Here is a 44940-nt window from a genome sequence, read left to right as displayed (position 1 = left end):
AGTGAAACGATGCATCGCCGATGGTAGTGTGGGGTTTCCCCATGTGAGAGTAGGTCATCGTCAAGATTAAATTCCGAAACCCCAATTGCGAAAGCAGTTGGGGTTTTGTTTTGCCCGCAGGAAAGTTTTTGCTCACGTTTGAGCACGCGTTGTTGGTTACCATGTGCGTCCGTTCGGCAGGAGGCAGGCAATGCAACTCAAGTTCAGTCACGTCGATGTACTCGTCAATAACCTCGAAGAAGCCTGCGCGTACTACGCGCAAATATTAAAGGCGAGAACCTCCAGGACGCTGGTGTGGGAGCGGGGCGGCCTGCATGTGCGTTATGCGATTGCGTTGATCGGGCAGGAGCGTTTCATGCTGGTTCAGCCATTGGCCGGTAATCTGCGGGAGCTCCTGGATAGCGCAGGCGAGGGCATGATCTACCGTCACTGCTATTCGACTCCCGATATCGAAAAAGCCTACGACGAGCTTGTCGCTGAAGGCGTACAGCCCGAAGATGAAAACGGTAAACCGTTGGTCCGCGAACATCTCCAATCACCGGCAGGGGCACGCATCATCTGGTTGCCCAAGCGCTTCGGCCACTTCTCGATCGAAATCCTCGAGGAAGAGACGCTAGAGGCATTTATCGAAGACGCGTTTGCCTGATAGCTTCTCCTCTTGTGATACGCCATCACTACCCCGTATAAGAGCGACTTTCATTTCCGATATCAGAGTAGGGTGCACGCATGAGCAATGCCTGGAACGAGGGATATTTCACGGACGAAGGCTACACCTACGGGTATAGCCGGGAAATCAATCCGGTTTTCCAGCGTTATTGTCTGCTGCTGCGCGGTTTCGCCACGCTGGAGAGCACCGACGGTTATCACTGTGAGCTGGGCTTTGGTCAGGGCGTTTCGATCAACATCCATGCCGCGGGCAATCCAGGCTCCTATGTCGGTACCGACTTCCACCCGGGTCAGGCGTCCCATGCCATCGCTCTGGCCAGAGACTGGGGCAGCGATGCGCGACTGTATGACGACAGCTTCGAGCAGTTGCTGGCCCGCCATGACTTGCCCCAGTTCGACAGCATCAGCCTGCATGGCATCTGGACCTGGGTCAGCCGCGATAACCATAAGCTGATCGTGGAATTCGTCCGCCGTCATCTCAAGCCAGGTGGTCTGCTCTACGTCAGCTACAACTGCTTCCCGGGCTGGTCGCCTCAGGCACCGTTGCGCCAACTGTTCAGTCTGCACGACCGTTTCGCCAGCCAGCCGTCTGCGCGCCCTGATCAACGTATCGACGCTGCGCTGCAATTTTCCGAAGCGCTGCTGGCTGCAAATCCTAAATATGCCAACTCCGCACCGGGGCTGGACGCCAAGCTCCAGAGCATCAAGGGTCAGGATCGCCAGTACGTCGCCCATGAGTATTTCAACCGCGACTGGAACTGCATGTATTTCACCGACGTGGTGGATGCCCTGGCACCCGCCAAGCTCGATTACGCCACGACAGCCGTGCCGCTGGACTCCGTCGACCCGCTCAACCTGAGCGCCGAAGGCATGGACTTTCTGGAAGGTATCGAGCATCCCGTCATGCGTGAGCAGGCGCGTGACTACTTTGTGAACCAGAGTTTCCGCCGGGATCTTTATGTGCGTGGCGCCAACAAGCTGTCCGCCTCCGAGCACCGTGAGCGGATGCTCAGCACGCGCTTCGTCCTGTTGCAGGCAGCCGACAGCGTGCCGGCCAACGTCACCGGTCCGGCGGGCGCAGCGACGCTGCAGGCAGAGATCTATGGCCCGGTACTCGCAGCCCTGGCGGATGACGCCTATGTGCCGAAGACCTTGCGGCATTTGCTGGATCTCGTGCCCTCGTTGGCCTATGGCGACGTCGAGCAGGCCCTCAACGTGCTGATCGGCATGAGCGTTGTAGCGCCCTGTCAGAGCGAGGCGGCTGAAAAGCTGGTGCAGGCCCGTTGCAACACCCTCAACCTGCAGCTGTGCAAGCGTTCGTTGTACGGCAACAGGATTCAGACCCTGGCGAGTCCGGTGACCGGTGGTGGCGTGACGGTCAGCCGCTTCCAGCAGTTGTTCCTGATCTCGATCAAGCAAGGCAAAAAGCACCCGGCTGAATGGGCGCAACTGGCGTGGGGCATCATCGGCGGCCAGGGCGAAGGTCTTCTGAAGGACGGCAGGGCCCTGACCACCGCTGAAGAAAACCTTGCCGAACTGACCTGGCAGGCTCAAGCGTTTGCCGAGAATACGCTGGTGATTCTCAAGGCTTTGAAAATCGTCTAGTCGAGACGAGGGACGGCGCAGCGGTCGTGGCGCAAATAATCCTGAAACGCTTGGCGCAAGAGCCTATCGCTCACCGGACCAGTCCATTCGGCCGAGTGAGTGTGAGCATCGGCATTGCGGCCGCCACAGGGTCGCAACTGGACACGGTACAAGGCCTGATCGCTGCGGCAGATCAGGCGCTGTATCAAGCCAAAGGGGCGGGCCGCAATCAGCTCGCCAAAAGTGTCGCCAGCGAAAGCTACTCTCCGTACACCGGGTAATCCACATAGCCTTCGGCATGGCCGCCATACACCGTGGCCGGGTTCAGCGAATTCAGCGGCCAGCCATTGGCGATCCGCGCGGGCAGGTCCGGGTTAGCCATGAACGGGCGACCGAAAGCCACGAGGTCCGCCAATCCGGATTCAAGCAACCGCGCACCGCTTTCGGCGTTGTAGCGGCCCGCGTAGATGATCGCGCCGCTGAAGGTGTCGCGTACCGCTCGACGGAAGGTTTCCGGCATCACTGGCGCGTCGTCCCAGTCGGCTTCGGCGATGGACAGGTAGGCGATGCCGACGTCTTGCAGCACCTTGATCGCTTCGATATAGGTGGTGTGCGGGTCTTCCTCGACCATACCCAGATAAGTCCGCTCTTCATCGGTGGTGGTGAACAGCGGGGCAAAGCGCACGCCGACCTTTTCTTTGCCGATGCATTCGGCGACGCCGCCCACCACTTCACGCAGAAAGCGCAAACGGTTATGCAGCGAACCGCCGTATTGATCGGTGCGCAGATTGCTGTGGGCGGAGATGAACTGGTTCACCAGATAACCATTGGCACAATGCAGTTCGATACCGTCGAAACCGGCGTCCATGGCATTGCGCGCCGCCTGGATGTACAGCTGAACCAGTTCCTGGACTTCATCGGTGGTCAGCGCTCGAGGCGCGGACGGCGGAACCAGAGCGCCCACACCGGGCGCGGTTTCGATGAACACACTGACCCGGTCGGTGGCGATGGCGGAGGCCGACACCGGTGCGTCGCCATTGGGTTGCAGGGCAGTATGGGATACGCGACCGACATGCCATAGCTGCGCGAAAATCACGCCGTCACTGGCGTGGACAGCCTCGGTGACCTTGCGCCAACCGGCAATTTGCTCAGGTGTATGAATGCCCGGGGTCCAGGCGTAACCCTGGCCACGGGGTTCGATCTGAGTGCCTTCAGTCACCAGCAAGCCCGCACCGGCCCGCTGCTGGTAATACTCGGCCATCAATTCATTGGCGACATTGCCCGGTTGGGTGCTGCGCTGGCGGGTGAGGGGCGGCAGGACTATGCGGTTTTTCAGGATGTGGCGGCCCAGGGTGACGGGTGTAAAGAAGATGCTGTGGTTCATGGAAATACCTTTTCATGGCCTTATTAGACCAGTCGACTATTCAAGTGGCGAAAAAAGAACACCGTGCAACGCACACACGGTGTCCGGATCAGTTGTTCGAGGATGTAGCGGAAAGCTTCAGCCCAGCAGCTTCAGCAGTTTTTCGGCGACAGCTGCCGAGCTGGCAGGATTCTGGCCGGTGACCAGTTTTCCATCCGTCACGACATGAACTTGCCAATCCGCAACTTTGGAATAGCGACCGCCAAGACGCTGAAACTCGTCTTCGATCAGGAAAGGTACGACATCCGTCAAACCGACGGCCGCCTCTTCGGAATTGGTGAAACCGGTCACTTCGCGATGCTGGATCAGCGGTTTACCGTCTGCGTCGACGACATGACGCAGCACCCCCGGCGCATGGCAGACGAAGCCATGGGGCTTGTTGCTGCGCGCGAAGGCTTCGATCAGGGCAATCGAATGCTTGTCTTCGGCCAGGTCCCAGAGCGGGCCATGGCCACCTGGATAAAACACCGCATCGAAATCTTCGGCGCGTACGTCGGCCAGGCGGCCGGTGCTCGCGAGTGCCTGCTGGGCCGCAGGGTCCTGGCGGAAGCGATCGGTTTCAGCCGTCTGAGCGTCGGGCTCGTCGCTCTTCGGATCCAGCGGTGGCTGACCGCCAGCGGGCGAAACCAGGGTGACGTCGGCACCGGCGTCCTTGAAGGCGTAGTAGGGGGCGGCGAACTCTTCGAGCCAGAAGCCGGTTTTCTTGCCGGTGTTGCCGAGTTGATCGTGGGAAGTCAAAACCATCAAGATTTTCATAGAGCACCCTGGGTTGGTCTGGCGGCGGTCATGAGCAAGGGATTCGCACAGGATCGGCACCGGGAAAAGGTTTGTCGGGGCGCAGCATAGTTTCCAATTAGACCAGTCGTCTAGTAATTTTTTCTTCGAGGGTTTTTCATGGACAGGTGTGGCAAACTCGCGTTCCTTTGAGATAAACGACTGGTCTATTGCCTGGTAATTCGTGCCCCATGAAACCGACCTACGACGACACCCGCCAACATTTGCTCGACACCGGCCACCGGATGATGGCCGAGAAAGGCTTCACCAGTGTCGGCCTGAACGAGATCCTGCAGACCGCCGGCGTGCCCAAGGGCTCGTTCTATCACTACTTCAAATCCAAGGAACTGTACGGTCAGGCCTTGCTCGAGGATTACTTCGTCGACTATCTGGCGGACATGGAGCGACGCCTGACGCTGCCCGGCCTGAGCGCCTATGAACGGCTGATGGATTATTGGCAAGGCTGGCAGGATCGCTGCACCCTGGAAGGCCATGGCGACGAATGCCTGGTGGTGAAACTCAGCGCCGAGGTGGCTGACCTTTCCGAAACCATGCGCCTGACCTTGCGTGATGGTGCAGAGCGAGTGGTGGCGCGCATCAGCGAGTGCATCGAACAGGGCCAGGTCGAAAAAAGCTTGCCTGAGGGCGATGCTCGGCAACTGGCTGAAACCCTGTATCAACTGTGGCTGGGGGCCAGTTTGCTGAACAAACTGCAACGCACAGGACAGTCGTTGAGTACGTCAATGGCGACCACGAAACGCCTGTTGAGCGTGTGAGCAGGAAATAGACGCAAGAGGTGAGAGTCAGCTGCACAAACGAATGGGAATGCCTATCAATTGCGCGGCGAGTGGTATACCATCCGCCGCGTTTTTGCTGGCAGTTATCCCCTTCGTTCTGGCCTATCCGTAAGGTTTTCTCCTCATGCGTCGAACTCTGCTGTCCATCTGTGTGTTGCAAACGTTGTCTCCCTTTGCTTGGGCCGAGCCATCCGATTCAACGGTGTCAGCGCTGGAGCTGGAGGCAACCGATGTGGTCGGTACCGCGGATTACGAAAGAGCGGACGGCCCGGTACACGGATATCGCGCGACCCGTTCGGCCAGCGCCACCCGAACCGATACCTCGATCCATGAAACCCCGCAGTCGATCAGTGTCGTCACTAAAGACGCGGTCGAAGACATCGGTGCTACCCGGCTGCAGGACGCACTGGATTACGCGGGCGGCGTAGGGCGAGCCAACAATTTCGGCGGCCAGGGACTGACCACGTTCACCGTGCGCGGATTTACCACCGGCGAGTTCTACCGTAATGGTTTCCCGATCAACCGCGGTTATCCGAACATGCCGGATGCCAACACCATCGAGCGTCTGGAAGTCTTGCGCGGGCCGGCGACCATGCTCTACGGCCGTGGCGATCCGGGTGGCACCTTCAATGTCGTTTCCAAACAACCGTTGCCCGAGCGCACGGTCACACTCGGCAGCCAGTTGAATGACCAAGGCATGCGCCGCGGTACCCTGGATGCTTCCGGTCCGCTCGATGAAGAGGGGCGTCTGGCCTATCGCCTGAACGTGGTGGGCGAGGGCGGCGATACCTTCCGCGATCACGTCGAAACCGAACGCTACGGCGTGACCCCCGTGCTGACCTGGCAAGCCAGCGATGACACCCGAGTGATCTTCGAGGGTGACTTCATGCGCAACAATCATCCGCTGAACCGGGGCGCGACGCGTTATCCCCGGCAGATCGGCACTGCCTCCCGTGACACCTTCTTCGGTGAACCGGACGCTGGCAAATTGCACAACGACAACAACATGGCGCAATTGCGCTTCGAGCATGTGCTCAATGAGGACTGGACGCTCGGCGGTGGCTTCCAGTGGCTCGACGGTACCTTGCAGGGCAATGCCATTGAAGCCAACGGCATTGCCGCCGACGGCCGGACCCTGGGACGAAATTTCAACTACCGCAAGCTGGAGTGGACCGACAAGGACACTCAGCTCAACCTGACCGGTCACTTCTCCACGGGCGGCCTGCAGCACACATTGCTCACCGGTATCGAATACGAGGACTACGACTACCAGTCGATCATCCAGCGCTCCAGCGGCGCGGTAAGTGCCTATCCGATCGATATCTTCAATCCGGTGTATGGGCAGCCCCGTCCGGCACTGACGCGCACTCCGACCCACGACAAGGAAAATCTCAAGACCTACGCCGCGTTCGTACAGGACCAGGTAGCGCTTACCGATCGGTTGAAAGTGCTGGCCGGCGCACGTTTCGAACGCTTCGAACACGACTACGAAACCTACGTGCCCGGCGGCAAGAACTGGCAGGCCAGTGACAATGCCGTCACGCCCCGCGTCGGTGTGACCTACGACCTGACCGACACCCTCGCGGTCTACGCGGACACCGCGCGTTCTTTCAAGCCCAATACCGGCGCGAGCCGACAGGGCGGGGGCTTTGAACCGGAGAAAGGCAAGTCCTGGGAGATGGGCGTCAAATGGGAAGCGCTGGATCATCAGTTGAGCGTTGACGCGGCGATCTATCAGATTGAAAAGCGCAATGTCCTGACCACTGACCCGGTGGACTCGACTTTCAGCGTGGCTGCCGGGGAAGTGCGCAGCCGGGGATTTGACCTCAATGTCGCCGGCAACCTGACACCCGAGTGGCGTGTCATCGGGGGTTACGCCTACGTCGATGCCGAGGTGACCGAGGACAACGTGATCCGCTCCGGCACGCGACTGATGAACATCCCGAAAAACAGCTTCAGCCTGCTCAACGTCTATGAGTTCCAGGACGGTGCCCTCAGTGGTCTGGGTCTGGGAACAGGCCTCAAATATGTCGATGAGCGCGCGGGTCAGACGGCGAACACCGCTTTTTCGATGGGGAGCTACACCGTTGTCGACCTGCTCAGCTACTACAAGGTCAATGACAAGGTACGCCTCAACCTCGACCTGAAGAACCTGTTTGACCGGGACTACGACGAGGGTGCATTCGGTAACGTCTACGCCTATCCGGGGGCGCCGAGAACGGTGCAGGTCGGTATCTCGTACACGTTGTAGTCCGGGTCCGGAATCCATCATCGGGGGGCAGTGGCCCCCGATGACTTTGAGGCTCAGCCGGTTACACACCCTTGCGGAGTCTTTCCGGCAAAACTGTCCACCAGGCTCGCCACAACCATCTCGCCCATGCGGGTGCGGGTCTGCAGGGTCGCGCTGGCGCGGTGCGGTTGCAGCACCACCTGTTCCTGGGCAAACAAGGCTTCAGGAACGTTGGGCTCATCGACGAAAACATCCAGCGCCGCACCCGCGATCTCACCGGCCGTCAGGGCCGCCACCAGATCGGTTTCGTTGACCAGTTTTCCCCGGGCGACGTTGATCAGGTAGCCGCCCTTGCCCAGGGCCTGCAGCACGGAGGCATCGATGATGGCTTCGGCCTTGTCGGCGGCCGCCGCGAGAATCAGCGCATCACTGTCGCGGGCCAATTGCTTGAGGTCGGCGATGAAGGTGTGGCTGATATCGCTCATCGGTTGCAGGTCGGTGTAACTGATCGGACAGCCAAACGCGGCAGCGCGAGTGGCGACCGCTCGGCCGACCCGGCCCATGCCCACGATGCCGATCCGCATGCCGGACACCTGACGTGCCAGCGGCAGCGGTGCAAGCGGCGTCGGGCTCTGCGGCCAGTGGCCCGAGCGCACGTAACGGTCACTGGTACACAACCCACGGCACACGGCGATCAGCAAGCCGATGGCCAGGTCGGCCACGTCTTCGGTCAGAGCCCCGATGGTCGCCGTCACGCGGATCCCGCGATCCCGGGCGTAGGCCAGGTCGACCGCATCGGTGCCGACACCGTTGACCGCCACCACTTCCAGTTTGGGCAGTTGCGCCATCAACGCCTGACTGATGCCCGTGTGGCCACCGGTGATCACGCCGCGAATGTTGGCGCCGTGTTCCTGCAAATACGCCGCTTTGTCGGCCTGCTCGAAATAACGCCTGATCGTGAACAGTTCGCCGAGACGGGCATTGATTTGCGGAATCAGGATCGGGCTCAGCTGCAAGACTTCTGGCTTCATGTAAACCTCACTTACGCAATAAAAAAGCCGGCTCAACCGCGGCCGGCAAACGGCATGGCAGTGGCCATGACGGTCATGTTCAGGACGTTGGCCGACAGGGGCAGACCGGCGATGTAGCGCACGGCGTCGGCGACATACTTGACGTCGACCATCGGCTCAACGGCGATGCTGCCGTTGGCCTGACGCACGCCTTTGGTCATGCGCACCGACATTTCGGTCAAGGCATTGCCGATATCGATCTGGCTGCAGGCGATATTGAATTCCCGACCATCCAGCGCCAGTGATTTGGTCAGCCCCAGCACCGCGTGTTTGCTGGCGGTGTACGCGCTACTGAAAGGACGCGGGGTGTGAGCCGAAATCGAACCGTTGTTGATGATGCGTCCGCCCTGTGGCTGCTGCCGGCGCATGAGCCCGAACGCGCCACGGGCGCAGAGAAAAACCCCGTTGAGGTTGGTGTCGATCACGTTTCGCCACTGCTCGAACGTCAGCTCATCCAGCGGCACGGCGGGGGCATTGACCCCGGCGTTGTTGAAGACCACGTCCAGGCGTCCATAGACTTCGGCAATGGTTGCAAACAGCTGATCGACACTGGCCGGGTCGCGTACATCAGTGGGCACCGCCAGCGCTTCGTTTCCTTCGCTGGCCGCCAGATCGACCAACGCGTGCAAGGGTTCGGGCCGGCGCCCGGCCAGCACCAGGGTGTATCCGTCGGCCAGCAGGCCCAGTGCCACCGAACGGCCGATCCCGCTGCCGGCGCCGGTCACCAGGGCCACTTTCAAGGATTGAGTGTCAGACATCTTGTTGTTCTCCTTTTTTCCAATCACTTAAGGACAGACTCAAGGCCGTGGGCCGACGCGCATTTCGAGTTGGCCGATGCCGTCGATCCCGGCACTGATGACGTCGCCGGGTTGCAGGATATCGACGCCGGCGGGGCTGCCGGTCATGATCAGGTCACCGGCCTTGAGTGTTACGGATTGCGAGATGCGGCTGATGACTTCACTCACCGACCAGATCTGGCTGTCGAGACGATCGCGCTGGCGTTCTTCACCGTTCACGCTCAACCATAATTCCCCTTCGAGCCGACCGGTCCGAGTGACCGGCACAATGGCGGTCATCGGTGCGGCGCCGTCAAACACCTTGGCACCTTCCCATGGCAAGCCGTCGCGCTTGGCCAGTCGCTGTACGTCACGGCGGGTCAGGTCCAGTCCGGCGGCGTACCCCCAGACATAGGCCAGCGCCTGGCTTTCGGGGATCTGCGCGCCGCCTTCGCCGATGGCCACGACCAGCTCGATTTCATGGGCAAACTCTTCGGTCATTGACGGGAAGATCACTTCGCCGGCAGCGTCGACGACACTGCTGGCCGGTTTCATGAAGAACACCGGTGGCTGACGCGGTTGGCCCAGCGTGTCCGGCCACGGGTAGTTTCGGCCGACGCAAAAGACGCGTCCGACGGGAAAGCGTTGCTCGCTGTCGACAATCGGCAAGGTCACTGGCAGATCCGGGGTAAAGACGTATTCGGTCATGTTCATCCTGCTGGAAGTCCTGTGTGAGAGTGCAGCGTACGGCGGCAATCGCTGGCGAAGTTGGACGAAAGCCGCCTCCAATTGGAGAAACCGGTTGTTCTGGCTTCAGCGCGTTTTCAACTCGATGCGGTACAGGCGACCGAGCAGCAATGAGTAGGAGAGAGTGCCGATCAGCGCCACGGCGCCTATGAACCAGAACGCCCAGGCGAACGAGCCGGTGGCGTGGACGATGGCGCCGATCACGATCGGGGTCACAATGCCGCCGATGTTGGCGGCCAGGCTGGTGATCCCGCCGGTCAGCCCGATCAGTTCCTTGGGCGCCACCTCCGACACCGCCGCCCACGAGGACGACGCGATGCCCTGCGCGAAGAAGGCAATGGTCAGCACGGCGATGCAGATGACGTTTGAGTCGGTGAAGTTCACCAGCACGATCGACATGCCCAGCATCGACCCGACTACCAGCGGCAATTTCCGGGCGAAAGACATTGAATAACCGCGACGGATCAACAGGTCGGAGACGATGCCGGCGAGCAGGATGCCGACCGTTGCGCCCACGAAGGGCATCACGGCAAAGATCCCGGCCTTGATCGTGGTCAGATGGCGTTCTTCAATCAGATAGGTCGGGAACCAGGTGAGGAAGAAGTACAGCGCCGAGGTGCTGGCGAACTTGCCGATACAAATGGCCCAGACCTGGCGATAGCTGAACAGCTCGGCGATCTGCCGCCAGTTGAAACGGGTGCGTTCCTGGCTGCTCTTGACCAGTCCGCCACCGGCCTCGATGTATTTCAACTCTTCTTTGCTGACCTTCTTGCAGTTCAGCGGATCGCGATACAGATACAGCCACAGCACACCGAAGACGATGCCGAGCGCGCCGGTGCTGTAGAACACATGGCGCCAGTCAAAGGTTGTGGCCAGCCACAGCAGGGCACCGGTAAACAGTGCCGTGCCCAGGTACTGCCCGCAGACGTAAATGCTGCTGGCCAGTCCCCGTTCCCGCGCCGGAAACCATACGGTTACCGCACGGCTGTTGGCCGGAAACGCCGGCGCTTCCATCGCCCCGACGGCCAGACGCAAGCCGAACAGCGAAGCGAAACCCGTGGCGAAGCCTTGAAACACCGTGACGGTCGACCAACTGATCAGTGAAACCCCGTAGGTGAAGCGTGAGCCGAAGCGGTCGGCGATAAATCCGGCCGGCACGAGAGCGAGTGCGTAGGTCCAGGCAAAGGCAGAGAAAATCAGCCCCATTTCGATCTTGTCCAGACCCAGGTCCTTGGCCATGAACGGGGCGGCGATCGAGATGTTCACCCGGTCGATGTAATTGATGATCGTCGCAATCAGCAGCAGCGAGAGCATGAACCAGCGTCGCCGCGTCGGCAGTCGCCGGGAAGAGGCGGCGTCTCTGTCGCCGGCAATCAGCGGGGGGGCGGTGGTCGGGGAGGTGTGCGAATTCGACATGAGTGGACCTCGTTATTGTTAGAAGTGTCGAGTTGTTTGCGGACAGCCGACGTCGTTGCCCGCTGTTCGGGGGCAAGGCAATCGAAGTTGAAACCAATGGCAAAAACGGCCAGGGTCAGACGTTCAGGGACGTCTTCCGGCTGGCATCGTCGGTAAAGGGTGGGGAGGGGCGGCGGGGAGCAATAGCGGATTCATGACGTGCGCACCTTTTTTGTTTTTGAATGAGGTTGGGCTGCATGAGAAATACAGTGGTCGTACAACCTCTTGAAATCAATCAAGGTGTTAGATCATTTTTTCCGGAGAAGGGCGCGTCGGATAAACCTGTCCAAAAAAAGTCCACACAGTAAATTTTCCATATGCTCTCTGCTTTGTTTTCTATCCGACTGTTTTTAAAAGGAAAAAATACTGAATTTGCGGTCGCGTTTTTTGGACAGTGATCATTGGCAGTGGCGGTGTAGAAAAAACACTGAGTCTAGCGTCGTCGTATGACTGCTTGAAGGGTCGGCGACGAACCTTCAAGATGAGCCACGCCGATAACTCGGTAACGCCAGGAAAACCTGCCCAAGTAACCTGTCGAGGATTCTCAAGAAATGACGTCACAATGCCGTGTGCCCACCTACGTCATGCAGCAACGCAGCGAGATGATGGATTTCTACATTCGTGACAAGAAAGGTCGCCGCGCCGAGACTGGCCCGCACCGACACGAATACTTCCAGATCCAGATCAACCTCGGCGGCGACACGGTGCAGCACATTGGCAACGCGGTTCGTCCGTTTCCGCGTAACGCACTGGCGTTTATCCTGCCGCACCGTGTGCATGTCATCCCGCATCCGGCGGACAGCAATTTCATGGTGATCAACTTTTCCCAGACCTTTCTGTTGCCGCATTTGCAGTGCGACCCGATGGATCTGGAGGAGGTATCGATTCTCCTGGCGCCCGAACTGTCGCCGTTTCGCTTTCAGGAGCATTTGGATTTCATTCTGGGGAATGAGGATTTCAACGAGGTCTGTGGCCTGATCGAACAGATGCGCAGGCTGGACGAGAATCGTCAGTTCGGTACGCGCGAAGTGCTCAAGGGATTGCTGCTGCAACTGGTGGGCAAGGTGTGCGTCCTGTATGCCGAACCGCTCAAGCGCCTGGCGGAAGAAAACGCAGCACAGGCCAGTCGACGGGATGCACTGAGCCGGATGTTCGAGTACCTGCGCAAGAATATTGCCGACCCCGATCTCAATCTGATCAAGGTGGCGGCGGCGACCTACCTGTCACCGACTTACCTCACGCACTGGCTGCGCAAGGAAATCGGCAAGACCTTCACCGAGCTGGTGCTGGAACGCAGAATGCACGCGGCGCGCAATTACCTGCTCAATGGAGCCCGGCCAGTGGGCGATGTTGCGAGGCTGTGTGGGTTTGCGGATGAAGCTTATTTCTCCCGGCGCTTTCGCCAGATCCACGGCCAGCCACCTGGACAGTTCCGCCGTCGGCAACTGGACCCCGACACCCCGCAGTCACCTGTAGATGCCTGATCGGCTAATGCGACGAAACATAAACCGAGGCCGACGTCGGCGCAGGCAACGCATACGTTGCCTTCATCCACTCGATCTCCGCTTGCGGCGTTCGGCCGAAGAATCGTTTGAACTCGCGGCTGAATTGCGAAGCGCTTTCATAGCCGACACTGAACGCCGCCGCTGACGCGGTCATGGCATGGCGCAACATCAAAAGTCGCGCCTGATGCAGGCGTGTCGACTTCAGGTATTGCATGGGCGAGGCGTCCGTCACGCTGCGAAAGTGCAGGTGAAAACTGGGCACGCTCATGCTCGCTTCGCGGGCCAGTTGCTCGACGTCCAGGCGCTCCTGATAGCTGCTGTGGATTTTGCGGATCGCCCGCGTCACCTTGCCGAAGTGCCCCTGTCGATTGAGTGCGGCGCGCATCGAGCCGCCTTGTTCGCCGGTCAGGATGCGGTAATAGATTTCCCGCAACAGCGCTGGCCCCAATATCTGTGCCTCACCCTCAATACTCATGGCTTCGAGAAAGCGCAGCGTCGATGCGCGCAGGCGGTCGTCCATCGGCGAGGCAAACATGCCCTTGGGTGGCGCATCACTCGGGCCGTGAATCTCATCCACCTGCGGCATCAACTCGCTGGCCACCTGGAAATCGAGTTGCATATAGATCGCGAGCATTGGCTCGTCCTCAGAGGCGTCGGTCTCCATGGTGAAGGGGATCGGAACCGATACCACCAGGTAATGCTGGGCGTCATAGACGTAGACGTCATCGCCCAGATAACCGCGCTTTTGACCCTGACAGAGAATCACGATGCCGGGGTCGTACAGCACCGGCGTGCGGGTCAGTGGCCGGTTCGAGCGCAGGAAGCGCACGCCCTCCAGCGCGCTGAGGTTGTAGCCCTCGACCGGTGCCAGCGTCTCCATGAGCTGCACCATGCGCGAAGTGCTTGGGTCGGCCTGTTTCATTGCGTTCTCTCTGTGGGCCGTTCAATGGTCGGTGGAGCGGGTCAGCGCTTCCCATTGATCGATCTCGCTGGCGGCACGTTTCAGCTTGTCGCGCACCAGGTTCAATGCATCGCTGCCTAGCAACAGATGCGCTGGCGGAGCAGGGCAGGCGATGATCTGCAGCATCGCCTGCGCCGCTTTGCGCGGATCACCGAGTTGCTTGCCGCTTTTGTCTTCCCGCGCCTTGCGCACCGGATCGAAACTGGCGTCATAGTCGGCGATGCTGCGGGGCGTGCGCTGCATCGAACGGCCGGCCCAGTCGGTTCGAAATGAACCCGGTGCGACGGCGGTCACGAAGATATTGAACGGCGCCAGTTCCTGGCTCAGGGTATCGGAGATACCTTCGAGCGCAAACTTGCTGCCGCAGTAGTACGCGATACCCGGCATGGTGATCGTGCCGCCCATCGACGTGATATTGAGAATATGACCCGCCCGCCGCTGGCGAAAGAACGGCACAAACGCCTTGGTCACCGCGACCGCGCCGAACACATTCACGTCGAACTGGCGGCGCATGTCCTCCAGCGGCGACTCTTCGAAAATGCCTTCGTGGCCGTAGCCGGCGTTGTTGACCAGCACATCGACCGGACCGTGGGTCGCTTCGACGGTTGCCACGACGCTATCGATCCGGTCGAAGTCTGTGACGTCCAACAGTACGCCGTAGGCGTTATCGACGGACAGCGCCTGAAAGGCTTGCAGATCGGCTTCGTTGCGCACGGTGCCGATGACGCGGTGGCCGGCATCCAGCGCTTCCTTGGCCAGCGCGTGGCCGAAGCCGCTGCTGACGCCGGTGATGAAGAGGGTTTTGGTGGTGGTCATGACGGGCTCCAGTAAGTGCGGTTTCAGCTCATGGTATCCATCGAAGAAACACTCACCTATGTCGGTTTGTCTTTGATCATTGCCTATTCCTATCACCGGGGCGAGATGACGGCCGATGAACTTTTTGCGTTGCTCCAGGCATCCAGGCTGGAACAGACCGCAACCGCTGATATCCTGCGCAACAACCGCCGATGAGCCAGGACGAAATGAAGACATCAACCCGTTGGCCCGCAGACGATAACGAGTTGGCGCAATTGCGCGCGTTCAACCGCAAGCTTGCCCGGCTGCCGCGCTTTCGCATCCGCAATCGCATCACCCCACGGGCGATTCAGTTGCTGTTGCGGCTAAGCCAATTGGGCGGCGCAAGAAAGTTGCTCAAGCACGGGCTTAAGGCCGAACGAAAAGTGGTGGGTGTCGACGGCGCATCAGTGCCAGTGCGGATTATTCGGCCAAAGACAAAGGCCAAAGGCGTAGTGCTGGATTTCCATGGCGGCGGCTGGGTCATCGGCAACGCGCAGATGAACGATCCCCTCAACATCGCCATGGTGAAAGCCTGCGACGTGGCAGTGGTCTCGGTCGACTATCGACTTGTGGTCTCGACTCCGATCGAGGGCGTCATGCAGGACTGCCTCACGGCGGCCCGCTGGCTGCTGAGCGATGACTGCCGCGAGTTTGCGAACCTGCCCGTCATCGTCGTGGGCGAGTCGGCAGGCGGCCATCTCGCCGCCGCGACCCTGTTGCAACTCAAACAGTGGCCTGACCTGCTCGAACGGGTGAGCGGGGCGCTGCTGTATTACGGCGTCTACGACCTGACCGGAACCCCCAGCGTACGCAACGCCGGGCCCGATACCTTGCTGCTGGACGGGCCGGGGATGGTTGAAGCGCTGCAAATGCTCACTCCGGGATTGAACGATGAAGAACGCCGGCAGGCGCCGTTGTCTCCGCTGTACGGTGACTTCACCGGTTTTCCGCCAGCGTTGATGTTTGCTGCGCAACTGGATCCGCTCAGGGATGACACGCTTGAGTTGGCTGAGCGTTGGGGTAGAGCGGCGGAAGTGGAGGTGCATCTGTTGCCGGAAACCGCACATGGGGTGATTCATTTTCCGCTGGGGTTGGCGGGGAAAGTGCTTGGGTATAGTCGTGCGTGGGTTGCGGGGCGGCTTGTTGAGGGCTGAGCCATCGACCCTCACTCAGCCGCCACCTTGAATTGCTCGAGAATAAGTTCAGCCAATGTCCTGACAGGCTCGGTGAAACTTCGCCGAGGCCTGTGCACCAGTCCGATATCACGATGGAAGGTGTGTTGGCCGAGATCAAGCGCCCGCACACCTGACGGCCATTGCTGATGGGTGGCCGTCTGCGGCACGAGCGCGACCCCTACGCCATTTTCCACCAGCCTGATGATGGCCTCCAGCTCATCCAGCTCAGAGACTTCACGCAAAGTGAAATGCATCTGTCGCAGGAAACGATCGACCTGCCTGCCGCCGAAGGAGGAGCGGTCATAGCGAATGAACGGCAGGCTTGAGAGCAGTTCGATCCAGTCTTCTCCCGGTACGTCCTTGGGCACGATCAAACGGTAGGGTTCAAGCGCCAGCGTGGTCCAGCGCAGATCGCTTTGAAGCGAGAAGGGCGGCCGAATGATCGCTGCCATGTCGATTTCGCCGGTGTCCACCAGATTCACCAGCTCCATGGAAAGACCGGGCACGACACGCGTTCGGCATTCCGGGCACTGCTGGTGGAACCTGGCGAGTGCGTCCGGGAGAAACGATCGCTGGACTGAGGCGATAGCACCGACGTTGACCAGAATGCGGGTGGAAAGACCGACGGTGGTCGATCCCAGGTTGTCGTAAAGACGAAGCAGCTCCTGCGCCTGAAGCAGGACTTGCTGGCCCATCCTGTTGAGGTGGGCCGAGCGTCCTTTTCTGTCGAATATTTCAAAGCCGAGCTCGGCTTCCAGACGTTGAATCTGGGCGCTCACCGCCGCCTGGGTGAGGCCTATCCGGTTGCCGGCAGCCGCGAAAGTGCCCTCCCGGGCGACGGCAATGAGGGTCTTGAGTTCTTTGATCATTCACAAATATTAGTTGTGTTTCTGAGAAATATATATTGATTTTTTTGCTGTCAGTGTCGCCCTACGATGTGCTCACCAACCACAAAAACCGTATCGGAGTCCTGATGAGCCTTTCGCCATTCCACCTCGCCATCCCCGTTTACAACCTGGCTGCAGCCCGCACTTTTTACGGTGAGGTCTTCGGCCTGGAAGAGGGTCGTTCCAGCAACCAATGGGTCGACTTCAACTTTTACGGGCATCAACTGGTGATTCACGAACACCCGAAAACCGACTCTCAGCAAAGCGTTCACAGCAACCCGGTCGACGGGCACGACGTTCCTGTTCCTCACTTCGGCATCATCCTGGGATGGGAAGAGTGGGAAGCGCTGGCAGAGCGCCTCAAGTCTTTCGGTACCGAATTTGTGATCGAACCTTACATTCGATTCAAAGGACAGGTTGGCGAGCAAGCCACCATGTTTCTGTTCGACCCTTGCGGCAATGCCCTCGAATTCAAGGCCTTCAAGGATATGAGCCAGCTCTTCGCCAAGTAAGAAACGCAATGGCACAACGGCGTTGTGCCATTTGATCTCAAGTGAGCTGGAAGCTCATGACTCTAGCAACTGCCGATTGATGCAGTCCTTTCATTCCAACAAGAAGGCTAGACATGAAACGTATTCCCCTGGTGTGGCAAATCGTTGCCGGGCTGTTGCTTGGCGTGCTCGTTGGTTGGTACTTCAATACCCATCCGCAGTATCAGTCGTGGGTCAGTACGGAGATCCTGAAACCGCTTGGCGATATCTTCATCAAGATGATGAAGATGGTGGTCGTGCCTATCGTGTTCTGTTGCATGATCCTGGGTATCGCCGGAGGCGGGGATAACAAGTCGTTCGGCCGGATGGGCATCAAGTCGCTGGGCTATTTCTTTGCGATCACCGGCTTGGCCATCGTGATCGGCCTGTGTTTCGCGAACCTCTTCGAACCCGGTACGGGCACCGATATTTCGGGCATCGCACACGGTGCTGCCGCCATCACGATGGAGCCTTCGAAGGGCGCGCTCGTGATTGTGCAAAACATCGTTCCGGATAACGTTCTGGTGGCGATGTCCGAGGCGAAGTTGCTTTCTGTGCTGTTCTTCGCGGTGTTGTTCGGTGTCGCGCTCAACGCATTGCCCAGGGAGAAAAGTGCACCTGTGGTTGCGCTGGTCCAAGGCATTTCAGATGCGATGTTCAGGATCGTCTCGATCGTCATGGCCTATGCCCCGATAGGGGTGTTCGGCATGATCGGTGCGACCGTCGCGACCTTCGGTTTTGCCTCGTTGTTGCCCCTGCTCAAGTTGATTGGTGTGGTTTATCTGGCGCTGATCGTCTTCGCATTGGTAGTGCTCGGAGGAATCAGTTACCTGATCGGCGAGAACATCTTCAAGTTGATCAGGTATTTCCGCGACGAGTTGATTCTTGCGTTCTCCAGTGCTGCCTCCGCAGCGGTCATGCCGCAGTTGATGAGCAAGCTGGAGGCCTACGGAGTGCCGCGGCGCATTGTCAGTTTTGTGGTGCCAGTGGGGTACGCGTTCAACCTCGATGGCGCGTCGATCTTCCTCGGGGTGGCGACAATCTTTATCGCCCAGCTTTATGGAATCGATCTGTCGCTTTCTCAGGAAATCCTGCTGGTGGTGACCATGGTGCTGACCTCCAAAGGTGCTGCCGGGGTGCCTGGATTCGCCATCGTCATCCTGTCGGCCACGTTGGCGTCTGCCGGTCTCCCGCTGGAGGGCGTGGCACTGATCGCCGGTATCTTCAGGATTATCGACAGCGGCACCACCACCCTGAATGTGTTGGGCAATGCGATCGCGCCCCTGGTGATCGCCAAATGGGAGAGGGTGACTCTTGAGCCTTCGCGCACCCGCCCGGACGTACAAAAGGCCTGACGATCACAAGGAGCACTGACGGTGCTGCACGAGTAAACGCCTGCTGATGTACAGGCGATTTTTTTCATCAAGTTACTAGACGACCGGTCTGATATTGAAGGTATGCAACATGATTGATAACAGTCGCAACACGGATCTTTTTTCTCCCATGCAAATGGGCGCCCTGCAATTGGCCAACCGGATTGTCATGGCGCCCGTGACTCGCAGCCGGATGGCTGAAGACGGCGTTCCGAACGAACTGCACGCGACTTACTACGCACAGCGCGCGAGTGCCGGCTTGATCATTGCCGAAGCGACAAACATTTCGGCGCAGGGGCGTGGCTATGCCATGACGCCGGGGATCTGGTCGGACGCGCAGGTGGCGGGCTGGAGAAAAGTCACGGACGCCGTCCATGCCGCAGGTGGCAGGATTGTCAGCCAGTTGTGGCACGTGGGGCGTTTTTCCAGCGTCGAGTTACAGCCCGACGGTGCCGCTCCCGTTGCGCCCTCGGCGATCAAGGCAGAAGGCAGCACCTACACCGAGAACGGCTTTGTCGAAGTGTCGATGCCCCGAGCGCTGGAGACGTCGGAGATTCCCGGCATCATCGAGCAATACAAGCGCGCCGCTGAAAATGCCAGGCGTGCCGGTTTCGATGGGGTGGAGGTTCATTCGGCGAACAGCTATCTGCTCGACCAGTTTCTGCGTGACTCGACCAATCAGCGCACTGACCGGTACGGCGGCACCATTGAGAACCGCGCCCGACTGACGCTTGAAGTCACTGAAGCGGTGATTTCGATCTGGGGCAGTGACCGCGTCGGCATCCGTCTTTCGCCGGTCACGCCCGATGCCGGAAACACGCCTCCCGACAGCAATGTCATGGCGACTTACGGATATCTGATTCAGCAGCTCAACCGGCTCAATCTGGCCTATCTGCACTTCGTCGAAGGCGCCACCGCGACTTCGCGAACGGTTCCTGATGGCGTTGATATGGATGCATTGAGCGCGCAGTTCGAAGGCCCCTTCATCGGCAATAACAACTACGACCTCGAGATGGCACTGAAGCGCCGGGCACAGGGCCGGATTGACGCGGTGGCGTTCGGGCGCCTGTTCATTTCCAACCCCGACCTCGTGGAGCGCCTGCGTCGGGGCACCGAACTGACCATCGCGCCACGCGAGAGCTACTACGGCGGCGGCGCCAAGGGCTACACCGACTGGCCAACGGCTGACCATTGATGTGTGCGCCCTGAACCGGATCGGCGCAGGGCGGCTTGATTGAAAAAACATTCACAGCAAACAGGAGTTCATCATGAGCCATCCAACTTACGTGCAGGAATACAACGCAATCGTCGAAGTCCTCAGCCAGTACAACGAAGGGGGAGCAAAGGCTGACAGCGCCTTGATGAAGCCCGCGTTCAATGCGCAGGCGACCATGTTCGGGGTTGACGACGGCAAGCTCGTCGGCGGCGTGATCCAGAATCTGTATGACGTCATCGACAGCGCGTTTCGTCCATCTCCTGAAGCCGAAGCCGCGATCGTCCGCATCGACATCGTCGGCACGGCCGCGAGTGCCCGGGTCGATACCGACAACGTGTCGGGGTTCCGTTTCACCGACTTCTTCAACCTGCTGAAGGTAGACGGCAAGTGGACGATCGTCAGCAAGATCTACCACACCCACCCGAGCGCCTGAGCCCTCGTCTTCTGCCCCGGCAGTACCGGGGCAGCACCGTTTACGCCTGATCCATCGCCTCGGCCACGCCCTGATCCTCACCCAGAAACCCGCCACTCTGATGCTGCCACAACCGCGCATAGGTGCCGTTTTTCGCCAGCAGTTCGGTGTGGGTGCCTTGCTCGATGATCCGTCCCTCATCCATGACAATCAGTCGGTCCATCGCCGCAATCGTCGACAGTCGATGCGCAATCGCGATCACGGTCTTGCCCTGCATCATTTCATCGAGGCTTTCCTGAATGGCGACTTCGACTTCTGAATCCAGGGCGCTGGTAGCTTCGTCCAGTAGAAGAATCGGCGCGTTCTTGAGCATTACCCGGGCGATGGCGATCCGTTGGCGCTGGCCACCGGAAAGCTTGATGCCGCGTTCGCCCACCAGCGTGTCATAGCCGGTGTGGCCCTGGCGGTCGCTGAGCTGGTTGATGAAGCCGGCGGCCTGAGCATTGGCCGCCGCGCGCTGGATCTGTTCGTCGGTCGCGTCCGGTCGGCCGTAGGCGATGTTGTCGCGAATCGAGCGGTGCAGCAGGGACGTGTCCTGAGTGACCATGCCGATCGCGCTGCGCAGGCTGTCCTGTGTCACCTGCGCGATGTTTTGCCCGTCGATGCGGATCTCGCCGCGATCCACGTCATAGAAGCGCAGCAGCAGGTTGATCAGCGTGGATTTGCCGGCGCCGGAGCGGCCCACCAGACCGATTTTCTCGCCCGGCTGGATGCTCAGGCTCAAGCCGTCGAGCACCTGGCGTTCGCCGTTGTAGTTGAAGCTGACGTTGTCGAATTCCACGGCGCCGCCGGAAGGTACCAGCACGCCGGCGTCCGGCGCGTCCTGCACCTTGGGGCCACGGGTCAGGGTGTCCATGCCGTCCTGCACGGTGCCGATGTTTTCGAACAGCGACGTCATCTGCCACATGATCCAGTGCGACATGCCGTTGATGCGCAACGCCATGGCCGTGATCGCCGCCACCGCCCCGGTGCCGACTTCGCCCTGATGCCAAAGCCACAAGGCATAGCCGCCGGCGCCCATGATCAGCCCGACTACCAGCGCCTGATTGACGATCTCGAACTGGCTGACCAGACGCATCTGGCGGAAACCGGTCTGCTTGAAATCCTCCATTGCCGCCCGCGCAAAATGCGCTTCACGTTTGGAGTGGGAGAACAGTTTCACCGTGGTGATGTTGGTGTAGGCGTCCGAAACCCGGCCCGTCATCGATGACCGCGCATGGGCCTGTTCCTGCCCGACCTGGCCCAGGCGTGGCACGAAGTACAGCATCGCCAGCCCGAACAGTGCGACCCAGGCAATGAACGGCAGCATGAGTTTCAGGGCGAAACCGCCGGCCAGGGCGATGATCGCTATGAAGTAAACGCCGATGCCCGGTGCGATTTCGATAACGGTGAACAGCACCTCGCGCACGGCCAGTGCCGTCTGCATCACCTTGGTCGTGACCCGGCCGGAAAACTCATCGGAAAAGAATGAAAGGCTCTGCCGCAGCATCAGCCGGTGGAAATCCCAGCGCAGCCGCAGCGGCAGATTGATCGCCAACACCTGGTGCTGAACCATGGTGCGCAGCGCCACCAGCCCGACGCTGGTCAGCAGCACGAGGCCGATGCCCCACAGCACACGGCTCTCCTGGCCGTTCACATCGCCGCCGGCCTGCCAGGCCGAAAGCAGGTCAACGACCTGACCCAGAAAGGAAAACAACCAGGCTTCGTAGATCGACACACCGGCACTGAGCAGCGCCAGCGCGAGGATATAACCGCGAGCGCCACGGGTGCAGGCCCACAGGAATCGCGCCAGACCGACCGGCGGTGGCGGCGCTTCGTCGGGCGGGAAGGGGTCGAGCCGTTGTTCAAACAGGCGAAGCATTGTGGGTCTCCGAATTCATCAGTTGCGGGGATTCTGCCACTTATCGATCACATTGAGGGGCTGCAGGTTCAGCGCATGATTTTTTGAGGGAAAACCCTCATTGTTGTAACGCTGACGCCTTACTAGCATGAACTCCGACATTGACCCACTCGATGGAGAGCACCATGGCTACCACGCAGACTGACGACAAGCGCCCAACCCCCGATCCGGCCGAGGACAACGCGTTTTTCCCCTCGCCGTACTCCCTCAGCCAGTTCACTTCGCCCAAATCCGATCTCAGTGATGCCGAGTACCCGAACCGTTACAAGGGCGGACGCTGGAAGGTTCTGATGATCGGTGCGGACGAGCGCTATCTGTTGACCGACAACGGCACCATGTTCTCCACGGGCAATCACCCGGTTGAAACGCTGCTGCCGATGTATCACCTCGACAAGGCCGGTTTCGGCTTCGATGTCGCGACGCTGTCGGGCAATCCGGTCAAGTTCGAATTCTGGGCCATGCCCTCCGAAGACGCCGAAGTGAAGGGCTTCTACGAGCAATACCGCGATCAGTTCAAGCGTCCGCTCAAGCTGTCCCAGGTGATCGAAGAAGCGCTGGGCGAAGACTCGGACTACATCGGCGTGTTCATTCCCGGCGGGCACGGCGCGCTGATCGGCCTGCCGGAAAGCGAGGACGTGAAGAAAGTCCTGCAATGGGCCGTCGCCAAGGACAAATTCGTCATCACCCTGTGCCACGGCCCGGCGGCGCTGCTGGCGGCCGGCCTCGGCGAAACAAAAGATTCATGCATCTTCAACGGTTACCGGATCTGCGCGTTTCCCGATGCGCTGGACGCTACAACCCCTGACATCGGTTACATGCCCGGCCACCTGACCTGGAAGTTCGGCGAGCAGTTGCAGGCGCTCGGTGTGGAAATCACTAACCAGGACATTTCCGGGGCCACGCTTCAGGATCGCAAACTGCTGACCGGTGACAGTCCGCTGGCGGGCAATGCGCTGGGCAAACTGGCGGCGGCCGCGCTCCTCAAAGAGGTCACGTCGGGGTGAGCTCCGGACCTGCCGAGGCACTCTTGCGCGCCGCCCCCGACATCGAGGCGGCGCCCACGCTAGTGGCGATCCAGAAGGCCGTTCGCGGTTTCGCCGGGGCCTATGGTTACGATCGGTTCGTCCTGTTCTCCGCCACCTCGGCGTCGGAGGACGTGGTCGAGCGCATTTACTGGGTGGAAGGCGACTGGTTTGGTGATGGCACTGGCGTCGACGCCGAGACCTACGTTCAGCGCTGCCCAGTGACTCGCCACCTGTTGGACGCCCCCGAATCGTTCTTCTGGAGCAAGGTGCAGGAGGAGAGCGGCGAACTCTATCGGGTGGTTCGCTTGCCAAGCGGGCCGGGCGTGCATGGATTACAGATTCCGGTCTTCGGCCCGCAGGGGCTTGAAGGCGCCATGAGCCTGGGTGGCGAACAGATCGATGCGTCTGCGCGGACTCGACTGGCGCTGGGGATGCTCGCCTCGGTGGCGTTTTACGCTGCACGACGCTTGCTCGAAGCGCCGCTGGACGAGACGGCCGGAAAACTCTCGACCCGTGAGCGCGAAGTGCTGGCGTGGGTCGCTGCCGGTCGGCGGCAGGCCGACATCGCTGCCACCCTCGGTCTGTCCGGGCGCACGGTGGAAAATCATCTGCGTTCGGCTCGTCGGCATCTGGGCGTGGCCACCACTGCTCAGGCCATCAAAATTGCCATTCGCAAGGGTGAAATAAAGGGGTGAGGTTCTCACTCTGCCGGTGCCGTGCTTGAACGGCGGTGCAAAACTCCTATGATGCAAAGGGCCTGCGCCGGCTGTCTGTAACTGGCGCCGCCCCCTACGTTTTTTAGAGAGATCGATCCTCGTGGAGTCTTTTCCGGGCGCATTGCACGAATCCCTCACGACCCAATTCATTTTCGGTCCGTTCTGTGTCGTTCCAGGTAAACGGCTGCTGACCCGCAACGGGGTGGCGGTCGAGATCGGCGGGCGGGCGCTGGATCTGCTGATCGCCCTGCTCGAGCAACCGGGACGCGTGCTGTCCAAGTACGACCTGATCGACAAGGTATGGCCCGACAGCGTGGTGGCCGAAGGCAGCCTGCGCTTTCATATGACCGGTTTGCGGCGGATTCTCGGCGATGGCGAGGAACAGGCGCGGTATATCGCGACCCAGGTGGGCGTGGGCTATGCCTTCGTCGCGCCGCTGGAAAGAAAACAGACCGCTGTTCAACCGGCGCCCATCGCGCCCCGAGCCACTGATGGCGTTTGCAGTCTGCCGCCCCGGGCAAAACTGATCGGCCGCGAGACCGATCTGCAACTGGTCATCGACCACATGCAGCAACCGAGGCTGTTCACCATCGTCGGCTCCGGCGGCGTCGGCAAGACCAGCCTGGCCATCGAAGTGGCGCACCGCATCGCCGCCCAGGGCTACGAGCGCGTCAGCTTCGTCGATCTGGCGCAAGTGGAAGACTGCGCGCTGGTGCCGTCGGCGCTGGCCCGATCGCTGGACATCCCGGTGCAGGCGGAAGACCCGCTGTTCGTCCTGCTCGCGCATTTGCGCGAGCAGCGGCTGATGCTGGTGATCGACAACTGCGAACATCTGATCGACGCGGTGTCGACCCTCCTGGAACAGATCAGCGACACCGCGCCGGATGTTGGTGTTCTGGCGACCAGTCGCGAACCGCTGCGGGTGCGTGGCGAATACGTGCACTGGCTCAATCCGCTGGAATTTCCCCGTGAGCCGCAACACCTTTGCGTTAAAGAATTGCTGGCATTCCCGGCCATCAAGCTGTTTGTCGAACGCGCATCGTCGAGCAATGCGGCGCTGTTGCTGGAAGCGGACGGAGGGCAAATGATTGCGGACATTTGCCAGCGGCTGGAGGGCATGGCGCTGCCGATCGAACTGGCGGCGATGCGAGTCGCCAGTCATGGATTGAAGGCCACCCACGCGCTGCTCGGCGAGCGTTTTTCGCTGGGCTGGTCGGGGCGCAGGACGGCGGTGCCGCGCCATCAGACCCTGCGCGCCATGCTCGACTGGAGTTATGACCTGCTGGCGCCGCAAGAGCGCCTGGCGCTGGAGCGGTTTTCGGTCTTCGTCGGGCCGTTCTCCCAGGAAGCTGCCGCTCAGGTGGTTGCCGAATCGCAACACGAAAGCGCCACGGTGGCCGCGATCCTCGATGATCTGGTGTGCAAGGGGCTGGTCACGGTCGATCACAGCGACTCGACGGATTCGTATCGCTTGCTGGAGATGACGCGCGCCTATGCCCGGGAGAAATTGACGGCGCGGGGAGAGGCCGAGGTCAATGCGCTGGCGTTCCGGCACGCGGCGTTTTACATGGATCTGCTCGGCCATTTGGGGACTTCCCCCGATGAGATTTTCCGTCACTCGGCGCGTCTCGCCAGTCAGTTGGGCAATGTGCGTGGTGCGCTGGAATGGAGCTTCGGCCCCCACGGCGATCCGGGGCTGGCGTTGCCGCTGGCGGCCGCGAGCGCGCCGTTGTTCCTGCATTTTTCCTTGCTGGTCGAGTGCCGCACCTGGTGCTCCCGGGCAGTGGAACTGCTGGAGCTGGGGTACTACGGCACGCCCACCGAAATGGAATTGCAAGCCGCACTCGGTCTGGTGCTGATGTTCACCCGGGGCAACAGTGAGGCCGCCGAAAAAGCCTTGCTCCGGGCGCAGGACATTGCAGTCGCGTTGAACGACTACGGCTCACAGCTGAGGTTGCTGGGCCGCTTGCAGATTTTCTACGAGCGCATCGGTGATTTCCCTTCGTCGCTGGCCTGGGCCGAGCAGGCAGCGGTGGTCGGCAACATCCTCAACGAGCCCGCCGCCATCGCGATTGCCTCATCGCTGACCGGCATCTCCCATCATCTGCTCGGCAACCAGCGTCTGGCCCGTCAGGAACTGGAAAGCTCGCTGCGCAACAGCTTGCCGTCCCATCCCAGCAACACGATTTACTATGGCTTCGATCACCGCAATCGCACGGGCCTGGCGCTGGCGCGTTCACTCTGGCTGCAGGGCTATCCCGATCAGGCGCGGCGCTGGGCCGAGCAGATAGAGGCTGAAGCGTCGGCGCTGCAGCATCCGGTCACCTACTGCATCGCCATGGTCTGGATCTTGTGCCTCTATATCTGGACCGGTGATCTGGCGAAGGCAACTGCGAGCCTCGAGCGGTTCAGCGCCATCGCCGAAACCAACGCACTCGGCCCCTACATTGCCGCCTGCCACGGGTTGCGCGCGGCGATCGCCATCCGCGCCGAGGAGCCGGGGGATGCAGTTGCCATGCTGGAGGAAAGTCTGGCGCGGTTGCGTGGCATGCGTTACGAACTGCTCACGACCTCATTCGAAATCGCACTGGCCGAAGGCCTGATGCTGGTGGGCCAACACCCAAAGGCACTGACCCTGGTTGACGGCACCATCGATCACTGCCGGCGAAGCGGTGATGCCTTTGCACTGCCAGAGTTGCTGCGAATCAAGGCCGGTATTCTCAAGGTCATCCACACCGACGATGTTCAGGCCATGCTGGCCGTTCTTGAGGGTTCCATTGCGCTGAGCCGCGAGCAGGGCGCCTGGGCGTGGGAGTTGCGGTCTTCGATGGATCTGGCCAGGTTCTGGCTTGAACAGGGGCAACCGGATCAGGCCCGGACGTTGCTCGGTGCCTGCCGCGAGCGGGCTTCGGAAGGCTTCGACAGCCTTGATCTGCGCCGGCTGGAAAGCTTCTGGCAGAGCCTGCCGGTCACGCCGGCGTAATCAGGGCGGCCATTTTCACCAGGTCCGCCAGCGAACGGGCCTTCATCTTGCGCATCACCTTGCCGCGATGGGCCTTGACGGTGATTTCGCTGATGTTGAGGTCGGCGGCAATCAGTTTGTTGAGCCGCCCGCTGACCACTGAAGCCATGATCTCTTGCTCGCGCGGCGTCAGGGTCTTGTAGGCCTCGAGCAGTGAGCGCAGGTTCTTTTCTCCTTCCAACGCCACACGACTGCTTTGCAGCGCATCGGCCATGGCGGCGAGGATCACCTCGTCATTGAACGGTTTGGTCAGAAACTCCACCGCGCCGGCCTTCAAGGCCCGCACCGTGCGCGGAATATCGCCGTAGCCGGTGATGAAGATGATCGGCATGTTGTGGCGTTCGTCGGCAAGGGCGGTCTGCAGATCCAGGCCGCTCAGGTCGGGCAAGTTGATGTCCAGCACCAGACAACTGGGCACCAGCGTTCGGGGCGCGTCGAGAAAATCCTGGGCGGACTCGAACAGCCGTGGCTGCCATCCGGCGAAGCGGATCATCAGCTCCAGCGACTCGCGCACGGAAATGTCGTCATCGACAACGAATACGACGGGCGTGACATCACTCATCGGTAATGCTCCACGGGAAGGGGCGATTGCGTTGTTCGCGTTCAACATGTCGATTCCTTGTTCTGTTCGGCTTCACGCTCAGTCGAGGGGCAAGGCGGCGCTCAGGGCCTTGAGCAATTGGGCTTCGCTGAAGGGTTTGAACAGGCACTCCACGGCGCCACTGTTCAGCAGCTTCGCCTGTTCGCTGGCGTCGCCGTGGGCGGTGATGAAAATCACCGGAATGCGATAGTCACGGCGCAGCAGCTCCCGTTGCAGATCCGGACCCGACATCCCCGGCATGGCCACGTCGAGAATCAGGCAATGGGTCAAGTCCAGATAGGGCGATGCCAGAAACGCCTGCGCCGAGGCGAATGCCTGGACGGCGAAGCCGAACTCCTTGATCAGGTCCGGCAGTGATTCACGAACCGATTCGTCGTCATCGACCACCGATACGAGCAAATGCGTACCCATCAATCATTCTCCACGGTGCGATCGGCGAGGTCGCGGTTATCGGTTTGCGGCAAGTCCGTCGAATTCGGGATGGCAAAGGTAAACGTCGCACCCGGGCCGTCGTTGGCGCTGGCCCACAGCTTCCCGTCGTGGCGCTCGATGATCGAGCGACTGATGGACAGACCGACGCCCATGCCCGAACTTTTGGTGGTGTAAAAGGCATTGAAAATGCGCTCGATGTCCTGCGGATCGACGCCGGTGCCGCTGTCTTTCACCGCCAGGCAAACGCTCTCGTCCGCCCCAAGGCCGGTGCTGATGATCAATTCTCGGGGCCGGCCGTGGATCGCACTCATGGCCTCGGCGGCATTCATGATCAGGTTGAGGATCACCTGCTGAAGCTGGACCCGGTCGCCCCTGACCAGCGGCAGCGCCTCGGCAAATTGCGGGTGCAGCACCACGCCGTTGCGTTGCAGCTCGCCCAATAGCATGGCGATGACTTCCCGTGCCGCGTCATTCAGATTGACATCTTCAATCGTGATGCTTTTCTTCGAGAACAGCGCCCGCAGTCGATTGATTACATCGGCGGCGCGATTGCCGTCGCGAATGGTGCGGCGCGCGGTTTCCCGGGCGCCATCGACATTCGGCGGGTCGGCGCCCAGCATCCGCAGGCAGGTGCTGGCGTTGGTGATGATGCCGGCCAGCGGTTGATTGACCTCGTGGGCAATCGACGCCGTGACCGCGCCGAGGCTGGCGACTCTGGCCAGATGCGTCAGTTCCGAGCGCGCCTTGCTCAAGACCTCTTCGGCGAGCCGGCGCTGGGTAATGTCCTGCAGGGCGGCGATGTATTCGAAACCGTCCGGCGCATGGGCGATCGAGTGCGCCACCAGCCGCACGTATTTCACCGTGCCGTCGGGCATCAGCAGCCGGTGTTCGTGTTCGAAGTCACGCCCCTTGCGGCGCTGGCGCTTGATCATCTCCCGATGGCTGGAGATGTCGTCCGGATGCACGCGGCGATAGATCGCCTCGAAGCCGGGCGGGGTGTCCGGGTCCAGTTCAAGGATGCGGTAGACCTCGTCCGACCAAGTGATCTCGTCGGTACTCACCCGCCAGGAAAACGTACCGGTGGCGCTCAGGCGTTGGGCCTTGGCCAGAAAGACTTCCGCCCGTTTGCGGTCTTCGATGTCAGTGTTTTCGCCGTACCAGCGCATGAGCCGCCCGGAGTCATCGCGCTGGGGCACGGCGCGGATCAGAAACCAGCGGTAAATACCGTCGAAGCGTTTCAGCCGGGCCTCGTACTCACCGGCGCTGCCCGATTGCAGAATCCCTTGCCAATATTCCGCGAGGCCCGGCGCATCGTCCGGGTGGATGGACGCCGTCCAGCCATGCCCGCAGGCCTGTTCGAGGGACATGCCCGTGTAGTCGCACCAGCGTCGATTGACGAAGCCGACGCTGCCTTCGGGCGAGGCACTCCAGACAAAACCGGGCACGGCATCGATGATCCCGCGCAGACGTTCTTCCGATGCGCTGACTTCGGCGAGGGCACTGGCGATCAAGGCCTTGTCCCGCCGGCGCTCATCGATATCGACCTGCAAAACGCACCAGCGTGTGATGGTGCCTTCGCTGTCTCTGATCGGCAGGCCGCGCACATGGAACCAACGATAGACACCGTCGGCGCGACGGATGCGATGTTCGACTTCATAGGGCGTGCCGGTGTCGACTGAATGCATCCAGGCGGCGATGACCGAGGGCAGGTCGTCCGGGTGCACGGTCTCGCCGGCTTGCCATTTTTTCAGTTCATGAAGCGGGGCGCCGATGTAGTCCGTGATTTGCCGGTTGACCTGTTCCAGCTCACCGGAAGGCGTCATGAAGGCGACCATGGCCGGGATGCTGTCGATGATGGCTTCGACCCCCGGCATGGGCATGATTGCGTCACTGGCGCAGTCTGGATCGTCCTCGATGACGCGCTCCTGCTCGTTCGTCATACCGATTCTCATTGTGTGCAGTCACCGTTGAACAAAGATGCGCCTTCTGCTGGCACTCGCCCATCATACTTTGGTGTCGCCTGTAGCGAATATCGGCTGCCGTCGCACACTGCGACGGGCATCACAGTGGCGCTTTTGTAAGCCACTGTATCTACGGCCCTTCGAGCCATACAAGCATGCAAATGAGCCTGTTCGCGAAACTGCGCGGATACACCACCCGCTCACTCTTGGCCCTGGTTTCAACGTCCTTCGACGTTGAGTGAAAGCAACGTGACGTCCGCGCTCCTGCCACCCGAAAGGCAGCAGTACCGGTCGTCCCGATGACAGGGCAGAAGATTATGAAAGCAGTGGTTATCCAGGCCTTTGGCGGGCCCGAAGTGTTGACGGTGCAGGACATTCAACTGGCAGAACCGGGGCCCGGACAGGTCCTGGTCAAGGTCATGGCAGCGGGCATCAATTTCATGGACACCGGTGTCCGGCGCGGGCTCGGCGGCGCCTGGGCGTTGCCGCTGACGCCGGGTGCAGAAGGCGCCGGCATCGTTCTGGCCGCCGGCCCGCAGGTGACGGAGTTCGGAGTCGGTGACCGCGTGGCCTGGCATTACGTGCCGGGCAGCTACGCCGAACAGGTGATCGCCCCGGTCAGCCAGTTGGTGCCGTTGCCCGATGAGATCGACTTCGCCACCGCCGCCAGCCTGATGATGCAAGGCCTGACTGCCAGCAATCTGGTGGACAAGGTGCATGCGATCCAGCCGGGTGACGTGGCATTTGTGCACGCGGCGGCAGGGGGCGTGGGGCTGATGCTGACTCAGATGATCAAGCTACTGGGCGGTAAGGTCATTGGCCGGGTGTCTCACGCCGACAAGGTGGAGGCAGTACTCGCGGCCGGGGCTGACTATGTGGTGATCGGGCGGGCGCACAACATTGCCGGACAGGTCATGCGCCTGACCGAGGGGCTGCGGGTGAATGCGGTGTACGACGGCACCGGCGCGGAAGGCTTTGCTGACTCGCTGGAGATGCTGGATTACTTCGGCACCCTGGCCTTGTACGGGCCATTCATGAACCCGATCCCGCCGATCGATATCTTCAGCATGCCGCGCAGCATCAAGCTGACGTATCCCTCGGTCATGCACTACGTGCGCGATCGCGAGGTGCTGCTGGAAAAATCCCGGCAACTGTTCGCGTGGGTCAGCACCGGCAAACTGAAAACCTTCATCGGCAAACGTTATTCACTGGACGAGGTGCAACAGGCCCATCGCGATATCGAGTCGCGCAACACGACGGGCAAGCTGATCATCGTCCCTTAGTGCCACGCCAGATCAGCAGGGCCGCCAACACCTGGCTACCGGCGAAAAACGTGAACAGGTGTTGTGCGGTCCATCCGGCATCCAGCAGAAAACCGGCGACCAGCGGCGAAATGATCGCCCCCAGACGCCCCATCCCCAGCACCACGCCGACACCGGTCGTACGAACCGAGGTGCAGAACGCTTGAGGAGCCAGGACATACAGAGCCGCGACCGCACCATTGAGCATCAGCCCCAGCGTGACTGCCACGAGTGTCGCCAGACCGGGGACGCGAGTGGCCGGCAGCATCAATGGCAGCAGGGCGGCGTTGAGCAGCAGAAACCCCGACAACAATCGCCGGCAGCCGAAACGATTGGCCGCCAGTCCCAGCAGCAGGGCACCGAGCATCCCCCCCAACGCCAATAACACTCCGATCCGGGCGCCTTGTTGGTCGGTAAAACCATTGTGGACCAGCAGGCTCGGGGTCCAGCTCATGACGAAGTAAAAGCAGAACATCAACAGAAAGAGTGCCAGTGCCAGCGATGTGGTCTGTTGCCACTGACCGGGCGAAAGCGGTCGGCTGGGGTTGTCAGGCGACGCTGTAGCGATTGGCGTGCGGCGTTCGAGTGCCAGAAATGACGGCGACTCTCGCAGCCAAAAGACGCCGGCAAGCGCGGCTGCCAGCGTGATGCAACCTCCGGCAAGAAAGACATACCGCCAGCCCATCAAATCATTCAGTACATGCGCCAGCACTCCGCCCAGACTCGCGCCCATGGCGAAGGCGAGGGATTGCAACGCGATGGCCAGATTGCGCCGCTGCGGGCTGGCGTGTTCGAACGTCAGCACGTTCGCCCCCACCAGCACCGCCCCCGTGCCGATGCCGGTCAGCAAACGCAGGAACATCAACACGTGATGATCCGGGCTCCAGAACGACAGCAACATGCTCAGGCCGCTGAGCAGCAGACCGGCGAGCAGTAACGGTCTGCGCCCGAAGCGGTCGGCCCTGGGCGCGGCCAGCAGCGAGCCGAGCGCCATTCCGACCAGACTTGCGCTCAACAACAGGCCCAGTTGCGCGCCGCTCAACGTCCACTGCGCCGAAACCCGACTGCCGGTGAAGGCCATGGCCATGACGTCGAGTCCGTCGATCACGTTGAACAGCATGCACAACCCGATCACCCACCACTGCGAGGTGGGCGATGGCGTGCCGCTCAGGCGTTCGAGCGCTGTTTCCCCACGCATCCGCAATCCTTGTTCCGCTCTGTGATTCAAATTGGTCTTTTCCCCGCCGCATTCTGCCCGTTAAGCGCTGCTGAGTTCGAGCGCGATTTTGCGCGCCGGGCCAGCGCGTCATACCAAGGTATCGACCGACACCATCGTGTAATCGCCCCGGTGCCAGCGCAGTGGTCTGATCCGATTGGCGATGCCTTTCGAATAATGACTACAAGGAGATCCATCATGGTTGCGCTTTCGTCCGGTCTTACCTGGCGCCATTGCCTGGCGTCATCCATCAGGGGCGGCGCGCTCGGCCTTGCCGTACTCGCTGGCAGCAGCGGCGTCTGGGCCGCGGATCCGTCGCAAGCCATTCGCCCGTACACCATCCATGTGGACGAAGCGAAGTTGAGCGACCTGCGCAAACGCATCGCCGACACTCGCTGGCCGGACAAGGAAACGGTCGGCGACGTGTCCCAGGGCGTGCAACTGGCGCAGGTCCAGGCGTTGGTGAAGTATTGGGGCGACGGCTATGACTGGCGCAAGGCCGAAGCGAAGCTCAATGCCTTGCCGGAGTTCGTGACCACCATCGACGGCGTCGACATCCAGTTCATCCATGTGCGCTCGCGCAATCCCAATGCGATGCCGCTGATCCTCACCCACGGCTGGCCGGGTTCGCAGTTCGAATTCCTCAAGACCATCGGCCCGCTGACCGATCCCGTGGCCTATGGCGGCAAGGTCGAGGACTCGTTCGACGTGGTGATCCCGTCGATTCCCGGCCATGGTTTTTCCGGCAAACCGACCGAGCTCGGCTGGGGCCCTGACCGGGTGGCGAAGGCCTGGGATGTGCTGATGAAACGTCTGGGTTACAGCCATTACGTGTCCCAGGGTGGCGATCATGGTTCGGTGATTTCCGATGCACTGGGTCGCCTGGCGCCGCCCGGTTTGCTGGGTATCCACCTGAACATGCCGGCCACCGTGCCGCCGGAACTGGTCAAACCGATCAACAGCGGCGACCCGGCCCCGGCAGGACTGACTGCGCCGGAGGTGACGGCCTTCAATTCGCTCAGTCAGTTCTTCGGTCGTAACGCCGCTTACGGCGCAATGATGGTGACCCGGCCGCAAACCATCGGTTATCTGCTGGCCGACTCGCCCGCCGGCACGGCCGCGTGGATGTATGAAAAATTCGCCGCGTGGACCGACAGCGACGGTCAGCCCGAGAAAGTCCTGAGCCGCGATGAAATGCTCGATGACATCAGCCTGTACTGGCTGACCGACAGCGGGGCGTCGTCCTCCCGTTTCTACTGGGAGAACAACAACAATAACTTCAGCGCCGCCGCGCAGAAGACTGCCGACATCAAGGTGCCGGTGGCGATCACCGTGTTCCCGCACGAAATCTACCGCGCGCCGAAAGTCTGGTCGCAGCGCGCCTATCCGTCGCTGGCCTACTTCAGCGAAGTCAGCAAGGGCGGTCACTTCGCGGCATGGGAGCAACCGCAACTGTTCAGCGAAGAACTGCGCGAAGCCTTCCGGCCACTGCGCGCGGCTGCGCAGAAAACCGCTGCTCAGGCAGCCCGCTAACCCTGCAATTCGCAAGCCCTTCAACACCAAGTCCGGAACCGCCGCCCGGCGGTTCACGAGGGAGACTCGGCATGACTGACTCTAACGCTGTAACCCCATCCCGGCGCGTGCTCGCCGTTTCGATCCTGGCGCTTGCGCTGGGCATCGCTTCGGCATACGCCAGCGCCGCTGAAGTGCCCGCCGGCAAGATCGACGCCATTACCGCCGGCACCAACGTTTCCTTCGGCGCGCTGAAACACGTCAAGGCTGGATTGCTGGACGTGTCCTACGCCGAAGTCGGTCCCGCCGACGGTCCGGTGGTCATCCTGCTGCACGGCTGGCCCTACGACATTCACAGCTACACCGACGTGGCGCCGGCACTGGCGCAGAAGGGCTATCGGGTGCTGATTCCTTACGCGCGCGGCTATGGCGACACACGTTTCCTGTCTGCCAAAACCGTGCGCAACGGCCAGCCGGCGGCGCTGGCCAAAGACCTGATCGACTTCATGGACGCCCTGAAAATCAAGCAGGCCGTACTTGGCGGCTATGACTGGGGCGCGCGTACCGCCGACATCGTTGCAGCGCTCTGGCCCGAGCGGGTGAAAGCGCTGGTGGCGGTGAGCGGTTACCTGATCGGCAGCCAGGACGCCGGCAGGACGCCGCTGCCGCCGGCGGCGGAGTTGCAGTGGTGGTATCAGTTCTACTTTGCGACCGAGCGTGGCCGTCTGGGCTACGAAAAGAACACCCATGACTTCGCCAAACTGATCTGGCAGCTGGCCTCGCCGAAGTGGACCTTCGACGACGCGACCTACGACCGCAGCGCCGCCGCGTTGCAGAACCCGGATCACGTCGCCGTGTCGATCTTCAACTACCGCTGGCGCCTGGGGCTGATCAAAGGGGAAGCGCAATACGATCCGCTGGAGAAAAAACTGGCGACATTCCCCTCGATCGGCGTGCCGACCATCACTCTTGAAGGCGACGCCAATGGCGCGCCGCACCCACCGGCCGAGGCCTACGCCAAACGCTTCACCGGCAAGTACGAATACCGGCTGATCAGCGGCGGCATCGGCCACAACCTGCCGCAGGAAGCGCCGCAGGCGTTCGCTCAGGCGGTGATCGATGCCGATCATCTCTGACTGCTGGCCTGAGGGGATCCGACGATGAAACTCAACCATTGGGCCGTGTTGCCGGCGGCCATTGCGCTCGCGGCACTGGCGGCCACCGGTGTCGCGTTGGGCGAGGCCGATGAGGGCGATGCCTCGCCGATCTACGGCGTGAAGCTGCCGAAAAACTATCGCCAGTGGGCGCTGATTGCCCCGGCCCAGGAAGCCGCGCCGCTGGATGAACTGCGTGCGGTGCTGGGCAATGACCGGGCGATCAAGGCTTACCAGAGCAAGACGCTGCCGTTTCCCGACGGCACGGTGCTGGTGAAGCTGGCGTGGAAACACGTGCAGTCGCCGGAGTTCGAGCCGGCCTCGATTCCGGGGGCGGCCACCACCGTTCAGGTGATGGTCAAGGACTCGCGCAAATACGCCTCGACCGGTGGCTGGGGATTCGGCCGGTTCATCGATGGCAAACCCGCCGATGAAGCCCAGCACCAGACCTGCTTTGCCTGCCATCAGGCGCGGGTGCAGAACCACGATTTTGTCTTCACTCGATACGCTCCCTGAATCCGTCATACGAGGAACATCCAGATGAAAAAAACACTGATTGCACTGAGCATCGCTGCGGGCCTGTGCCTGGGCGCCAATGCCTTCGCCCAAACCGCCAAACCCACGGTGGTGCTGGTGCACGGCGCATTTGCCGACGCGTCGAGCTGGAACGGCGTGGCGAAGATTCTCGAGAAGGATGGCTACACGGTGATCGCCGCCGCCAATCCGCTGCGCGGCGTCAAGAGCGATGGCGCAGCGGTATCGGCATTGCTGAGCAGCATCCAGTCGCCGGTGGTGCTGGTCGGTCACTCCTATGGCGGCAACGTCATCAGTGATGCGGCCAACGATCATGCCAATGTCAAAGCGCTGGTCTACGTCAGCGCGTTTGCCCCCGAGGCCGGTGAAACCGTCGCCGGTCTGGCCGGCAAGTTTCCCGGCAGCACCCTCGGGCCAACGCTGGCGCCACCCGTTGCGCTGGCCGATGGCGGCAAGGACCTGTACATCCAGCAGAGCAAGTTCCACGATCAATTCGCCGCCGACGTCCCCGCTGCACAAGCGGCCCTGATGGCCGCGACTCAACGTCCGGTCACCGAAGCCGCGCTGAACGAGCAGGCCGGCACGCCGGCCTGGAAACACATTCCGTCGTGGTACATCTACGGCGACAAGGACAAGAACATCCCGCCCCAGGCGATGGCGTTCATGGCCAAGCGTGCGGATGCCAAGGCCGTTGAGGTGGTGAAGGGCGCCTCGCACGTGGTGATGGTGTCGAACCCGGCGCCGGTGGCGCGGCTGATTGAAAAAGCCGCTGCAGCCAACTGAAAACCTGCGACGTGCCGACGCGCGTCGCAGGTCTGTCACCCCCGGCTCAGGCAACGGACACCTGCGGCGATCCAGCCGGTGCCAGTCTGAGCAGGGGTGTGATGCCGAGCATCAACAGCAGTACCGCGAACAGCAAGGTGTACGCCGGGCCATAGTGTCCGGCGTATTCGCGCAGGGCACCGAACAACAGCGGCCCGAGCGCGGCGATCAGGTAACCGATGAACAACATGAACACCGTCCACAATCCGGCCTGTTCACTGGTGCTGGCGTGATCCAGCGGCAAGGTCATGGCCACGGTAAAACCCATGCCCAGGCCGATGGCCGCGAGCACCACGTACAGCATCGGCCAGTACGCCGGCAGGAATGCCATGCCGCCCACCCCGAGCAGGGCCAGCAACGCCGACAGCCCAAGCAAACCGCGCCGGTCGTGGGCCTTGCCCGGAATCAGCCCCGCACCCACGCTGGCCACGGCGAACACCGCGGTAAAAATGCCCAGCAGAACGCCCGGGGAAACACTCGATGTGGCCGCTTCCACCGACGCTGGCGCCATCCAGGCGAAGAGGGCGTAAACCACGAATTGACCGGCACCGAAGTTCAACGCGATCAGCCACGCCTGCAGATTGCTCCATGGCAGACGTTTGCTCGGATTTGACGGCGATTTCACCGCTGGCGCCGGGCTCGCAAAACGCCGTGCCATCCACACCCAACTGGCGATGGCGGTGAGGCACAGCACGCTCCAGAACCCGGCGCTGACCCGCCAGTCCTGCGCCAGCTCGGCAATCGGGGCGCTGAGCACCGCCGCGAGGGTCGCGCCCAGGCTCAGGCCGCCGGCATAGATGCCCATGAACAGCGCCGGCCGTTGCGCAAAGTGGGTCTTGATCCACGCGCCGGTCATCGCGCCGGCGACGGCAATGCCGATGCTGGCAAAGAACGTACTGCCGAGCAGGAAGAATGCATTCGGCGAGATCGCCCGCAACAAGGTCGAGGCCCCCAGCAACGTTAGGGCGACCACCACACTGCGATCGATCCCGAAGCGTCTGGCCAGGCTCGGAACCACCAGCGCGAACACGCCCATGCACACATCGGGAATCGAGGTCAGCAGCGCAGCCTGGGTGTAGCTCAACTGGAAGTGCTGCTGGATCAACAGCAGAATCGGCCCCACCGAAATGATCGGCGGCCGCAGGGCGATGGACAGGATCAGCAGGCCGATCACCGCCGTGACGCTCTGTTGGTGGCCGGAGAGATTGCGGGTGATTGCCATGGGAAAAGCCTCATTGATGAACAATGAGCGCAAGGCTAACAATGGGCCGGTCATGGCAAATGCCAGGATTTGTCGCCAAAGTGACAATCGCCGCTTTAACACGATCAAGGTCTGTTTTCAGGAGACGCCAGCCGATGAAACGAGAGGTGCGCAAGGTCATCGCCCAGCGTGAGTCCGCGCCGCGCAGCGAACGTTATCCCGACTATCAGGACGTGCCGCGCGTAATGACCGTGCTGGTGCGTGATCAGGCCACCGGCGAATACAACGAGCCGCACGTGCATCGGCACGGGCAGTTGCTGTATGCCTCGAACGGCGTGATGCGGGTGGCTACCGAGCGCGGCTTGTGGATCCTGCCGCCGAAGCGGGCGCTATGGATTCCGCCCGGAATGATCCACGACCAGTTGATGCTCAGCGCGGTCAAGATGCGCTCGATCTACATCGAGCCGCAGGTTTGCGCAGGGCTGGGCCATCACTGCAAAGTGCTGGAGATCCCCGGACTGCTGCGCGAGTTGATTCTGGCCCTGGCCGAGCAGCCGATCGAATACCCGCAGGAAGGCCGCAACGCGCACATCGTGGCGTTGATACTCAGTGAATTGCAGGGAGCCCGGACGTTGCCGATCGAAGTGCCGTGGCCGGCCGACCGGCGACTGGTCACGGTGTGCGAGGCGATTCTGCAGGATCCCGGACAAGACCATTCGATCGGCTATTGGGCAGACCGGGTCGGTGCCAGTTCGCGCACGCTGATACGCCTGTTCGTCAATGAAACCGGCCTGAATTTCCGCCACTGGCTGCAACAGGTGCGGCTGGCGACCGCCATCGATCGGCTCGACAAGGGGCAATCCGTCGGGGTGATTGCCCGGGATCTGGGCTACGCCAACCAGAGTGCCTTCAGTGCCATGTTCAGGCGAGTGATGGGTGAATCGCCCCGTGAATTTCTCGTCCGCGATTAGGGCATTCAGGTCATTCCGATACCTTCGTATTCTGTCGTCGAAGGGAGGCGGGTGGTATCAATGACACTGCTGTTGCAGGTGCACTGAACACCCACCCGCGTTCCGCTAGGAACCTTCGAAGAGTGAGAATCCTGATGCTTTTATACCTATCGACCTGGTCCGAAATCGCCCAATTCCTCCAACGCAGCCGCACCATCGTCATCCCGATCGGTTCCAACGAACAGCACGGGCCGACCGGCCTGCTGGGCACCGACTGGATGTGCCCGGAAATCATTGCCCATGAGGCGCAGAAAAGCGCCGATATCCTGATTGCCCCGACCTTCAACATCGGCATGGCGCAACATCACCTCGGCTTCCCCGGCACCATCTCGCTCCGGCCTTCGACCTTCATCGCCGCCATCGCCGACTGGACCCGTTCGCTGGCCGCACACGGCTTTGAAAAGATCTTTTTCCTCAATGGCCACGGCGGCAACATCGCGTCAATCGAAGCGGCGTTTTCGGAGCTGTACGCCGAAGCGAGTTTCGCCCGACGCAAGGCCGGGTTCGCCCTGAAGCTGTGCAACTGGTGGGATCTGGAAGGGGTGAACGAGCTGGCGCGTGACCAGTTCCCGACCGGCCACGGCATTCACGCGACACCTTCGGAAATCGCCGTGACCCAGTGGGCGTACCCCGACTCCATCAAGTCGGCCGATTATTCGCCGCAGATCGCCAACTGGGGCCCGATCCGTGAAGCGGCGGATTTCCGCGCCCGTCACCCGGACGGCCGCATGGGCTCGGACCCGGCCCAGGCTTCGCCGGAAAAGGGTCGGCAACTGGTGGAAATGGCCGCTCGCGGTCTGGTGCAGGAGGTGCAGGCCTTCAGCCGCGAATCACTGCCTGACTGATTCGTACAAACAACAACGCCCGGATAATCCGGGCATTGTTGTTTCGGCTCCCTGCCAGCGTCATTGCAGATCAGCCCAGTGCCTCAATGGCGTGCGCAACTCCTGCGCCATACGCCGGATCTGCCCGGGTGCAGTGGTCGATGTGTCGTTGTTTCGACTCTGCGCTGGCGCCATGGATCGAGCGCGCGGTGTTCTCGAACAAGACCTGTTGCTGGGCGGGGGACATGGCTCGGAACAGTGCGCCCGGTTGCGAGAAGTAGTCGTCGTCCTCTCGGTGATTCCAGTGCCCAGCGCTGCCTTTCAGGGCCAGCGGTGGTTCGCTGAAATCCGGTTGCTCGGCCCACTGCCCGTAGCTGTTGGGTTCATAGCCGATTGTGCTGCCCGCGTTCGCATCGGTGCGCATCTGGCCGTCCCGGTGATAGCTGTTGACCGGGCAGCGCGGCGCGTTCACCGGGATTTGATGATGGTTGACGCCGACGCGATAGCGCTGCGCATCGCCATAGGAGAACAGACGTGCCTGGAGCATTTTGTCCGGTGAGAAGCTGATGCCGGGCACCACGTTGGCCGGGTTGAAGGCCGCCTGTTCGACGTCGGCGAAGTAGTTGTCAGGGTTGCGGTTGAGTTCGAGCACGCCGACTTCGATCAGCGGGTAATCCGCGTGAGGCCAGACCTTGGTCAGGTCGAACGGGTTGATCGGGTAGGTCTCGGCGTCCAGTTCCGGCATCACTTGCACGTAGAGCTTCCATTGCGGGAAGTGGCCCTCCTCGATGGCGTTGTACAGGTCGCGCTGGGCGCTTTCGCGGTCATCGCCGATCAGCGTCGCGGCCTGTTGATCGGTCAGGTTCTCGATGCCTTGTTGAGTCTTCCAGGTGAACTTCACCCAGAAACGTTCGTTCGCCGGGCTGATGAAACTGAAGGTGTGGCTGCCGAAACCGTGCATGTGGCGGTAGGTGCGCGGCAGGCCACGATCGCTCATGACGATCGTGACCTGATGCAGCGCTTCCGGCAGTAACGTCCAGAAATCCCAGTTGTTGCGGGCGCTGCGCATGTTGGTGCGCGGGTCGCGTTTGACCGCATGGTTGAGGTCGGGGAATTTCAACGGATCGCGCAGAAAGAACACCGGCGTGTTGTTACCCACCAGATCCCAGTTGCCTTGCTCGGTGTAGAACTTGATGGCGAATCCACGGATGTCACGCTCGGCATCCGCCGCGCCACGTTCACCGGCCACGGTCGAAAAGCGGACGAACACATCGGTGGTCTTGCCCACGCTGGAAAACAGTCTGGCCTTGGTGAATCGGGTGATGTCGTGGGTGACGGTGAAGGTGCCGAACGCGCCCGAACCCTTAGCGTGCATGCGTCGCTCGGGGATGACTTCCCGATCGAAGTGCGCCAGTTTTTCCAGCAGCCAGACGTCCTGCAACAGCATCGGGCCTCTCGGGCCGGCCGTCTGTACGTTGTTGTTATCAACCACGGGCGCGCCCGCAGCAGTCGTCAGCTTGTTCATGCGCAACTCCTGGCTTTTGTCGGTTTCCCGCCATCACATCAAAAGCCTTGGGCGCGATCTATTGCACCTTGGTGTCGCCGGATAGTACGAAGGTGTGGTTGGAAGATTGGGCGTTTTGCTGTCGGCAAAAGACGCGTCAGGTGAGGGTGATGCTGACCTTGATGTTGTTGCGCGTGGCCTTGGAGTAGGGGCAGTTCTGGTGTGCCGCGTCGATCAGTTGTTGCGCCACTTGCGGTTCGATCTCCGGCAGTGACACCGCCAGTTTCGCTTGCAGGAAGAACCCGTGCTCGCCGTGGATCAGGTCGATTTGAGCATCCACCCCGGCCATGGCCGGAAAAACGATCTTGCGCGCGTTGCAGGCATGGCGCAGCGAGCCGAGGAAGCAGGCCGACCAGCACACGGCGAACAATTGCTCGGGGTTGGTTCCGGAGCCGGGCGCACCCGGTGGCGACAGCTTGAGATCCAGTCGGCCATCGTCACTGCGTCCTGTGCCCTCCCGGCCGCCTGTGGTGCAGGTATGCGCGGAGTAGAGGGTTTTTTCGATATCGATCATGGGCATTCCCTGAAGAGCATTTCACAGCTTGGGGGCGGTTTATGTTGCCCGTGTGGGTTCATGACATTCACGCGCAGACGCACCCGCCAGCGCGTCGGCCGTGGCCACGGCGTCAGTGCCGCGATGGCCCAGGTTGTCGAGCAGGATCGTGCGGGCGATCTCGATCAGCCAGGCGCGAAACGGAAAGCTCGGGTCATGGGCGGCCTGTTCCTGATAGAGCGCCCTGAAGGCTTGCTGAACGAGGCCGCCGGTGTCTTCGCGACGGATCCGCCCGGCCTGCACCTGGCCTTCGTAAAAGGCGATGAGCAACGGCGTCACCGTCGCGAACAGCTGTTGCGCCTCACCCCGGCCATGCCGGACGGCGCCCGCGACCAAGGCATACAGTTCGTCGTTGCCGAGCCGGTCTGACTCGCACAGGCAAGTGTCGCGATAACCTTCAGCCATGGTCGAATCCCTCGCAAAACCATCGTTCGACTGAGCGCGGCTGCGGAAAAGATTTGCAGGTGGCCCGGCGTTCAGCGGTGAGATTCAAGCCTGCCTTCACAGCCGAATGACTGCCAGTTATGCGTTGTTAGCGCTTGTTAGCGCCCGGCTATCGAGGTATGTCGCGTGGTGACTTTTTCGCTGGCCACTCAAGACTCTGCAGCGGTTTTCGATGCCCGTGGCCTGCACGAAACGGCGGAACGGTGTACGAGCATTTTTGACATCCCTGTCCCTTTGCCATCGTCACAACCATGTAGGAAACGTCCGATATTTATTTAGCAAATTTCCTACATTTTGTTTGCCTCCCCGGCAAAAAACGTGGTTATTATCCGCCGGCGCTTCGGGTCACAAACCCGGCGCCAGAAGATTGCCGTGTGTCCACAGACCCGGCAGTCGCAGCCGATCGGGACCACCCTGGCGCTGTCATCCCCGCGCAGGTTGTTCCTCGTCGTTGACCCTCAAATGGAAGTCGAGGTTTCAATTGGTCACGCGGTTTGCAATCGTCGATGCAATGAACGGGGCGACGTCTGTCGCCAATGATCCGGCCCACTTTCCAGTTGCCTGCGCCGACCGCGCGGCGGCGTTTTTCTCCAGCCTGTCTCCCCCCGAATTTCTGCGTGTGCCCGCGTTCAACGCGAGTCTGCACGCGCGCGCCGCGCCATCCTCCTGAATTCGAATGACCGTGCCGGCATCTGATGCCGGGGCCTGACTGGCGGGGCATTTCTGTCCCGGCCTGATCACAAAAATAAAGTAGTCATGGACGGTAGCCTCCGATGCTCGATAACACTTCCTTGCGTGGGACGAATCCCGCGCAGCCCGACGTTTGCTCCTTGAAACCGTTCGATGCGGACCTGTGCGTGCACGGTCTGTTTGAAGCGCAGGTGCTGCGCAACCCCGAGGCCATCGCCGCACGCTGGCAGCAGGAGGCGCTCAGTTACCGTGAACTGAACACCCGCGCCAACCGGCTGGCCCATCACCTGCGCAGCCTCGGGGTCGGGCCGGACGTGCGGGTCGGGCTGTGTCTGGAGCGTTCGCTGGAGATGTTGGTCGGCGTACTTGCGGTACTCAAGGCCGGCGGCGCCTATGTGCCGCTGGACCCGGCCTATCCGCAGGCGCGGCTGGCGCACATGCTGGCCGACAGCGCACCGCCGGTGGTGCTGACCCACGGCGAGGCGCGCGGTGTTTTGCGGGCGGTGCTCGAACAGTCGGCGACCACCCCGACGCTGCTGGATCTGGCCGACGCCAGTGATTGGGCTTCGCTCCCGGCAGACAACCTCGATCCTCACTCAATCGGCCTGACACCCCGACATCTGGCTTACGTGATCTACACCTCCGGCTCCACCGGCACCCCGAAAGGCGTGATGGTCGAGCACTGCGGACTGGTCGCCGTGAGCGCCGACTGGGCGCAGCTCTATGCTTTGGGCGAGCCGATCAACCACCTGCAAATGGCCGGTTTTTCCTTCGACGTGTTCAGTGCCGACCTGATCCGTTCGCTGGGTTTTGGCGGCACGCTGGTGCTCTGCCCACGGGACACCCTGATGGACCCGCCGGCCCTGTATCGCCTGATGCGCGAGGCGCAGATTGGCTTTGCCGACTTCGTGCCGGCGCTGCTCAATCCGCTGTTGGCATGGGTCGAAGAGACCGGCCACGACCTGTCGTTCCTGCGCACCGTGGTCTGCGGCTCCGACATCTGGACCGCCCACAGCGCGCGGCAATTGCGCAGGCTGTGCGGTGATCGCGTGCAGATCGTCCAGGCCTACGGCGTGACCGAAGCGAGCATCGACAGCACCTGTTTCGAGTTCACCGAAAACAGCCAGATCGACGCGGTGCTGCCCATCGGCCGGGCACTGCCTAATACCCGGATTTACCTGCTCGACGTTGACGGCGCACCGGTTGCCGAGGGTGTTGCGGGCGAGTTGTACATCGGCGGCGTCGGCGTGGCGCGCGGTTATCTGAACCTTCCGCAACTGACCGCCGAACGTTTCCTCGACAGCCCGTTCGTGGCGGGCGAACGCATTTACCGCACCGGTGACCTGGCGCGTTACCGGGCCGACGGCCAACTGGAATTTCTCGGCCGCAACGATTCCCAGGCCAAGTTGCGCGGCCTGCGTCTGGAACTGGGGGAAATCGAAACCCGGCTGGCGGACATCCCGGGTATTCGGGAAAGCGTGGTGCTGCTGCGCCAGGACAGTCCCGGTGAACCACGCCTGGTGGCCTACTACTGCGAAAAGCCAGACTCAACGCTGAGCCCGCGAACGCTGCGCGAACAGCTGCAAACCAGTCTGCCGGACTACATGGTGCCAACCGCCTTCGTGCGGCTCGAAGCGTTGCCGCTGACCGCCAACGGCAAGGTTGACCGGCCAAATCTGCCGGCGCCGGACGCCGAGGCGTTCGATCAGCAGGAATACCAGGCACCCGAAGGCTCGCTGGAAACCGCGCTCGCCGCGATCTGGGCCGACGTGCTCGGCGTCGAGCGGGTCGGGCGTCAGGATCAGTTCTTCGCCCTCGGCGGTCACTCGCTGCTGGTGATGCGCGTGCTGGCGCAGGTTCGTCATGCGCTGGAGCTGGAAGTCGCGCCTTCGACCCTGTTTGCCGCGCCGGTTCTGGCGGAGTTCGCCGAACGGCTGCAAGCCAGTCAGGCTGCGGCTCGCCCGGCCATCACGGCCCTTG

At 61.4% G+C, this 44940-nt stretch carries 41 protein-coding genes (1 of these 41 cut by a window edge); 23 read left to right on the top strand and 18 right to left on the bottom strand.

What is annotated here, in order from left to right:
- Positions 1–190: 190 nt before the first annotated feature.
- The 3 genes from L6D82_RS20420 (at position 191) to L6D82_RS20410 (ending at position 2531) form a co-directional block, all read left to right on the top strand.
- Positions 191–646 (top strand): VOC family protein, encoded by a 456-nt coding sequence (locus L6D82_RS20420; RefSeq protein WP_085747571.1) that lies wholly within the window; start codon positions 191–193, stop codon positions 644–646.
- An 80-nt stretch (positions 647–726) separates the two neighbouring features.
- Complete coding sequence (locus L6D82_RS20415) at positions 727–2271, top strand: methyltransferase regulatory domain-containing protein (protein WP_102686635.1); 1545 nt, start codon at positions 727–729, stop codon at positions 2269–2271.
- The gene (locus tag L6D82_RS20410) at positions 2208–2531 is read left to right on the top strand and encodes a GGDEF domain-containing protein (protein ID WP_102686636.1); all 324 of its coding nucleotides are present in this window, start codon (positions 2208–2210) and stop codon (positions 2529–2531) included. Before L6D82_RS20415 ends, L6D82_RS20410 begins: the two co-directional genes overlap by 64 nt.
- On the opposite strand, the gene L6D82_RS20405 is transcribed toward L6D82_RS20410, so the two are convergent.
- Together L6D82_RS20405 and L6D82_RS20400 are read right to left on the bottom strand one after the other, a co-directional pair.
- The gene (locus L6D82_RS20405; RefSeq protein ID WP_236191331.1) at positions 2510–3634 is read right to left on the bottom strand and encodes an alkene reductase; all 1125 of its coding nucleotides are present in this window, start codon (positions 3632–3634) and stop codon (positions 2510–2512) included. The genes L6D82_RS20410 and L6D82_RS20405 overlap by 22 nt on opposite strands.
- A gap of 117 nt (positions 3635–3751) precedes the next feature.
- Complete coding sequence (locus L6D82_RS20400) at positions 3752–4429, bottom strand: type 1 glutamine amidotransferase domain-containing protein (protein WP_221533526.1); 678 nt, start codon at positions 4427–4429, stop codon at positions 3752–3754.
- Between the two features lie 209 nt (positions 4430–4638).
- On the opposite strand from L6D82_RS20400, the gene L6D82_RS20395 reads away from it, so the two are divergent.
- Positions 4639–5223, top strand: a complete 585-nt coding sequence (locus tag L6D82_RS20395) for a TetR/AcrR family transcriptional regulator (protein ID WP_134023107.1) — start codon at positions 4639–4641, stop codon at positions 5221–5223.
- Between the two features lie 145 nt (positions 5224–5368).
- Entirely contained in the window at positions 5369–7495 is a 2127-nt protein-coding gene (locus L6D82_RS20390) for a TonB-dependent siderophore receptor (RefSeq protein WP_236191330.1), read from the top strand.
- A gap of 53 nt (positions 7496–7548) precedes the next feature.
- Here L6D82_RS20390 and L6D82_RS20385 read toward each other — a convergent pair whose 3' ends face one another.
- From L6D82_RS20385 to L6D82_RS20370, 4 genes are all read right to left on the bottom strand, one after another.
- Positions 7549–8505, bottom strand: a complete 957-nt coding sequence (locus tag L6D82_RS20385) for a 2-hydroxyacid dehydrogenase (protein ID WP_236191327.1) — start codon at positions 8503–8505, stop codon at positions 7549–7551.
- A gap of 32 nt (positions 8506–8537) precedes the next feature.
- Complete coding sequence (locus tag L6D82_RS20380) at positions 8538–9302, bottom strand: SDR family oxidoreductase (RefSeq protein WP_236191324.1); 765 nt, start codon at positions 9300–9302, stop codon at positions 8538–8540.
- A 39-nt stretch (positions 9303–9341) separates the two neighbouring features.
- Complete coding sequence (locus L6D82_RS20375; RefSeq protein ID WP_236191322.1) at positions 9342–10034, bottom strand: fumarylacetoacetate hydrolase family protein; 693 nt, start codon at positions 10032–10034, stop codon at positions 9342–9344.
- Between the two features lie 99 nt (positions 10035–10133).
- Positions 10134–11483 carry an MFS transporter gene (locus L6D82_RS20370; protein ID WP_102717362.1) on the bottom strand — a complete coding sequence of 450 codons (1350 nt, stop codon included), beginning with the start codon at positions 11481–11483 and terminating at the stop codon, positions 10134–10136.
- 590 nt (positions 11484–12073) lie between these two features.
- On the opposite strand from L6D82_RS20370, the gene L6D82_RS20365 reads away from it, so the two are divergent.
- Positions 12074–13006, top strand: coding sequence for a helix-turn-helix transcriptional regulator (locus L6D82_RS20365; protein WP_236191314.1), 933 nt, complete (start codon positions 12074–12076; stop codon positions 13004–13006).
- Between the two features lie 4 nt (positions 13007–13010).
- Here the strand turns inward: L6D82_RS20365 and L6D82_RS20360 are convergent, their stop codons facing one another.
- On the bottom strand, positions 13011–13949 hold the full coding sequence (locus L6D82_RS20360; RefSeq protein ID WP_134023119.1) for an AraC family transcriptional regulator: 939 nt from the start codon (positions 13947–13949) through the stop codon (positions 13011–13013).
- Positions 13950–13970: 21 nt separating this feature from the next.
- Complete coding sequence (locus L6D82_RS20355) at positions 13971–14804, bottom strand: oxidoreductase (protein WP_236191312.1); 834 nt, start codon at positions 14802–14804, stop codon at positions 13971–13973.
- A 30-nt stretch (positions 14805–14834) separates the two neighbouring features.
- On the opposite strand from L6D82_RS20355, the gene L6D82_RS20350 reads away from it, so the two are divergent.
- Positions 14835–14999 carry a hypothetical protein gene (locus L6D82_RS20350; protein ID WP_158247724.1) on the top strand — a complete coding sequence of 55 codons (165 nt, stop codon included), beginning with the start codon at positions 14835–14837 and terminating at the stop codon, positions 14997–14999.
- Positions 14996–15979, top strand: a complete 984-nt coding sequence (locus L6D82_RS20345) for an alpha/beta hydrolase (protein WP_236191311.1) — start codon at positions 14996–14998, stop codon at positions 15977–15979. Before L6D82_RS20350 ends, L6D82_RS20345 begins: the two co-directional genes overlap by 4 nt.
- An 11-nt stretch (positions 15980–15990) precedes the next feature.
- Here L6D82_RS20345 and L6D82_RS20340 read toward each other — a convergent pair whose 3' ends face one another.
- Positions 15991–16869: a LysR family transcriptional regulator gene (locus L6D82_RS20340; protein WP_039771013.1), complete on the bottom strand. Its 879-nt coding sequence runs from the start codon at positions 16867–16869 to the stop codon at positions 15991–15993.
- Positions 16870–16973: 104 nt separating this feature from the next.
- Between L6D82_RS20340 and L6D82_RS20335 the strand changes: the two genes are divergently transcribed.
- The 4 genes from L6D82_RS20335 to L6D82_RS20320 all read left to right on the top strand — a co-directional run bounded on the left by L6D82_RS20335 (position 16974) and on the right by L6D82_RS20320 (position 20439).
- Positions 16974–17399 (top strand): VOC family protein, encoded by a 426-nt coding sequence (locus tag L6D82_RS20335; protein ID WP_085747586.1) that lies wholly within the window; start codon positions 16974–16976, stop codon positions 17397–17399.
- Between the two features lie 113 nt (positions 17400–17512).
- On the top strand, positions 17513–18772 hold the full coding sequence (locus L6D82_RS20330) for a cation:dicarboxylate symporter family transporter (RefSeq protein WP_102686647.1): 1260 nt from the start codon (positions 17513–17515) through the stop codon (positions 18770–18772).
- Positions 18773–18881: 109 nt separating this feature from the next.
- Positions 18882–19985: an alkene reductase gene (locus L6D82_RS20325; RefSeq protein WP_085747555.1), complete on the top strand. Its 1104-nt coding sequence runs from the start codon at positions 18882–18884 to the stop codon at positions 19983–19985.
- 73 nt (positions 19986–20058) lie between these two features.
- Positions 20059–20439, top strand: a complete 381-nt coding sequence (locus tag L6D82_RS20320; protein ID WP_102686649.1) for a nuclear transport factor 2 family protein — start codon at positions 20059–20061, stop codon at positions 20437–20439.
- A 40-nt stretch (positions 20440–20479) separates the two neighbouring features.
- On the opposite strand, the gene L6D82_RS20315 is transcribed toward L6D82_RS20320, so the two are convergent.
- Positions 20480–22339 carry an ABC transporter ATP-binding protein gene (locus L6D82_RS20315; RefSeq protein WP_102686650.1) on the bottom strand — a complete coding sequence of 620 codons (1860 nt, stop codon included), beginning with the start codon at positions 22337–22339 and terminating at the stop codon, positions 20480–20482.
- A gap of 164 nt (positions 22340–22503) precedes the next feature.
- Here L6D82_RS20315 and hchA point away from each other — a divergent pair, with 164 nt between their 5' ends.
- From hchA to L6D82_RS20300, 3 genes are all read left to right on the top strand, one after another.
- The gene (gene hchA, locus L6D82_RS20310) at positions 22504–23382 is read left to right on the top strand and encodes a glyoxalase III HchA (RefSeq protein WP_210709451.1); all 879 of its coding nucleotides are present in this window, start codon (positions 22504–22506) and stop codon (positions 23380–23382) included.
- Positions 23379–24098 (top strand): PA1136 family autoinducer-binding transcriptional regulator, encoded by a 720-nt coding sequence (locus L6D82_RS20305; protein WP_236191309.1) that lies wholly within the window; start codon positions 23379–23381, stop codon positions 24096–24098. The genes hchA and L6D82_RS20305 overlap by 4 nt, the downstream gene beginning before the upstream one ends.
- Positions 24099–24219: 121 nt before the next feature.
- Positions 24220–27102 (top strand): ATP-binding protein, encoded by a 2883-nt coding sequence (locus L6D82_RS20300; protein ID WP_236191307.1) that lies wholly within the window; start codon positions 24220–24222, stop codon positions 27100–27102.
- On the opposite strand, the gene L6D82_RS20295 is transcribed toward L6D82_RS20300, so the two are convergent.
- From L6D82_RS20295 to L6D82_RS20285, 3 genes are all read right to left on the bottom strand, one after another.
- Positions 27089–27703 carry a response regulator transcription factor gene (locus L6D82_RS20295; RefSeq protein WP_129973851.1) on the bottom strand — a complete coding sequence of 205 codons (615 nt, stop codon included), beginning with the start codon at positions 27701–27703 and terminating at the stop codon, positions 27089–27091. The genes L6D82_RS20300 and L6D82_RS20295 overlap by 14 nt on opposite strands.
- 78 nt (positions 27704–27781) lie before the next feature.
- Positions 27782–28153 (bottom strand): response regulator, encoded by a 372-nt coding sequence (locus L6D82_RS20290; RefSeq protein ID WP_039771030.1) that lies wholly within the window; start codon positions 28151–28153, stop codon positions 27782–27784.
- Positions 28153–30114, bottom strand: coding sequence for a PAS domain-containing sensor histidine kinase (locus L6D82_RS20285; RefSeq protein WP_236191304.1), 1962 nt, complete (start codon positions 30112–30114; stop codon positions 28153–28155). The genes L6D82_RS20290 and L6D82_RS20285 overlap by 1 nt, the downstream gene beginning before the upstream one ends.
- A 338-nt stretch (positions 30115–30452) precedes the next feature.
- Between L6D82_RS20285 and L6D82_RS20280 the strand changes: the two genes are divergently transcribed.
- Positions 30453–31418, top strand: a complete 966-nt coding sequence (locus L6D82_RS20280) for a quinone oxidoreductase family protein (RefSeq protein ID WP_236191303.1) — start codon at positions 30453–30455, stop codon at positions 31416–31418.
- On the opposite strand, the gene L6D82_RS20275 is transcribed toward L6D82_RS20280, so the two are convergent.
- Entirely contained in the window at positions 31405–32634 is a 1230-nt protein-coding gene (locus L6D82_RS20275) for an MFS transporter (protein ID WP_236191302.1), read from the bottom strand. The two genes, L6D82_RS20280 and L6D82_RS20275, sit on opposite strands and share 14 nt — an antisense overlap.
- 216 nt (positions 32635–32850) lie before the next feature.
- On the opposite strand from L6D82_RS20275, the gene L6D82_RS20270 reads away from it, so the two are divergent.
- From L6D82_RS20270 to L6D82_RS20255, 4 genes are all read left to right on the top strand, one after another.
- Positions 32851–34185, top strand: a complete 1335-nt coding sequence (locus L6D82_RS20270) for an epoxide hydrolase family protein (protein ID WP_236191301.1) — start codon at positions 32851–32853, stop codon at positions 34183–34185.
- Between the two features lie 71 nt (positions 34186–34256).
- The gene (locus tag L6D82_RS20265; protein ID WP_236191300.1) at positions 34257–35300 is read left to right on the top strand and encodes an alpha/beta fold hydrolase; all 1044 of its coding nucleotides are present in this window, start codon (positions 34257–34259) and stop codon (positions 35298–35300) included.
- A 24-nt stretch (positions 35301–35324) separates the two neighbouring features.
- A complete protein-coding gene (locus L6D82_RS20260) occupies positions 35325–35834 on the top strand; it encodes a cytochrome P460 family protein (protein ID WP_134023142.1) in 510 nt (169 codons plus the stop codon).
- A 24-nt stretch (positions 35835–35858) separates the two neighbouring features.
- A complete protein-coding gene (locus L6D82_RS20255) occupies positions 35859–36635 on the top strand; it encodes an alpha/beta fold hydrolase (protein ID WP_064382021.1) in 777 nt (258 codons plus the stop codon).
- A gap of 46 nt (positions 36636–36681) precedes the next feature.
- Here L6D82_RS20255 and L6D82_RS20250 read toward each other — a convergent pair whose 3' ends face one another.
- A complete protein-coding gene (locus L6D82_RS20250; protein WP_236191299.1) occupies positions 36682–37896 on the bottom strand; it encodes an MFS transporter in 1215 nt (404 codons plus the stop codon).
- Positions 37897–38030: 134 nt separating this feature from the next.
- Here L6D82_RS20250 and L6D82_RS20245 point away from each other — a divergent pair, with 134 nt between their 5' ends.
- A complete protein-coding gene (locus tag L6D82_RS20245) occupies positions 38031–38846 on the top strand; it encodes an AraC family transcriptional regulator (RefSeq protein ID WP_236191298.1) in 816 nt (271 codons plus the stop codon).
- Positions 38847–38980: 134 nt separating this feature from the next.
- Positions 38981–39730, top strand: a complete 750-nt coding sequence (locus L6D82_RS20240) for a creatininase family protein (RefSeq protein ID WP_236191296.1) — start codon at positions 38981–38983, stop codon at positions 39728–39730.
- Between the two features lie 70 nt (positions 39731–39800).
- Here L6D82_RS20240 and L6D82_RS20235 read toward each other — a convergent pair whose 3' ends face one another.
- The 3 genes from L6D82_RS20235 to L6D82_RS20225 form a co-directional block, all read right to left on the bottom strand.
- Positions 39801–41234 carry a catalase gene (locus L6D82_RS20235; RefSeq protein WP_236191293.1) on the bottom strand — a complete coding sequence of 478 codons (1434 nt, stop codon included), beginning with the start codon at positions 41232–41234 and terminating at the stop codon, positions 39801–39803.
- 136 nt (positions 41235–41370) lie between these two features.
- Positions 41371–41787 (bottom strand): organic hydroperoxide resistance protein, encoded by a 417-nt coding sequence (locus L6D82_RS20230; RefSeq protein ID WP_221614952.1) that lies wholly within the window; start codon positions 41785–41787, stop codon positions 41371–41373.
- 39 nt (positions 41788–41826) lie between these two features.
- Positions 41827–42231, bottom strand: a complete 405-nt coding sequence (locus L6D82_RS20225; protein ID WP_102717382.1) for a hypothetical protein — start codon at positions 42229–42231, stop codon at positions 41827–41829.
- 812 nt (positions 42232–43043) lie between these two features.
- Here L6D82_RS20225 and L6D82_RS20220 point away from each other — a divergent pair.
- Positions 43044–44940: the 5' end (the start) of a non-ribosomal peptide synthetase gene (locus L6D82_RS20220; RefSeq protein WP_236191291.1), read on the top strand. Its footprint extends 7112 nt past the window's final position; the window shows 1897 of its 9009 coding nt (coding positions 1–1897); its start codon is at positions 43044–43046; its stop codon lies beyond the right edge, outside the window.

This window comes from Pseudomonas paraglycinae, from assembly GCF_021601625.1.
GTDB classification, from domain to species: Bacteria; Pseudomonadota; Gammaproteobacteria; order Pseudomonadales; family Pseudomonadaceae; genus Aquipseudomonas; species Aquipseudomonas paraglycinae.
Note: the sequence above shows the minus strand (reverse complement) of the source record. Positions and strands in the feature narration are given on the sequence as shown.

Excerpts from the sequence above, each read along its gene's own strand:
- L6D82_RS20420 (WP_085747571.1), top strand. The coding sequence starts at position 191 with ATGCAACTCAAGTTCAGTCACGTCGATGTACTCGTCAATAACCTCGAA.
- L6D82_RS20415 (WP_102686635.1), top strand. The coding sequence starts at position 727 with ATGAGCAATGCCTGGAACGAGGGATATTTCACGGACGAAGGCTACACC.
- L6D82_RS20405 (WP_236191331.1), bottom strand. The coding sequence starts at position 3,634 with ATGAACCACAGCATCTTCTTTACACCCGTCACCCTGGGCCGCCACATC.
- L6D82_RS20400 (WP_221533526.1), bottom strand. The coding sequence starts at position 4,429 with ATGAAAATCTTGATGGTTTTGACTTCCCACGATCAACTCGGCAACACC.
- L6D82_RS20395 (WP_134023107.1), top strand. The coding sequence starts at position 4,639 with ATGAAACCGACCTACGACGACACCCGCCAACATTTGCTCGACACCGGC.
- L6D82_RS20390 (WP_236191330.1), top strand. The coding sequence starts at position 5,369 with ATGCGTCGAACTCTGCTGTCCATCTGTGTGTTGCAAACGTTGTCTCCC.
- L6D82_RS20385 (WP_236191327.1), bottom strand. The coding sequence starts at position 8,505 with ATGAAGCCAGAAGTCTTGCAGCTGAGCCCGATCCTGATTCCGCAAATC.
- L6D82_RS20380 (WP_236191324.1), bottom strand. The coding sequence starts at position 9,302 with ATGTCTGACACTCAATCCTTGAAAGTGGCCCTGGTGACCGGCGCCGGC.
- L6D82_RS20375 (WP_236191322.1), bottom strand. The coding sequence starts at position 10,034 with ATGAACATGACCGAATACGTCTTTACCCCGGATCTGCCAGTGACCTTG.
- L6D82_RS20370 (WP_102717362.1), bottom strand. The coding sequence starts at position 11,483 with ATGTCGAATTCGCACACCTCCCCGACCACCGCCCCCCCGCTGATTGCC.
- L6D82_RS20365 (WP_236191314.1), top strand. The coding sequence starts at position 12,074 with ATGACGTCACAATGCCGTGTGCCCACCTACGTCATGCAGCAACGCAGC.
- L6D82_RS20360 (WP_134023119.1), bottom strand. The coding sequence starts at position 13,949 with ATGAAACAGGCCGACCCAAGCACTTCGCGCATGGTGCAGCTCATGGAG.
- L6D82_RS20355 (WP_236191312.1), bottom strand. The coding sequence starts at position 14,804 with ATGACCACCACCAAAACCCTCTTCATCACCGGCGTCAGCAGCGGCTTC.
- L6D82_RS20350 (WP_158247724.1), top strand. The coding sequence starts at position 14,835 with ATGGTATCCATCGAAGAAACACTCACCTATGTCGGTTTGTCTTTGATC.
- L6D82_RS20345 (WP_236191311.1), top strand. The coding sequence starts at position 14,996 with ATGAGCCAGGACGAAATGAAGACATCAACCCGTTGGCCCGCAGACGAT.
- L6D82_RS20340 (WP_039771013.1), bottom strand. The coding sequence starts at position 16,869 with ATGATCAAAGAACTCAAGACCCTCATTGCCGTCGCCCGGGAGGGCACT.
- L6D82_RS20335 (WP_085747586.1), top strand. The coding sequence starts at position 16,974 with ATGAGCCTTTCGCCATTCCACCTCGCCATCCCCGTTTACAACCTGGCT.
- L6D82_RS20330 (WP_102686647.1), top strand. The coding sequence starts at position 17,513 with ATGAAACGTATTCCCCTGGTGTGGCAAATCGTTGCCGGGCTGTTGCTT.
- L6D82_RS20325 (WP_085747555.1), top strand. The coding sequence starts at position 18,882 with ATGATTGATAACAGTCGCAACACGGATCTTTTTTCTCCCATGCAAATG.
- L6D82_RS20320 (WP_102686649.1), top strand. The coding sequence starts at position 20,059 with ATGAGCCATCCAACTTACGTGCAGGAATACAACGCAATCGTCGAAGTC.
- L6D82_RS20315 (WP_102686650.1), bottom strand. The coding sequence starts at position 22,339 with ATGCTTCGCCTGTTTGAACAACGGCTCGACCCCTTCCCGCCCGACGAA.
- hchA (WP_210709451.1), top strand. The coding sequence starts at position 22,504 with ATGGCTACCACGCAGACTGACGACAAGCGCCCAACCCCCGATCCGGCC.
- L6D82_RS20295 (WP_129973851.1), bottom strand. The coding sequence starts at position 27,703 with ATGAGTGATGTCACGCCCGTCGTATTCGTTGTCGATGACGACATTTCC.
- L6D82_RS20290 (WP_039771030.1), bottom strand. The coding sequence starts at position 28,153 with ATGGGTACGCATTTGCTCGTATCGGTGGTCGATGACGACGAATCGGTT.
- L6D82_RS20285 (WP_236191304.1), bottom strand. The coding sequence starts at position 30,114 with ATGACGAACGAGCAGGAGCGCGTCATCGAGGACGATCCAGACTGCGCC.
- L6D82_RS20280 (WP_236191303.1), top strand. The coding sequence starts at position 30,453 with ATGAAAGCAGTGGTTATCCAGGCCTTTGGCGGGCCCGAAGTGTTGACG.
- L6D82_RS20275 (WP_236191302.1), bottom strand. The coding sequence starts at position 32,634 with ATGCGTGGGGAAACAGCGCTCGAACGCCTGAGCGGCACGCCATCGCCC.
- L6D82_RS20270 (WP_236191301.1), top strand. The coding sequence starts at position 32,851 with ATGGTTGCGCTTTCGTCCGGTCTTACCTGGCGCCATTGCCTGGCGTCA.
- L6D82_RS20265 (WP_236191300.1), top strand. The coding sequence starts at position 34,257 with ATGACTGACTCTAACGCTGTAACCCCATCCCGGCGCGTGCTCGCCGTT.
- L6D82_RS20260 (WP_134023142.1), top strand. The coding sequence starts at position 35,325 with ATGAAACTCAACCATTGGGCCGTGTTGCCGGCGGCCATTGCGCTCGCG.
- L6D82_RS20255 (WP_064382021.1), top strand. The coding sequence starts at position 35,859 with ATGAAAAAAACACTGATTGCACTGAGCATCGCTGCGGGCCTGTGCCTG.
- L6D82_RS20250 (WP_236191299.1), bottom strand. The coding sequence starts at position 37,896 with ATGGCAATCACCCGCAATCTCTCCGGCCACCAACAGAGCGTCACGGCG.
- L6D82_RS20245 (WP_236191298.1), top strand. The coding sequence starts at position 38,031 with ATGAAACGAGAGGTGCGCAAGGTCATCGCCCAGCGTGAGTCCGCGCCG.
- L6D82_RS20240 (WP_236191296.1), top strand. The coding sequence starts at position 38,981 with ATGCTTTTATACCTATCGACCTGGTCCGAAATCGCCCAATTCCTCCAA.
- L6D82_RS20235 (WP_236191293.1), bottom strand. The coding sequence starts at position 41,234 with ATGAACAAGCTGACGACTGCTGCGGGCGCGCCCGTGGTTGATAACAAC.
- L6D82_RS20230 (WP_221614952.1), bottom strand. The coding sequence starts at position 41,787 with ATGATCGATATCGAAAAAACCCTCTACTCCGCGCATACCTGCACCACA.
- L6D82_RS20225 (WP_102717382.1), bottom strand. The coding sequence starts at position 42,231 with ATGGCTGAAGGTTATCGCGACACTTGCCTGTGCGAGTCAGACCGGCTC.